The sequence below is a fragment of the Bradyrhizobium cenepequi genome, assembly GCF_020329485.1.
GTDB lineage: Bacteria > Pseudomonadota > Alphaproteobacteria > Rhizobiales > Xanthobacteraceae > Bradyrhizobium > Bradyrhizobium cenepequi.
This window is the reverse complement of record NZ_JAGKJI010000023.1, coordinates 1-57,412: the sequence shown is the minus strand read 5'-3', so window position 1 is coordinate 57,412 and position 57,412 is coordinate 1. Positions and strand designations below refer to the sequence as shown.

Sequence of the window (57,412 nt, the reverse complement as noted above, 5' to 3'; positions counted from 1 at the left end):
AGAGACACGGTGATCGCATAGGGCAGGCCGACCCCGAGCGCGCGGACATTGGTCGGGAACAGTTCGGCCTTCACCACGGCGTTGATCGAGGTGTAGCCGGCGGTGAAGATCCAGGCGGCGCAGATCAAGAGGAACGCGACGAAAGGCGAGTTGGCGTCTTTCAGCGTGGTCAGGATCGGCACGGTCGAAATCGTGCCGACGACGCCGAAGAAGATCAGCAGCGGCTTGCGGCCGATGCGGTCGGACAGCGCGCCGTAAAGCGGCTGCAGAATGGTTGCGAAGATCAGCGAGCCGAAGATCACGAACGTGGTCTGATCCTCGGTGAGGCCGACCGACAATTTGACGAAGGTCTGCATATAGGTGGTGAAGGTGTAGAACGCCGCGGTTCCTCCGGCGGTCAGCCCGACCACCAGCAGCAGTTCGCGCGGGTAGTTCAGGAGCTTTGTGATCGAGCCGCTTGGCTTGCTGACCTTCTTGGCTTCCTCGAATGCGTCGGTCTCCTGCAGGCTGCGCCGCATGACCGCTGCGATCACGGCAAGTGCTGCACCGATCGCGAAGGGAATCCGCCAGCCCCAGTCCCTCAGCTCTTCCGGCGTCAGGAATACCTTCTGCAACAACAGCAGCACGATGATCGCGGTGAGCTGGCCACCAATCAAGGTGACGTATTGGAAGCTCGAATAGAAACCGCGATTCTTGGCGTCGGCGACCTCGCTGAGATAGGTGGCGCTCGCGCCATATTCGCCGCCGAGACTGAGACCTTCGATCACGCGCGCCACCGCAAGGATCATGGGCGCGGCAAAGCCGATCGTGGCGTAGGTCGGCGTCACCGCGATGATCAGCGAGCCGAAGCACATGCAGACCACGGAAACCGTGAGCGACAGCCGCCGCCCGTAGCGGTCGGCGATGAAGCCGAACAGCCAGCCACCGAGCGGCCGCATCAGGAAGGTCGCGGCGAATATCACGGCCGCATTGAGCTGCTGCACCACCGGATCGTGGCCAGGAAAGAACGCCGGCGCGAAATACAGCGCGAAGGCGGTGTAGGCGTAGAAGTCGTACCATTCGACGAGGTTGCCGACCGAGCCGATGAAGATCGCCTTGATGCGACGTTCGACGTCCTGAATGTCGAGGGACTCGTCGGCGATCCTGGCGGCCTGATCTGTCATATCGGAACTCCACGCACGGCAATTTGATTATCCCGCCCGGCACACTTCACGACGCCGGGAGCGGCTGCGGCCCGCGTAGCATGTCAAATATCGCCAGCGCAATCGCCGATGGGCGCGTCAGCCACCGCTCTTGCTCCTCATCCTGAGGAGCCGCGAAGCGGCGTCTCGAAGGATGAGGGCACGGTCGGGCCTCATGGTTCGAGACGGCGCTGCGCGCCTCCTCACCATGAGGGGAGAGAGCAGTAGCGCGGAACGGAACGCCTATCTCGGCGCCCTCGGATCGATCGGTGTGGTGCCGCGCACGCCCAGAATATCCTCCAGCACTCTCGCGCCGGCCAATAGCTGCGCCTCGCCGCGCGGCGGCGCCACCACCTGCAATCCGACTGGCAGGCCGGAGGCGGTGAAGCCGCAGGGCAGGGACAGCGCCGGACAACACGCAAGTGTGATCGCATAGACGATGCCGAGCCACTGGACGTAGTTGTCGAATTTCTTGCCGTCGCATTCGGCGACATAGCGGTTCTCGATCGGGAACGGCGCGACGATGGTCGCGGGCGCCAGCAACAGGTCGTAGGTTCCGAAGAATTCGAGTGTGCGTGCCGTCATCGCGACGCGCTGGGCCTCCGCGCGCTCGATCTGTTCGACCGTCAACTTCAAGCCTTCCTCGATGTTCCAGATCACCTCCGGCTTGAGCAGGTCGCGTTTGGTGCGGAGCAGCGCCGCTTTGGTGACCGCGAAGTCGAAAGCGCGCAGCACGTGGAAACATTCATGGGCTTCGCTGAGGTCGGGATGCGCCTCTTCGACGATGGCGCCGGCTTCGGCAAAGCGTTCCGCCGCCTTGCGCGTAACAGCCCTGATTTGCGGATCGACGGGCGTGATGCCGAGGTCAGGCGAATAGGCGATGCGTTTCGGTTTCCTGCCGGAGCGCGTCGCTGAGAGGAACGACGTCGTCGGCGCCGGCAGCGACAGCGGGTCGGCAGCATACTCGCCGCTCATCGCGTCGAGCAGCAGCGCGAGATCCTCGACGTTACGCGCCATCGGACCGTGGACGGTCAGATTGCGATCGATCATGGCGCTCGGCGTGTGAGCGACGCGGCCGATGCTGGGCCGCATTCCGACGATGCCGCAGAAACTGGCTGGATTGCGCAACGATCCACCCATGTCGGTGCCGTGGGCAAGCCACGCCATTCCGGTTGCAAGCGCAACCGCCGCTCCGCCGGAAGAGCCGGCGGCCGAGCGTGATGTATCCCAGGGGTTCAAGGTCGCGCCGAACACTTCATTGAAGGTGTTGGCGCCGGCTCCGAATTCCGGCGTGTTCGACTTGGCGTAGACCACGCCGCCATTCGTCTCCAGATGCGTCACGACGATGTCGGATCGGGTAGCGACGGTGTCCTTGAAGATCGGCGATCCCTGCGTATTGAGCACGCCCTCAACGTTGAAGAGATCCTTGATTGGCACCGGCATGCCGGCGAGCAGGCCGCGCTCGGCGGCCGGCTTCTGCATCAGTGCCTTGGCGTGTTTCCGCGCGCGATCGAAGCACAGGATCGGGAGCGCGTTGACCTTGTCATCGACCTCGGCGATCCGTTTTTCCAGGATATCGAGCAGGTCGAGCGGGGTGACCTCGCCGGTTTGCAATTTGTCGACGATTGTGCAGGCGCTCTCCCGCACCAGGCGTTGGTCCGTCACTTGCATCTCCATTGATTGCAGTTCGTGGCAGCGGAGGAGTAGTGCTCTAGACCATTTTTCGGAAAAGTGAAAACGTGCTGGGGAATAGCTGGAACGGGAGATTTGCTGATGACGATACCCTTCTCGGCGCTCGACTGGCGCGCCATGAGTCAGGAGGAGCGCGACCGCGGCCTCAACAACGGTGCCGCAGTTGCAGGCAGCGGTGATATCGTTGACGGCTGGGGCCGGCGTTCGGCCGAGCTGCGCAAGCGCTATCCCCATCATATCGACCTCCGTTACGGCCCGCGCGAGCGCAACCGCATCGATTTCCTCAAGGCGGGCGAGCGCGCGCCAACGCTGCTGTTCATCCACGGCGGCTATTGGCAGATGCGGTCGAAGGAGTTCTTCACAGTGATGGCCGAAGGGCCGATGGCGCAAGGCATCAATGTCGCGCTGATCGGCTATACGCTCGCGCCGGAGGCGACGCTTGACGACATCGTCGCGGAAATTCATGCCGGCGCCGACTTTCTCGCCAAGCAATTGCCGGCGCTGGGCGCGGCCGACGGCGGGCTCGTCGTGTCCGGCTGGTCGGCAGGCGGGCATCTGACCGCGCTGGCGCTGTCAAACCCGCATGTGCGGGCAGGCGTCGCGATCAGCGGCATCTATGATCTCGAGCCGATCCGGCTGAGCTATCTCAACGTCAAGCTCGGCCTCGACGAGGCCGCCTCCCACCGCAATTCACCGATGCAGCAGTCGGGCGGGCCGCTGAAGCCATTGTCGCTCGTGGTCGGCAGCGCCGAACTGCCGCTCCTGCGCAAGCAGACCGCAGATTTCGCCGGGCATCGCGCCAATCATGGATTGCCGGTGATGTATGAGGAGATTCCCGGCGCCGACCATTTTTCAATCATGAACGAGATCATGTCGCCGAAGGGCCGGATCACGGCGCTGATCCGGCAGTTGTGCGACGGCGACTAGGACCACCCGTCATTGCGAGCCACCGGGTCGGCGCAAAGCGCCGCCCGATGACAGGCTCCGCGAAGCAATCCACGTCTCCGCTTGCAGAGGGATGGATTGCTTCGTCGCTTCGCTCCTCGCAATGACGGTAACATCACCACCCCGCGCTGATGCCGCCATCCACCGTATAGATCACGCCTGACGTATAACCCGCACGGTCGGAAGCCAGGAACGCCATGAGGTCGGCAATCTCGCGCGCGTGGGCGGGGCGGCCGAGCGGCAGGGTCTTCTGGAATTCCTTGTAGCGGTTCTCGTCGCCGAACTGATGTTTGGCGCGGGTCTTGAGCAACGTGACATGCCGGTCGGTGCCGACCGGGCCAGGGTTGATGCCGACGACGCGGATGTTGTCGGCAAGGCTCTTGCTGCCAAGCGCGCGGGTCAGCGCCATCAGCGCGGCGTTGCCGGCGCTGCCGGCGATGTAGTTGGCGTCGAATTTCTCTCCGGCGGCGCCGATATCGTTGATGATCACGCCACCGCCACGCGCCTTCATCTGCGCGTAGATCGCGCGGGTGAGATTGATGTAGCCGAACACCTTGAGTTCCCAGGCGTGCCGCCAGGTCGCCTCATCGATCTTGTCGATGGAGCCGCCGGGGATGTCGCCGGCGTTGTTGACGAGGATGTCGATCTCGGCGGCCTCTTTCGCCAACCGCGCCAGATCCTCCGGCTTGCGCAGGTCGACGACCGACGCGGCGGCATCGATCTGATGGGCCGAGCGTAGGCGATCGGCCAGCGCCTTCAACTGGTCGCCGCTGCGGGCGGCCAGCAGCAGGTTGCAGCCTTCCTCGGCAAAGGCTTCGGCGGCGGCCGCGCCGATGCCCTTGGAGGCGCCGGTGATCAGGACGCGCTTGCCGCGCAGGTGCAGGTCCATGGCAATACTCGCTATGTTGGAGAGATCGCGAAGGGATCGGCAGAATTGGTACGCAACGGGTGGCCCCGCGGTCAACATTGCAGTGCAGCGTTGCGCCGAGGCGAAGTTTGGTCCATTGCAGGGCGCGAGAATAGACGGCACCTCAAGCCGGGCAAATCACAAGGGTGTTCTTCATGGCCAACGCAAAGAAGCAGTATCGGATCGCAGTCATTCCTGGCGATGGCATCGGTAAGGAGGTGATGCCGGAGGGCCTGCGCGTGCTCGAGGCCGCCGCGAAGAAACATGGCGTCGCCGTGCAGTTCGACCATTTCGATTTCGCCTCGTACGACTATTACGAGAAGCACGGCCAGATGATGCCTGACGACTGGAAGGAGAAGATCGGCAAGCACGACGCGATCTATTTCGGCGCGGTCGGTTGGCCGGCCAAGATTCCGGATCATGTCTCGCTGTGGGGCTCGCTCATCAAGTTCCGCCGCGAGTTCGATCAGTACGTCAATCTCCGTCCGGTGCGGCTGATGCCCGGCGTGCCGTCGCCGCTCGCGAACCGCAAGCCCGGCGATATCGATTTCTGGGTAGTGCGCGAGAACACCGAGGGCGAATATTCATCGGTCGGGGGACGGATGTTCCCGGACACCGAGCGTGAGTTTGTGACGCAGCAGACGGTGATGACGCGCATCGGCGTCGAGCGCATCCTGAAATTCGCCTTCGACCTCGCGCAGTCGCGGCCGAAGAAGCATCTGACCTCAGCGACCAAGTCGAACGGCATCTCGATCACCATGCCGTATTGGGACGAGCGCGTGGAAGCGATGGCGAAGAAGTATCCATCCGTGAAGTGGGACAAGTACCACATCGACATCCTGACCGCGAACTTTGTGCTGCATCCGGATTGGTTCGATGTCGTGGTCGGCTCCAACCTGTTCGGGGATATCCTCTCCGATCTCGGCCCTGCGTGCACCGGCACCATCGGTATTGCTCCGTCGGGCAACATCAATCCGGAAGGCGATTTCCCCTCGGTGTTCGAACCCGTGCACGGCTCGGCGCCCGACATCGCCGGACAGGGCATCGCGAACCCGATCGGCATGATCTGGTCGGGCGCGATGATGCTGGAGCATCTCGGCGAGAAGCAGGCATCGGACGCGATCGTCGGCGCGATCGAACGCACGCTCGGCGAACGCACGCTCCGCACCCGCGACCTCGGCGGCAACGCCGACACGGTCGCCTGCGGCAAGGCCGTGGCGGAGATGGTGGGTTGATGCTTCCGCCCGCGCCGCCCTCATCCTGAGGAGCGCGCATCGCGCGCGTCTCGAAGGATGGCCGCAGGCGAGATCGGGGCCTCATGGTTCGAGACGGCGCTGCACGCCTCCTCACCATGAGGGGTTGGCTTTAGTGCGAGGCGGTCACGCTTCGCTTTTCCCACCCTACGACTTCACAATCCGTCGGCAATGCTCCCACGCTGCTTGCAGGAGGTTCTCGCTTGCTTCCGGCGTGCGGAAGGCGGAATGCGCCGAGAGCGTGACGTTGGGCAGCTTCGTCAGCTCGTGATCTGCAGGCAGCGGCTCGATGTTGAAGACGTCGAGACCGGCGTGGCGGATGTGGCCGGACTTCAGCGCATCGATCATCGCAGCCTCGTCGACGATGGCAGCGCGGGCGGTGTTGATGAAGATGACGCCCGGCTTCATCGTGGCGATGCGCTCGCGGGTGATGAAGCCGCGGGTGTCGTCGTTGAGCAGAAGATGCAGCGAGACGACATGGCTCTGCGCGAGCAGCGTGTCGAGATCGACGAAGTCGACGCCCGGACGGTTCTTCGGCGAGCGATTCCAGGCGATCACCTTCATGCCTGAGCCCGACGCAATGCGCGCGACTTCAGCCGCGATGCCGCCGAAGCCGATCAGGCCAAGCGTCTTGCCGGTGAGCTGCATGCCGTCTTCGCGCAGCCAGTTGCCGCCGCGCATCTCGCGGTCCATCTGCGCCAGCACGCGCGCAGAGGCCCACATCAGCGCGATGGCGGATTCCGCGACGGCGGTGTCGCCATAGCCCTTGATCAGATGCACGGAGATGCCGAGCTCGGCGAGTTCCTCCGGATTCATGTAGCTGCGCGCGCCGGTGCCGAGGAACACGACGTGCTTCAGCCCGGTGCACTGCTTAGCGATGTCGGTCGGCAGTGCGGTGTGGTCGACGACGGCGATCTCGGCGCCGTCGAGCATTTTCGGCAGCTGATCGGACGTGACATCCGGATCGCGGTGGATGCGCACCTTGGGATCGCCCGATTTCTCCAGCCGCTCGAAGATCACCGCAAGCGATTCATTGGCGTCGACAAAAACCCCGCGCACTGCACATCTCCGTCTTGCTTGGTGGACCGATCAGGACGCGACGCCGGCGAGTGCCAGCACTGTATGCATCAGCACGTTGGCGCCGGCGGCGCAATCGGGTTGGGTCGCATCCTCGAGCTCGTTGTGGCTGATGCCGTCCTTGCAGGGCACGAACACCATTGCCGCCGGCATCACCGTGTTGAGGTTGCAGGCGTCGTGGCCGGCGCCTGAGGTGATGCGCCGGTGCGAGTAACCGAGTTGCTTGGCGGCATTCTCGACGGCATCGACCAGCTTCGGGTCGAAATGCGTCGGCGGCTTGCGCCAGACGAGGTCGAGTTTGACCTCGACCTTGCGTCGGGCAGCGATCTCAGCGACGGCGGCGCGCAAATCGCGGTCCAGCGCGTCCATGATGGCGGCATCCGCACTGCGGCAATCGATGGTGAAGGCGATTTCGCCAGGAATGACGTTGCGCGAGGGCTTTGCGATCACGGCCTCGCCGATAGTGCCGACCGCGTTCGGCCCGTGTTTCCTGGCGATGTTCTCCATCGCCAGCACGATCTCCGATAAGGTCGCCAGCGCGTCGCGCCGCAGCGGCATCGGCGTCGAACCGGCATGGCTCTCGAAGCCGGTGATCTTGCCGTCGTACCACAGCACGCCCTGGCCAGAATCAACCACGCCGATGGTCTTGTTCTCGGCCTCCAGGATCGGGCCCTGCTCGATATGCAGCTCGACGAAGCCGGAGAACTTTTGCGTGCCGACCGCCGTCGTGCCGCGATAACCGATGCTGTCAAGCGCCTCGCCGACTGTGACGCCCTCGGCGTCCTTGCGCGACAGGATGTCGTCCGTGGTGAAATCGCCGACATAGGCGGCGGATGCCATCATCGCCGGCGCGAAGCGCGAGCCCTCTTCATTGGTCCAGTTGCAGATGCAGATCGGCCTCTCGGTCTCGATGCCGGCATCGTTGAGTGTGCGCACGACTTCAAGCGCGGCGACGGTGCCGAGCACCCCGTCATATTTGCCGCCGGTCGGCTGGGTATCGAGATGCGAGCCTAGCCCGATCGGCGGCTTCGACATGTCGCGGCCCTTGCGCAGGCCAAACATCGAGCCGAGCGCGTCGACATGAACCTCCAGCCCTGCGTCCTCGCAGGCCTTGCGGAACCAGTCGCGGACCTGCTTGTCCTCGACGCTCAACGTCAGCCGCCGCACGCCGCCTTTCGGCGTCGCACCGAATTTCGCGGTTTCGTGAATCGCACCCCAGAGGCGGGCGGAATCGATCTGCAGGTTGGATGCGGCTCGGCTCATGCGCTCGTTCCATTCGTATTCTGTCATTCCGGGGTTCGCCCTTCGGGCGCTCCGGAATGACGGTCGTTCTATTTGTTCAATGACGCGCCGGCAGCGGCTCGTCAACCGACGGGCTCGCTTGCGCGATCTGGTGCGCGAGGTCGGCGACGCGCTCGACCGCGATAATATCGGGGGAGGTGAGCCAGCTTGCGCTGAAGGTGAGCGGCGCCATTTTGATGTCGGTATCAAGCAGTTGCAGCCGTCCGTCGGCGAGTTCGTTCTCGACGATGGCGGAGGGGATCACTGCAATACCCAACCCTTCGATCGCCATGTGGATCACGGTTGCGAGCGATGCGCTGGCGTGCAGCCGGATCGGCGGCAGGTCTGGCCGGTCGAACACGGCGCGTACGGCATCGTAGGGCCTCGTCTTGCGGGGAAAAGTGATGATGGGAAAACGCGCGAGGTCGCGCCGCGGCACCGGGCCATTGCCGAGACCAAGCGCCGGACTCGCCAGAAAGTCGACCGGATAATCGCAGAGTACGCGGCTTTGCACGCCAGCCGCCGACAGCGGTCCGACGACGAAGGCAAGTTCGATCTCTTGCGCGAGCAGCCGCGCGCTCAAATTCGGCGTGATGTCGACCTCGATTTCCAGCGACAGGTTCGGATAGACCTCGTTGACGCTCTTGACGAGGCGCGGCAGCCAGGTGTGCACGATGGTCTCGGCGACACCGAGCCGCAGCACGCCGCGCATCGCCGAGCGGTCGCCGATCTCGGCCATCATCTCGGAGCGCAGGCCGATCAGCTTCTCCGCATAGACCATCATCTGCCGGCCGCTCGGCGTCGGCGAGGCGACCCGATGGTCGCGATTGAGCAGCTTCACGCCCAACTCGCGTTCGAGTTGGGCGATGCGTTGGGAGATCGCCGGCTGGGTGGTGTTGAGCCGCTGCGCCGCCCCGCGAAAGCTTCCGAGCTTGACGACCCAGAGGAACGTTTCGATCGACCTGAAATCAAGCATTCGAAGCTTTTTCCCGTTCGATAAGCAGGATTTATCGAATTCGATTAGAAAGGAAGATTAGACTTTATAGCACGCTTGATGTTGGCTGCGCTTGTTGAGATATTAGGCAGGTCGGTCAAATGACTGTTTTAGCGGCAGTGCAGCAAATCAGCGATAACGACCCCACGCTTTTGAGCCGCGAGGCGCGGTTGGCCTGCCGCAACGGGATGGCTTCGAGCACGGCCGGGGTCGCCAACGGCTTTGTCCAAGGCAACCTCGCCATCCTGCCGGAAAAGTTCGCCGGCGCCTTCCACCGCTTCTGCCAGCTCAACCCGAAGCCGTGCCCGATCATCGGCATGTCTGAGGTCGGCGATTTCAGAATTCCCGCGCTCGGCCTCGACCTCGACATCCGCACCGATGTGCCGCGCTATCGCGTCTGGCGCGACGGCGAGGTGATGGAGGAGCCGACCGACATCATGCAGCACTGGCGCGACGATCTCGTCACCTTTGTGCTCGGCTGCTCCTTCTCCTTCGAAGAAGCGCTGATGGACGAGGGCCTGCCGATCCGCCACATCGAGCGCAATGTGCGGGTGCCGATGTACCGCACCAATATCGCCTGCAGCCCGTCGGGCCCGTTCGCGGGGCCGATGGTGGTGTCGATGCGTCCGTTCAAGCCGGCCGATGCGATCCGCGCGGTGCAGATCACCTCGCGTTTTCCTTCCGTGCACGGCGCGCCGGTGCATCTCGGCCATCCGCACCTGATAGGCGTCAACGACATCGCAAAGCCCGACTATGGCGATCCGGTTCCGGTCGAAGCGGACGAGATTCCGGTATTCTGGGCGTGCGGCGTGACACCGCAGGCGGTAATCTCCAACGCCAAGCTACCATTCGCAATCACGCATGCGCCGGGACTGATGTTGATCACCGATCTCCGGAACAAACAATTGGCGGTGCTCTAGAGCATGATCCGGAAAAGTGGAAACCTCGCGACAAACGCGAAGCGTTTGCGCAGGAAGATCATGCCCGAATAGGCAGCGCCTGCCGTTTCTTGAGGCTTTACCGTAGCCGTCATTCGTTTCATTCGAGAGCTTCGCTTCAATAGGGGGAATTTCCGCAAATGACGATCACTCGCCGTAATGTGTTGCTTGGAGCCACCGCTGCCGCCGCGCTCGCGCCGATCGCTGCACGCGCACAGACCAAGGAAGTTGTGATCGGCGTGATCTATCCGCTGTCGGGCTCAAGCGCCCAGATCGGTGTCGACGCCCAGAAGGCGTTCGAGACCGCAGCGGACATCATCAACAAGAACCACGATTTCAAGCTGCCGCTCGCCCAGGGCGAGGGGCTGCCAGGTCTCGGCGGCGCCAAGATCCGTCTGGTGTTCGCCGATCACCAGGCCGATCCGCAGAAGGGACGCGCCGAAGCCGAACGCCTGATCACGCAGGAGAAAGTCTGCGCGATCATCGGCACCTATCAGAGCGCGGTCGCGGTCACGGTCAGCCAGATCTGCGAACGCTACCAGATTCCGTTCCTGTCGGCCGACAACTCCTCGCCGAGCCTGCATCGCCGCGGCCTGAAATACTATTTCCGCGCCGCCCCGCATGACGAGATGTTCTCGAAGGCGATGTTCGACTTCTTCGACGCCGTGAAGAAGAAGGGCGCCAAGATCGAGACGCTGTCGCTGTTCCACGAGGACACGATCTTCGGCACCGACTCCGCCAACGCGCAGACCATGTTTGCCAAGGAACGCGGCTACAAGATCGTCGCCGATATCAAGTATCGCGCCAACTCGCCTTCGCTCTCGGCGGAAGTGCAGCAGCTCAAGGCCGCCAATGCCGACGTACTGATGCCCTCGAGCTATACCACCGACGGCATCCTCCTGGTGAAGACCATGGCCGAGCTCGGCTACAAGCCGAACGCGATCGTGGCCCAGGACGCCGGCTTCTCGGAGAAGGCGCTGTATGATGCCGTCGGCGACAAGCTCGAAGGCGTGATCTCGCGCGGCAGCTTCTCGCTCGACCTTGCCGAGAAACGGCCGATGGTCGGCTTGATCAACGACATGTACAGGCAGCGGTCGGGCAAGGACTTCAACGACTATTCCTCACGGCAGTTCATGGGCCTGATCGTGATGGCGGACGCCATCAACCGCGCCAAGTCGACCGACGGCGAGAAGATCCGGGAGGCGCTGGTCGCGACCGACATGCCGGGCAACGCCACCATCATGCCCTGGAAGCGGGTGAAGTTTGACGAGATGGGACAGAACAACGACGCCGATCCGGTGCTGCTGCAGTACCTGGGCGGCAAGTTCGTGACGATCTTTCCATTGGACGTCGCCGTGTCCGAAGCCGTGTGGCCGATGAAGTAAGCGGTGCGGGAAAGCATTTCTCTGCGTCGTCCCGGGCAAGCGAAGCGCGACCCGGGACCCATAACCCCAGGGCCTGTGTTCTTGCGATGATTGGCTGTTATCCGTTCAACAGATGCACTTGTGGTTATGGGTCCTGGCCTTCGCCAGGACGACACCGAGTAAAGCATTGACAGGGGTGCAACCGTGCTAACGGCCGAAACCATTATCCAGTCTCTGGCGAGCGGCCTCTTGATGGGGCTGCTCTATGGGCTGATCGCCGTCGGGCTGGCACTGATCTTCGGCCTGATGGACGTCGTGAACTTCGCCCATGGCGAGTTCCTGATGATCGCGATGTACGCGACATTCTTCCTGTTCGCGTTCTTCGCGATCGACCCGTTGTTGTCGGCGCCGCTGGTGGCGGCGACGCTGTTCGTGTTCGGGGCGGTCGTCTATCTGTTGATCGTGCGCTTTGCCGTGCGCGCCAAGGCCAATGCGGGCATGGTGCAGATCTTCTCGACCTTCGGCCTTGCGATCGTGATGCGCGGGCTGGCGCAGTACTTCTTTACGCCTGACTATCGCAGCATCAACACCTCCTGGCTTGGCGGGAAGACCATCTCGATTGGCGGCATCTTCCTCCCCGAACCGCAGCTCGTCGGCGCGCTGGTGTCAATCGCGGCCTTCGCGGGACTCTACTTCTTCATCCACCGCACCGATTTCGGCCGCGCGCTCGAGGCAACGCGTGAGGACGCGGGCGCCGTGGCGCTGGTCGGCATCGACAAGAACCGGGTGTTCGCCCTTGGCTGGGGGCTGGGCGCGGCGCTGGTTGGCCTCGCCGGCGCGATCATGGCGATTTTCTTTTATATCTATCCCGATGTCGGCGCGTCCTTTGCGCTGATCGCCTATGTCACCGTGGCGCTCGGCGGCTTCGGCAGCGTGTTCGGCGCGTTCGCCGGCGGCATCATCGTTGGCCTCGTCGAGGCCACCACCGCGCTGATCCTGCCGCCGTCGCTGAAGTCGGTCGGCATCTACGCGGTCTATCTGCTCGTCGTCTTCATTCGCCCGCGCGGCCTGTTCGGGTCGATGTGATGGACAAGGATTTCGCCAAACGCCGCCGCCGCGAGCTGATCGTCGCCTTCTGCCTTGCGGTCATCGCCGCACTGGTGCCGCTGTTCGTGAAGGACGTTTACGTCCAGAACGTCATGGTGCTGACGCTGATGTATGCGGCGCTGTCGCAAAGCTGGAACATCCTGTCCGGCTATTGCGGGCAGATCTCGCTCGGCCATGCGCTCTATTTCGGGCTCGGTGCCTATACGACCGCGCTGTTGTTCACCAAGTTCGGCGTGCTGCCCTGGTTCGGCATGCTCGCGGGCGGAGTGATCTCGGCGCTGATCGCGATGGCGCTCGGCTATCCCTGCTTCCGCCTGCGCGGACATTACTTCGTCATCGCCACCATCGTGATCGCCGAGATCGGGCTGCTGCTGATCCAGAATTGGGAGTGGGCTGGGGCGGCGCTCGGCATCGATATCCCTGTACGCGGCGACAGTTGGCTGAAATTCCAGTTCACGCGCAGCAAGCTGCCCTATTTCTATTTCGCGCTGGCGCTGGCCTGCGTCGCCTGGTTCGTCACCTGGTGGCTGGAGGATTCCAAATGGGGCTATTGGTGGCGCGCGGTGAAGGACAATCCGGATGCGGCCGAAAGCCTTGGCGTCGTCGTGTTCAATTCCAAGATGGGAGCAGCCGCGGTGTCCGCGTTCCTGGTCGCCGTCGGCGGCAGCTTTTACGCGCAGTTCGTGTCCTACATCGATCCTGAAAGCGTGATGGGCTTCCAGTTCTCGCTGCTGATGGCGCTGCCCGCGGTGCTCGGCGGCATCGGCACGCTGTGGGGACCGTTGCTCGGCGCCGTCATCCTGATCCCGCTGACCGAACTGACGCGGTCGTTCATCGGCGGTTCGGGACGCGGCGTCGACCTGATCGTCTACGGCACGCTGATCGTGCTGATCTCGCTCGCGCTGCCGAGAGGGCTGGTGAGCCTGTTCGCGCGGCCCAAGTTCTTTTGGCGCAAGGCGGCCGTGCGATGACGGCGCTCCTGGAAACCCGCGGGGTGTGGCAGCGATTCGGCGGCCTCGTCGCCAACAGCGACGTCTCGATCTCGGTCGGCCGCGGCGAGATCGTCGGGCTGATCGGCCCTAACGGCGCCGGCAAGTCGACGCTGTTCAACCTGATCGCCGGCGTGCTGCCGCCGACGCAAGGCTCGATCTGGTTCGACGGCGAGGACGTCACGCGACTGCCGGCGGCCGAGCGCTGCCAGCGCGGCATCGGCCGCACCTTCCAGGTCGTCAAAAGCTTCGAGACCATGACGGTCATCGACAACGTTATCGTGGGTGCCTTGATCCGTAATACCGTGATGCGGGTGGCCCGCCGCAAGGCCTATGAGGTGCTGGAGTTCTGCGGGCTCGCCGCGCGCGCCAACGTGCTCGCGAGCGATCTGGTGCCGTCCGAAAAGCGGCGGCTCGAGGTGGCGCGCGCGCTCGCGACTGAGCCAAAACTGTTGCTGCTCGACGAAGTGCTGACCGGCCTGACGCCGGTGGAGGCCAAGACCGGCGTCGAACTGGTGCGCAAGGTGCGCGACACCGGCGTCACGGTGCTGATGGTCGAGCACGTCATGGAGATCGTGATGCCGCTGGTCGACCGCGCCATCGTGCTGGACCTCGGCAAAGTCCTAGTCGAGGGCAAGCCGAACGAGGTCGTCCGCGATCCGAAAGTCATCACCGCCTATCTTGGGGATCGTCATGCTGTCGGTGCATGAAGTCACCACCGCCTATCAGGGGCTGGTTGCCATCTCCGCTGTCTCGATCGAGGTCGCCAAGGGCGAGATCGTCTGCGTCGCCGGCGCCAACGGGGCCGGCAAGTCGACGCTTCTGAAATCCATCGCCGGCGCGGAGCGTCCACGCTCGGGCACCGTCACCTTCGACGGGGCGCGGATCGACGGCAAGCCGCAGCACGTCATCACCGCCGGCGGCATCGCCTACGTGCCGGAGAATCGCCGGCTGTTTCCGCGACTCTCGGTACGTGACAATCTTCGCCTCGGCAGCTATCTCTACCGCGGCGAAGCCAACCGCGACGAGCCGCTGGACCTCGTGTTCAACCTGTTCCCGCGTTTGTCGGAGCGCCTTGAACAGCGCGCCGAAACGCTGTCCGGCGGCGAGCAGCAGATGCTGGCGATCGGCCGCGCGCTGATGACCCGCCCGCGGCTGTTGATGCTGGACGAGCCGTCGCAGGGCATCATGCCGAAACTGGTCGACGAGATCTTCCAGGCGGTCAAGCGCATCCGCGACGCCGGCATGACGGTCCTGATCGTCGAGCAGCGCATGGCCGAGTGCCTGGAAATCGCCGACCGCGCCTACATCCTGCAGACCGGCCGCGTGCTGATGCAGGGGCCGGCAGCGGAGATCAGCACCAATCCCGACGTGCGCAAAGCGTATCTGGGACTTTGATGTCCCCGTCATTGCGAGCGCAGCGAAGCAATCCATCTTTCCGCACGCGTGGAGAGACATGGATTGCTTCGCTGCGCTCGCAATGACGGAAGAGACGTCAGTGACCGTGTTCCGGCAACCTCAGCCCGAACACCTTCGTCAAATCCGCCACCTGCTCGGGCGACAAATAGCGCGGGTTCAGCCCGCGCAGCAGCAGATAGAGTCTTGCGGTCTCTTCCAGCTCCTCCATCGCGAACACGGCGGCTTCCAGCGTGTCGCCCGAAACCACCGGTCCATGATTGGCGAGCAGCACTGACGAATATTTGCCCGCCAGTCCCTTGATCGCGTCGGCGACCGCGGGGTCGCCGGGACGATAATAGGGCACCAGCGCGGTCTGGCGGCATTTCATCACATAATAGGCCGTCAGCGGCGGCAGCGCGGCGCGCGGGTCGATCTCGGGCAGCATCGAGAGCGCCACCGAATGAGTCGAATGCAGGTGCACTACGGCATGCGCTGCGCCGCGGGTCTGGTAGAGCGCGGTGTGGAGCGGCACTTCCTTGGTCGGCGCATCGCCCGAGACTAGCCGGCCATCAGCATCGAGCCGTGACATCCTGGCGGGGTCGAGGAAACCGAGCGAGGCATTGGTCGGCGTCACCAGCCAGCCGCCATCATCTAACCTCACGCTGATATTGCCGGAAGAACCCGGCGTCAGCCCGCGTTCGAACAGCGAGCGGCCGAAGCGGCAGATGTCCTCACGGAGCTTTGTTTCGGTCATGGCAGCCATACCCGTTTCCCGCCTTGTCTCACGCTTTGGCACGGCGGCCAAGCCGTGATAGGCAGGGGCAAGACTTCTAAGAAGCACGTGAGGGACCGCCGCATGCCAGGACAGACCAAACCGCGGGTTGCCGTGATCGGGCTTGGCTCGATGGGATTTGGCATGGCGACCTCGCTGCTGCGCGCAGGCTTTGAGGTGACCGGCTGCGATGTGGCGGAGGACAGCATCGCGCGGTTCGTCCAGGGCGGCGGCAAGGGCGCCAAGACGCCGAAGGAAGCCGCCGATGGCGCCGACATCGTGGTCAGCGTGGTCGTCAACGCCGCCCAGACCGAAACGATCCTGTTCGGTGAACATGGCGTGGCCGGGACGCTGCCGAAGGGATCCGTGTTCGTCTCCTCCGCGACCATGGACCCCGATGTGGCGCGGCGATTGGCAGTCAAGCTTGAGGCGACCGGGCGGCATTATCTGGATGCCCCGATCTCCGGCGGTGCCCAGCGCGCGGCGCAGGGTGAACTCACCATTCTTGCCTCCGGCAGCGCGGCGGCGTTCGCAAAAGCCCGTCCCGCGCTCGATGCGATGGCCGCCAAGCTCTACGAACTCGGCGATGCGGCCGGGCAGGGCGCCGCCTTCAAGATGATCAACCAGCTACTCGCCGGCGTGCATATCGCCGCCGCCTCGGAGGCGATCGCGTTCGCCGCGAAACAAGGCCTCGACATCCGCAAGGTCTATGAGGTGATCACGGCCTCCGCCGGCAATTCCTGGATGTTCGAGAACCGGATGCCGCATGTGCTCGACGGCGACTACACGCCGCGCAGCGCGGTGGAGATTTTCGTCAAGGATCTCGGCATTATCCAGGACATGGCGCGAAATGCAAAATTCCCGGTGCCGGTCTCGGCGGCGGCGCTGCAGATGTTCTTGATGACGGCCGCCGCCGGCATGGGCCGCGATGATGACGCCTCGGTGGCGAGGATGTATGCCCGCGTCACCGGCACCAAGCTGCCCGGCGAAAAAAACTAAAAGAGGACCGTCGATGCCCCGCTTTGCCGCCAATCTCACCATGATGTTCAACGAGGTCCCGTTCCTCGACCGTTTCGAGGCCGCGGCGAAAGCAGGCTTCACTGCGGTGGAGTTCCTGTTTCCCTATGACCATCCGGCGAAGGAGGTTGGCGAGCGGCTCCGCCAAAACGGCCTGACGCAGGCACTGTTCAACCTGCCGCCGGGCGATTGGGCGGCCGGAGAGAAGGGTTTCGCCGCGCTGCCGGACCGGTTCGCCGATCTGCAGGCGAGCCTTTCCACCGCGCTGCCCTATGCGGAGGCGACCGGCATCAAGCGCGTGCACCTGATGGCGGGGATCGCGGACAGGAGCGACAGCAAGGCGGTCGAGGCGTTCTACAAATCCGTCACATGGGCCGCCGAGTTCTTCGCGCCGCACGGCCTCGACGTTGTGATCGAGCCGATCAACCCGCGCAACGTGCCCGGCTATTTCCTCAACGATTTCGGCTTCGCCAGCGACCTGATCAACGAATTGAAGATCCCGAACCTGAAGCTGCAGTTCGATATCTATCATTGCCAGATCATCCATGGCGACGTCACCATGCACCTGCGCGAGATGATGCCGATCACAGGCCATGTCCAGATCGCCAGCATCCCCTCGCGCAACGAGCCTGACGGCGAAGAGCTGAACTATCCGTTCCTGTTCGACGAGCTCGACCGGCTCGGTTATGCCGGCTTCGTCGGCTGTGAATATAATCCGCGCAGCAAGACCACCGACGGCCTCGGCTGGTTCAAGCCTTATGCCGGAGCAAAAGCATGACTTTGGCGCTGGGCTGTATCGCCGACGACTACACCGGCGCCTCCGATCTCGCCAACACGCTGACCCGCGCAGGCCTGCGCACGGTGCAGACCATCGGCGTGCCGTCGGATGATCTCGCTCTGCCCGAGGTCGACGCGGTGGTGGTGTCGCTGAAGAGCCGCTCGATCGAGGCGAGCCAGGCGGTTGCACGCTCGCGTGCAGCGGAGAAATGGCTGCGCGGCCGTGGCGCAGAGCATGTGCTGTTCAAGATCTGCTCGACCTTCGATTCCACCGACGCCGGCAATATCGGCCCGGTGATGGACGCGCTGCGCAAGGATTCCGGCGACAACATCGTGCTGGTCACGCCGGCATTTCCGGAAACCGGCCGCACTGTCTACCAGGGCAATCTGTTCGTCGGCTCGGTGCCGCTGAACGAAAGCCCGCTCAAGGATCACCCGCTCAACCCGATGCATGACTCGAATCTGGTGCGGGTGCTGGCGCGGCAGAGCAGGACCAAGGTCGGCCTGGTCGATCTTGCGACCGTGGCGCGCGGCGCGGATGCCGTTCGCGCGCGCCTTGCCGATCTTGCCGCCGGCGGGTTTGGTGCGGCCATCATCGATGCCGTGTTCGACCGCGACCTCGGCACCATCGGCACTGTGGCGCTGGATCATCGCGTTTCGGTCGGCGCTTCCGGGATCGGGCTCGGACTCGCGCGGGCGCTGGTTGGCTCGGGCAAGATCAGGCCGGAGGCCGCGAGCGCGATAGCCGGGGCGCCGGTCGGGGGACCTGCCGCCTGCCTCGCCGGAAGCTGCTCGCAGGCGACGCTGCAGCAGATCGCTAACGCCGAGCGCAGCATGGCCGTGCTGCATCTCGACCCCGAGCGGATCGTGACCGGCAAGGACGAAGTCCGCCGCGCGCTCGCCTGGGCGCGCGACCGGATCGGCGAGGGCCCGGTGCTGATCGCCAGCAGCGCCACACCGGATGAGGTCTCAGCTCTGCAGTCCCGTCATGGCCGTGATGCAGCCGGGCATGCCATCGAGCAGGCGATGGCCGACCTTGCGGAAGGCCTCGTTGAAGACGGCGTGCGTCGATTGGTGGTCGCCGGCGGCGAAACGTCAGGTGCCGTGGTCGATCGTCTGCGCATTCCAGGCTTCCTCGTCGGCGCGGAGATCGCCGCAGGCGTGCCGGTCCTGCGCGCGGTTGGTGCGAACAAAGGCGAGATGCTGCTTGCTCTGAAATCAGGCAATTTCGGTGGCCCGCAATTTTTCTCCGACGCGCTTGCGCTGATGCGCTGATCGTATCACTCCGTTCATTTGTTGGTGACGGTTTTCGCTTACCGTAACTTTACGGCAGAGCAAATTAACGCGACCGCAGGAAGTTGCGCGGTTTGATCGCCAATACGGCATCCTTCGATTCGGCCAACCCAAAGCACTTTGCATCACCCGGCGTGACCGCGCCAATTACCCAAGAGATTTCCCGACATGTTCGCCAAGTATTCGATCCGCGCCAAGATCATCACCGTGGTTGCGCTGCTACTCGTTGCGATGACGGGCATGGGGCTGCTGGCGGTGCGGAACATGCGGGCGATTAATGCCAATACCGTCGACATCAGCACCAATTGGCTGCCGAGCGTGCGTGTGCTCGGCGAGCTGCGCTCCAGTGTCATTACCTATCGCAACGTGATCCGCGAGCACATGCTTGCGGAGTCGATCGAGGAGAAGCTTGCAGCGGAAAAGACCCTGGCGACGGTTGTCGAGTCCAACAGCAAGGCCCGCAGGACTTACGAATCCCTGATCGCCTCTGCGGAGGAGCGGACGCTTTACAACCAATGGGCTGATACCTGGGACCGGTACAAGAAGGGCACCGAAGAAGTGATGGCCTTGTCGCGCAGGGATGCCGGCAAGATCCCCCACGATGCCCATGAGCTGAACAGCAAGACCGTGAACAAGATCGGTCTGGAGGCCGACGAGCTTCTGAGCAAGGATGTCGCGCTCAACAACGCGGGCGCGGACAAGGCCGCGCAAGATGCTGCCGACAACTTCTCCTCCGCTTTCGTGATGCTCGCCTTCATCGTCCTGGCAGCGGTGCTCGCCGGCGCTGTTATCAGCTTCCTGCTGATCCGCGACGTCTCGGCCGGCATTGCCTCCATCGTCAGGCCGATGCAGGCGCTAGGTCAAGGCGACCTGACCGTGGAAGTGCTGCACCAGGGCGAAAAGACCGAGATCGGCGCGATGGCCGATACGCTCCAGCTGTTCAAGGAAGCGCTGATCGCCAAGAAGGCCGCCGACGACGCTGCGGCCGCCGACGCGGAAGCCAAGATCGAGCGCGGCCGCCGGGTCGACGCGATCACGCGCAATTTCGAGACCATGATCGGCGAGATCGTGCAGACCGTTTCTTCCGCCTCGACCCAGCTCGAATCCGCGGCCGGAACGCTCTCTTCGACCGCCACGCGCTCGCAGGAATTGACCACCGCGGTCGCATCCGCCTCCGAAGAGGCCTCCACCAATGTGCAATCGGTGGCTTCGGCAACCGAGGAGCTGTCATCCTCCGTGACCGAGATCAGCCGCCAAGTCCAGGAATCGGCGCGCATGGCGAGCGATGCCGTCGGCCAGGCCCGCACCACTAACGACCGCGTCAGCGAACTCTCGAAGGCGGCGGCGCGGATCGGCGACGTCGTCGAACTCATCAACACGATCGCGGGCCAGACCAACCTGCTCGCGCTGAACGCGACCATCGAGGCGGCGCGCGCCGGCGAGGCCGGTCGCGGCTTTGCTGTCGTCGCATCCGAAGTGAAGGCGCTGGCCGAGCAGACGGCGAAAGCCACCGGCGAGATCGGCCAGCAGATCACCGGCATCCAGGCTGCTACCCAGGACTCGGTGAACGCGATCAAGGAAATCAGCAACACCATCGAACGGCTGTCGGAGATCTCCTCGACCATCGCCGCGGCGGTGGAGGAGCAGGGCGCGGCCACGCAGGAAATCTCGCGTAACGTGCAGCAGGCTGCTCAGGGCACTCACCAGGTCTCGGCCAACATCACTGACGTGCAACGCGGCGCGACCGAGACCGGTTCGGCCTCCACACAGGTGCTGTCGGCAGCCAAGGCGTTGTCCGGCGACAGCAGCCGCCTCAAGGTCGAGGTCAGCAAGTTCCTGGACTCGGTGCGGGCGGCATAGGTGCTGCCGAGCTCGACGAGAGCCGGCGCCGATCTGCTGACGCGGCGCCCTGGAGCATGATCCGGAAAAGTATGAAGCGGTTTTCCCTCGCGACAAACGCGAAGCGTTTGCGCGGAGATCATGCTCAAACAATAACCTAAAGCGCGATGATGATTCCTCTCATCGCGCCTTAGGGCGAAACGAACGGGCGCATTCTCGTGCGCGTGAAAGCGCCCTGTCGAATCTGCGGCGATTGGAAGGAAATGCTGCGACTTGATCCGGGACTGTCCCGATCGATCACGTATGTCGAGGATGTGAACGCGGATTTCTCACCCAAAGTTGGCTTTTCGCGCCTTTTTCGGTAAATCGACGAGCGAATTGGGTGCAGGGGCTCGCATCCGTTTATTTCACGGGTTCCGGGGAATAACTCGTCAATGATTGCACTGGTCCGTATTGCGCTGAGCCGGCCGTATACTTTTGTCGTGCTCGCGCTGCTTCTCTTGATTGTCGGACCGCTGGCCGCCTTACGCACGCCGACCGATATCTTTCCCGATATCCGCATTCCCGTGATCGGGGTGGTCTGGCAGTACACCGGCCTGCCACCGGACCAGATGGCGGGGCGCATCACGACGCCATTTCAGCGTGCGCTGACGACGACCGTGAACGATATCGAGCATATCGTCGCCAATTCCTACAACGGCTTCGGCATCATCAAGATCTTCTTCCAGCCGAATGTCGACATCCGCACCGCCAACGCTCAGGTCACGGCGATCTCGCAGACGCTCTTGAAGCAGATGCCGCCGGGCGCAACGCCGCCTTTGATCCTGAACTACAGCGCATCCACGGTGCCGATCATCCAGGTCGCGCTGTCCGGTGAGGGGCTCACCGAGCAGAATCTCGCCGATATCGGCATCAACCAGCTCCGCACGCCACTCGTCACCGTGCCCGGTGCAGCCATACCGTATCCGTTCGGCGGCAAGCAGCGTCAGGTGCAGATCGACCTCAATTCCACGGCGCTGCAGGCGCGCGGCCTGTCTGGGCAGGACGTCGCCAATGCGCTGGCTGCACAAAATCTGATCACGCCGGTCGGTACGCAGAAAATCGGCAGTTTCGAATACAACATTCAGCTCAACAATTCGCCGCCGCGGATGGAGGATCTCGGCAATCTGCCGATCAAGACCGTCAACGGTGCCATGGTCTATGTGCGGGATGTCGCCAGCGTCCGTGACGGCAACCCGCCGCAGACCAACATCGTCCATGTCGACGGCAACCGCTCGGTGCTGATGATGGTGCTGAAGGCCGGCGCGATCTCGACGCTCGATATCATCGCCGGCATCAAGCAGAAGGTGATCGACGTCAAGGACCAGCTTCCGGACGCGCTGAAGATCGGCTTTATCGGCGATCAGTCGGTATTCGTCCGCGGCGCCATCACCGGCGTCGCCTTCGAAGGCGTGATCGCCGCATTGCTCACCAGCGTGATGATCCTCTTGTTCCTCGGGAGCTGGCGGTCGACGATCATCATCGCGGTCTCGATCCCGCTGTCTGTGCTCGGCGCCATCATCATGCTGTCGGCCATCGGCGAGACGCTCAATATCATGACGCTCGGCGGATTGGCGCTCGCGGTCGGCATCCTCGTTGACGACGCCACCGTGACGATCGAGAACATCAACTACCATCTGGAGCAGGGCAAGCCGGTCGAGCAGTCCATTCTCGACGGCGCCAACCAGATTGTCACGCCTGCCTTCGTGTCGCTGCTCTGCATCTGCATCGTGTTCGTGCCGATGTTCTTCCTGACCGGCGTCGCACGCTTCCTGTTTGTGCCGATGGCCGAAGCGGTGATGTTCGCGATGATCTGGTCGTTCATCCTGTCGCGCACGCTGGTGCCGACGATGGCGAAATACCTGCTGCAGCCGCACGTGCATCACGAGGGCGGCCTGCCGCCGACGCGCAATCCGTTCAAGCTGTTCCAGCGTGGCTTCGAGGCGCGGTTCGAGCGCATCCGGCGCGGCTATCGCGACATGCTGTCGATGGCGCTCGGACACCGCGCCGTCTTCGTCACCGGATTCCTCGGCTTTGTTGTCGTGTCGTTCCTGCTGGTGCCGTTCCTGGGACGCAACTTCTTTCCGTCGGTCGACGCCGGCAACATCCTGATGCACGTCCGCACCCAGGTCGGCACCCGCGTCGAGGAGACCGCCAACCAGCTCGCCGAGGTGCAGAAGGCGATCCGCAAGATCATCCCGCCCGACGAGATCGACACGCTGGCCGACAACATCGGCATGCCGATCTCCGGCATCAACATGACCTACAACAACACCGGCGTGATCGGCCCGCAGGACGGCGACATCCAGGTCAAGCTGAAGGAAGGCCACAGGCCGACCGAGGAATACGTCCAGGCGTTGCGCGAGCAACTGCCGCGAATGTTCCCCGGCATCAGCTTCGCATTCCTGCCTGCCGACATCGTCAGCCAGATCCTGAACTTCGGCGCGCCGGCGCCGATCGACCTGCAGATCCGTGGCGCCAACCTCGACGCCAATTTCGCCTATGCCAACAAGCTGCTGAGCCGGATCCGCCGCATTCCCGGCATTGCCGACGCGCGCATCCAGCAATCGCCGAACAGCCCCACCTTCAATATCGATGTCGACCGTACCCGCGCACAATATGTCGGGCTGACCGAGCGCGACGTCACCAACAGCCTCGTCGTCAATCTCGCCGGCAGCTCGCAGGTGGCGCCGACCTATTATCTCAATCCGGATAACGGCGTGTCCTATTCGATCGTGATGCAGACGCCGCAATACCAGATCGACTCGCTGAGCGCCCTGCAGACGCTGCCGATCACCGCGAGCAACAACCCGCAATCGCCGATCCTCGGCGGCATCGCCAACATCTCGCGTTCGACCTCGAGTGCGGTCGTTTCCCAATACGATATCCAGTCCATGGTGCAGATCTACGCCACGCCGCAGGGCCGCGACCTCGGCGCGGTCGCCGCCGACGTGCGGGCGCTGATCGCCGAGACCGCAAAGGACGTGCCGAAAGGAAGCTCGGTGGTGCTGCTCGGCCAGGTGCAGACCATGAACAGCGCGTTCTCCGGCCTGTTGTTCGGTCTGCTTGGCGCCGTCGTGCTGATCTATCTCTTGATCGTCGTGAACTTCCAGTCCTGGTCCGATCCGTTCGTGATCATCACCGCACTGCCGGCGGCGCTCGCCGGCATCATCTGGATGCTGTTCGCCACCGAAACCACGCTGTCAGTGCCGGCGCTGACCGGCGCGATCATGTGCATGGGCGTCGCCACCGCCAATAGCGTGCTCGTCATCAGCTTCGCCCGCGAGCGCTACGAGCAGCTCGGCGATCCCATTGCCGCCGCGCTCGACGCAGGTTTTGTGCGCTTCCGCCCAGTGCTGATGACGGCGCTTGCCATGATCATCGGCATGGCGCCGATGGCGCTGGGATTGGGCGAAGGCGGCGAGCAGAATGCGCCGCTCGGGCGCGCCGTGATCGGTGGTCTGATCTTTGCAACGTTCGCGACGCTCATGTTTGTTCCCGTCGTCTTTAGTATGGTACACAAGAAACAAGGCGCCAGCGCCGCCGCCGCACCGGAGATGTCGCATGCCCACTGAACAACGCCCGCCGGTCTCGCGCTGGAAGCTGGGCATTTTCGGGCTTGCCGCCGGTGTCGGCTTGGTCCTCGTCGTCGTCACCGGTATCCGTGCCCGTGAGGAGCAAGGCACCAAGCTCAAGGAATGGACCGATAATCAGGCCATTCCGAGCGTCGCGGTGGCGCCGCCCAGCGCCAAGGTGCTCAATCCCACCATCGACCTGCCGGGCCGGCTGGAAGCCTATTATCGCGCGCCGATCTTCGCGCGCGTATCCGGTTACCTGACGAGCTGGAGCGTTGACATCGGCGCCCGCGTCAAGGCCGGCCAGGTGATCGCCGAGATCGAGGCGCCCGACCTCGACCAGCAATTGCTGCAGGCTCGAGCCGATCTCGCGAGCCAGCAGGCCAGCGCCAAACTCTCCGAAGCGACGCTCACGCGGCGCCGGTCCTTGCTCGCCTCCAACTTCGTCTCGATGCAGGAGATCGACGAGCGCACCGCCGACCTCTCCAACAAGAAGGCCGCCGTCAATTCCGGCCAGGCCAATGTCGAGCGGCTGGAAGCGCTTGCCGGCTACAAAAAGATCACGGCGCCCTTCGACGGCGTCGTCACCGAGCGCAACACCGACGTCGGCGCGCTGATCAATGCCGGCGGCGGCGCGGGGCCGGCGATGTTCATCGTCTCGGACATCTCCAAGCTGCGCGTCTATGTGAACGTGCCGCAAAACTTTGTGCCGTCGATAAAGATGGGCGCCAAGGCCGTCATCACCTTGCCGGAATATCCGAACCGCACTTTCGCGGCAACCGTGGAAACCTCCTCGCAGGCGGTCGATGTCAGCTCGGGAACGACGCGCATGCAGCTCGCGCTGGATAATTCCAGCGGTGAATTGATGCCAGGCGGCTATGCCAATGTGAAGCTGACGCTGCAGCGCGACACCATTCCGCTCCACATCCCCGCCAGCGCGCTGATCTTCGACGGCAATGGCCTGCGCGTTGCGACCGTTGGCGCCGATGACAAGATCCTGTTCAAGAAGGTGACGATTGCGCGCGACCTCGGCAAGGAGATCGAGATCGCCTCCGGCCTCACTCCCGACGACCGCATCATCACTGCCCCGCCCGACGGTATCGCCGACGGCGACCAGGTCCGCGTGGTCGGCGGCGGCGCGAAGAAACCGACCACGGCCTCCGAAAAGCAGGACGTGAAAGGGTAGGGTGCTCTCTCCCTTCACCTCTCCCCGCTCTTGCGGGGAGAGGTCGGCGCGTAGCGCCGGGTGAGGGGACCCTCCGCACTCATATCTTTCGAATTTGCGGAGGCACCCCTCACCCCGCCCTCTCCCCGCAAGAGCGGGGCGAGGGAGAAGGTTACCCCGCCCGCCACTCCGGCACGCCGTCATTCGCCATGACGATGTCGCCTGTGGTGCCGACTGGCGTGCGATTCAAGCTCAAGAGATGCGCCAATGTCTTCGCATCGCTCGCAGGCACGCGGCCGAGCGTGCGGCGGTCGTCTTCGGTGCGCAGCATGACGACGCCATGCTCGATCTCGCCATTGCCGCGGTAGATCACGGTGAAGCTTTCGACCTTGCCCTTGCCCGCGGCCTCGGCGACGAATTCAGGTACCTTGCGGCGGTTGCGGTCGGCTCTAGCCTGCACGCTGGTATCCTGCTTGAGCGTCTCTTTCGGTGCCTCGCGCGACAGCACCAGGCCGTGATGCTTGGTGACGAAACCGCCCTGGCCGTAGAGCAGGCCGCGCCTGGCACCATCGCGGAGCTTGCGCACCATCGCGCAAGCCGCATGCGTCATGTAGGTGTTGAGCGGTGCGCCGAAGAAGGTGAGCCCGCCGGTGACCGTCGGCTGCACGTCGGGGCCCAAGCCTAGCGTGCGTCGCGCCATCTTGGGCACGCAGGGGAAGCAGCTATAGAGCTCGATCGCGTCGAACTTTTTGCCGTCGCCTTCGACGAGATCCATCACCGCCTTGAGCACCGCGGTCTGCGGGTGGCTCTCGAAGAACTGGTCGCGCACGAGATAATCGCGCGGCTCTTCCGCCGACGCTCCGCCGAGCGGATAGACCAGGCGATGTTCGGGGAAGCCGGCCGCGCGTGCCTTGGCGAGACTGGTGAGCAGCAGCGCGCCGCCCATGTTCACGGTCGGATTGGCCACCATCAGCTTGGTGTAGGGCCAGGCGATCAGCCGGTTCTCCGGTGTCGGCGTCGTGATCTCCTCCGGCGTGAAGCGCTTCTTCAGCCACGAATTCGGGTTGTCCGCCGCAACGCTGGCATAGGTCGACCATAGCTGGCCGGACTCCGCCAATGCCTCCCGCGGCGTCTGGGCCCAATGCGCTGACGTTGCGGACTCATAGAGCGGATAGACCGTGATCGGCCTGAACACGCCGAGCTTCACTGCGAGCGGCTTCTGGAACGCGGCGCCACGCTTCGGCTCCTCGACATCATGCGCAAACGGCGTCCAGGGCAGGGCGATGCCGCCGCGATCCGCTTTGGTCGCGGTCGACTGCGCCTCCGCGCCGCAGACCGCGGCCACGCTGCATTCGCCGCGCGCGATCCGCTGTGCCGCTTCGTGCAAATAGCGGATCGGGCTCTCGCCGCCGACCGGGCCGTAATAGAGATGCGCCGGCTTGATGCCGAGCCGTTCGGCGAGCAGTTTCTCCGGATCGCGATAGCGCCAGCTCAGGAAATTGACGACGTCGAGCGACTGGACATCACCAAGCAGCTTGGCCCCGCTGTCGGCTTCGGCGCGTCTCAGTGCTTCTTCAAGCAGCGCCAGCGGTTCGAGGCCGGCGGCGATGTCCTTGGGACGATCGACGATCTCGCCGACGCCGACGATGACGGGGATACGGTCTTCGGGGATGGAAACAACTGTGTTGGTCATTGTTCTTGATGTTCACCTTCTAGCACTAGGCAAGACCCTCATCCTGAGGAGCGCGGAACGCGCGTCTCGAAGGATGAGGCCACCGGCGGGCCTACATGGTTCGAGACGGCGCTGCGCGCCTCCTCACCATGAGGGGTGAGAGCACTCGGCTTTACGAGCAATATCACTCCGCCACCAGCGCATTCATGTGCTCCACCGCCTCGATAAAATCTTCCTTGAATTCCTGTACCACGGCGCCCGCCGATTTCACGCTGTCGATCAGGCCGACGCCCTGGCCGACGAAGTAGCTGACGAGGTCGCGCGCTTTCGCGTTGCCGGCAGCGGCCGAGCGGTCGATCGAGTTGAAGGCGTCGCGGCTGATGATGCTCTGCAGCGGCATCGGCAGCGCGCCGGGACTGTCGGGTGAGCGGTCCCATGCGTCGGTCCACACCGAACGAAGCTGCCGCGCCGGCTTGCCGGTGCGTCCCCTCGAGCGTACCGCATCGCGCGAGGACGCAGCGACCATCTTCTCACGGAAGATTTCCGTGGTCTCGGATTCCACGGTGGCGAGCCACACCGAGCCGGTCCAGACGCCTGCGGCGCCCATCGCCATCGCGGCCGCCATCTGGCGCCCGGTCATGATACCGCCCGCGGCCAAGACCGGCACGTCGCGGATCGGCTTGATCGCCTTGATGACCTCCGGCACCAGCACCATGGTCGAGACTTCGCCGCAATGGCCGCCGGCCTCGGTGCCCTGCACGACGAGGATGTCGACACCGGCCGCGACCTGGCGCAGCGCGTGCTCCTTGGCGCCGACGAGGGCCGCGACCGGCACACCGTGCTTGCGGCCCATGTCGATCATCTCCTTCGGCGGCACGCCCAGCGCATTGGCGATCAGCTTGATCGGATGCTTGAAGGAGACTTCCAATAGTTCGAGCGCGCGCTGCGCGTCGAACGGCTGCGGCTGGTTGTCGGCGACATCAGTCGTCGTCAGCTCGACGCCGTATTTCTTCAGGAGGCTCCGGGTGAAGTCGCGATGTTCGGGCGAGATCCGCTGCTCGAGGCTCTTCCAGGTGACGTTCTTCTCGCCGGCGGTCGAGATGTTCTCGGGGATCAGCACGTCGAGTCCGTAAGGCTTGCCGTCGACGTGGTCGTCGATCCATTTCAGTTCCTGCTCGATGCTCTCTGGCGAATGCACGGTCGCGCCCAGCACGCCAAATCCGCCGGCGCGGCTGACGGCGGCCACGACGTCGCGGCAATGGCTGAAGGCGAGCAGGGGGAATTCTATACCCAGCATGTCGCAGATCGGCGATTTCATGGATGCGTTCTCTCTCCCGTGGCAGCTTGTGCTGCTTTTCTTGCTTGAAGGGCGACGATATCGATCAGGCTAACGCATGGCGGACAGGAAAGCCAATCGGCTTTCGACGACTTGCGTGCAGGCGCTATGCATTCCGCGTGGCAAAATAAGCAACGCCTATCAGTTGCGCTTTGTCTCTTGCGCTTTGGGGCTTCGCGGAGAATGCTGGCCGATAACGAAAAGAACTTACAGGGAGTCTGCGTCCATGTCCGTCCCGTCATCCGCCTCCGGCAACCCTGCCGCGCATTACGACGTCGTCGTCGTCGGTGCCGGCTTCGCCGGCATGTACATGCTGCACCGGTTGCGCGGTCTCGGCTTTTCGGCGAGGGTCTATGAGCAGGGCAGCGGCGTCGGCGGCACCTGGTACTGGAACCGCTATCCCGGCGCGCGCTGCGACGTCGAGAGCATGCAATATTCCTATTCGTTCAGCGAGGAGCTGCAGCAGGAATGGGACTGGAGCGAGCGCTACGCGCCGCAGCCGGAGATCCTGCGCTACGCCAACCATGTCGCCGATCGCTTCAAGCTGCGTCCCGATATCCAGTTCGACACCCGCGTCGAAGCTGCCGTGTTCGACGAGGCCAGCAAGCTCTGGTCGGTGACCACCTCCGACGGCAAGACCGTCACCGCCAAATTCGTGGTGCTTGCCACCGGCTGCCTGTCGAATGCGCGCAAGCCAGACATCAAGGGTCTCGATCGGTTCAAGGGCCAAGTCTATCACACCGGCCATTGGCCGCATGAGCCGGTGGATTTCACTGGGCTGCGCGTCGGCGTGATCGGGACCGGCTCATCCGGCATTCAGTCGGTGCCTGTGATCGCCGAGCAGGCGAGCCATCTTACCGTGTTCCAGCGCACTGCGAATTTCTCCATACCGCTCGCAATGCCAAGCTGCTAGATGAGGAACGCGCATGGTTTCGCGCGAACTACCCTGAGATCCGCCGCATCGAGCGGGAAGTCGCGCGCAACGGCATCTATACCGATTTTCCCGACCGCGGCGCGCTCGATGATGGCGACAACGAGCGCCGCGCCAAGTACGAGGCGCGGTGGCAGCGTGGCGGACTGACTTTCATGTCAGCCTACAATAATCTCGCGTTGGACCAGGCGGCGAACGATACGGCCGCGAACTTCGTGCGGGAGAAGATCGCGGAGATCGTCAAGGATCCCGAGAAGGCCAGGCTGCTGCAGCCGAACAATCACCCGATCGGCTCCAAGCGCATCTGCGTCGACACCGACTATTTCGCGACCTTCAACCGTCCCAACGTGACGCTGGTCGACATCAGGAGCAACCCGATCGAGGAGATCACCGAAAATGCCGTCCGCACCACGGCGGCCGCGTATCAACTCGACGCGCTGGTGCTGGCGACCGGCTTCGACGCCATGACGGGGTCGGTGGCAAAGATCGACATTCGCGGCCGCGACGGGCTGACGTTGAATGCGAAATGGGCCGAGGGGCCGCGCACCTATCTTGGCCTGATGAGCGCCGGTTTTCCGAACCTCTTCATCATCACCGGTCCCGGCAGTCCGTCGGTGCTGTCGAACATGATCGTCTCGATCGAACAGCATGTCGATTGGATCAGCGATTGTCTGGACGACATGCGAAAGCGTGACCTCGACACGATGGAGGCGACCACGGAGGCCGAGGACAAATGGGTGGCGCACGTCAACGAGGTCGCTCACACCACGCTCTATCCGCAGGCCAATTCCTGGTACATGGGCGCCAATATTCCCGGCAAGCCGCGGATATTCATGCCCTATATCGGCGGCGTCGGAGCCTACAGGCAGATTTGCGATGAGGTGGCGGCCAAGGGCTACGACGGCTTTGTGATGGCGGGCACAGCACGGCGGCAGCGGGCGGCCGCGTCCTGAATCCACCCTTGTATGGTCGGCGAGGCATGCCCACCATATTCCAATGCACTTATGGATGGCGGGCACGGCGCCTGCGCGCCTTTGCCTGCCTTGCGCATTCAGCTAAATAGTCGCGCCTTCCGCGCTGGAGCCGAACGAATGACCGATGCACCCGCCTATGAGCCGCCGAAAGTCTGGACCTGGAACGAGGAGAACGGCGGCCGTTTCGCCAATATCAACCGCCCGATTGCAGGCCCTACGCATGAGAAGGAACTTCCAGTAGGAAAGCATCCGCTGCAACTTTATTCTCTGGCGACGCCGAACGGCCAGAAAGCCACGATCATGCTGGAAGAGCTGCTCGCGCTCGGCCATTCCGGCGCCGAATATGACGCCTGGCTGATCAAGATCGACGGCGATCAGTTCGGCAGCGGCTTTGTTGCGGTCAATCCGAACTCCAAGATCCCTGCATTGATGGACCGCAGCGGACCGGAGCCGATCCGCGTGTTCGAGTCCGGCTCGATATTGCTTTATCTCGCCGAGAAGTTCGGCGCCTTGGTGCCGACCGATCGCAAGACGCGCACCGAATGCCTGAACTGGCTGTTCTGGCAGATGGGCAGCGCGCCCTATCTCGGCGGCGGCTTCGGCCACTTCTATGCCTATGCGCCGACCAAGATCGAATACGCCATCAACCGCTTCGCGATGGAGGTGAAGCGCCAGCTCGACGTGCTCGACCGCCGGCTTGCGGAGGTCGAGTACCTCTCAGGCGGCGACTACTCGATCGCGGATATCGCGGTCTGGCCGTGGTATGGCGGGCTCGTCAAGGGCCTGCTCTATGGCGGCGGCGAATTCCTGTCGGTACAGGACTACAAGAACGTGCAGCGCTGGACCGATCAGATCGCAAAACGCCCGGCCGTGAAACGCGGTCGCATCGTCAACCGCATCTCGGGCGATCCCGCAAACCAGTTGCACGAGCGCCACGACGCCAGCGATTTCGAGACCAGGACGCAGGACAAGATCGGGCAGGTGGCGAGCTAAAGCGTTTTCGAGCGAAGTGGGCACCGGTTCGCGTGAAGAAAACGCGTCAAAACAAGAAGCGCTAACCCTTCGCGCCCTCGGCTGCCGGAAACACCACCCGGTCATCGGTGCGGCAATAGCGGTCGGCGAACATGCGGCCGACCGGGTGGTATCGCTCCATGTGCACGCGCTTGGCCTCGCGGTCCCACAGCTCGTCGCGGATGTAGAAGTGGATGCCTTCGCCCATAATCAGCCGGCGGTCACCATTGACGTCGATGATCCTCCAGGTCTTGCATTCCATCGCCCACGGCGCGTCCGCAAGGCGCGGCACCGCCACTCTGGTCGATGGTGCAAGCTTCAGTCCGAGATAATCGGGCTCGCCGACATCAGGCGGAAAGTCGCCGCTGGTCTCGTGCATCGCACGCGCCAGCGGCTCGTCGGTCATGTTGACCACGAACTCGCCGGTGCGTTCGATGTTCACCAGCGTATCCTTCGCCCGCCCGTCCGGCCGCAGATTGACCGCGAACATGCAGAGCGGCGGGTCCTCGCAGAACACGTTGAAGAAGCTGAACGGCGCGGCATTGACGATGCCGGTCGGACCGATACTTGTCACCCAGGCAATCGGCCGCGGCAGCACGAAGGACGCCAGCACCTTGTAGCGTTCACGCGGCTTCAGATCGCTGGCATCGTATTCCATAGTGGCTCCAATGGCTGGTCCGAACCCAATCTTGTCATTGCCGGGCTTGACCCGGCAATCCATCACCTTGCGAAAATGCTTGTCGTTGATGGATGCGCGGGTCAAGCCCGCGCATGACAGGTGAGCGTTACGGCATGCTCAGTTCATGCCGGCCGACCACCATCCAGTGTACCTCATCCGGACCGTCGGCGAAGCGGAGGTGGCGGACGTCCTGGTACATCTCGGCCAGCGGCGTCCATTGCGAGATGCCGGTGGCGCCGTGCATCTGGATCGCCTGGTCGATGATCTTGCAGGCGCGCTCGGGGATCATGGCCTTGACCATGGAGACCCAGACGCGCGCTTCCTTGTTGCCGAGCACGTCCATCGCCTTCGCCGCCTTCAACACCATCAGCCGCATCGCCTCGATCTCGCAGCGCGCCTGCGCGATGATCTGCAGATTGCCGCCGAGATGGGCGATCTTCTTGCCAAAGGCTTCGCGGGTGAGGCCGCGCTGCACCATCATATCGAGCGCCTTCTCGGCCTTGCCGATCGTGCGCATGCAATGGTGGATGCGGCCCGGCCCCAGACGAACCTGGGAGATTTCAAAGCCGCGGCCCTCGCCGAGCAGCATGTTGTCCTTCGGCACCCGGACATTGTTGAAGCGCAAATGCATGTGGCCACGCGGCGCATGATCCTGCCCGAACACATGCATGGGGCCGAGGATCTCGACGCCGGGCGTGTCCTTCGGCACCAGGATCTGCGACTGCTGTTTGCTCGGCGGCGCATCGGGATTGGTCTTCACCATCACGATCATGATCTTGCAGCGGGGATCGCCGAGGCCGGAGATGTAATATTTTTCGCCGTTGATGACCCACTCGTCGCCGACGAGTTTTGCCGTGGTGGAGATGTTCTTGGCGTCCGAGGAGGCGACGTTGGGCTCGGTCATGGCGTAGGCCGAACGGATCTCGCCGTTCAGAAGCGGCTTCAGCCACTTCTCCTTCTGCTCCTTGGTGCCCACACGCTCCAGCACCTCCATGTTGCCGGTGTCGGGCGCCGAGCAGTTCATGGTCTCGGACGCCAGCGGGCTCTTGCCGAGCTCGGCCGCGATATAGGCGTAGTCGAGATTGTTCAGGCCTTCGCCGGTCTCGGCATCGGGCAGGAAGAAATTCCACAGCCCTTCTTCTTTGGCCTTCTTCTTGGCTTTCTCCAGAACCTCGATCTGGCCGTCGGTGAAGCTCCAGCGGTCCTTCTTGTTCTCGCCGTGCCGATAGAATTCGACCGACATCGGGTCGACGGTTTCGCGGATGAACTTCTTCACATGCTCATAAAGCGGGAGGACCTGATCCGACATGCGGAGATCGTTGAGATCGTCACCCGGATTGAGTGTGTAGTTGGTGGTCCGGGGTATGTAGGCGTGTTTCATTTTATTCCTCCCATCGCTGAGATCGTTGCGGCCAACAATAGACGCGGCGGCTTGAAAGTGCGAGCGCGCTTTTTTCATGGGTGCCTGCGCCGACGCTGCGCAGATACGAGTGCCGCATCACGGAATTCGAACGATGTTTAAAACGCTGTACTGCTGCCGTAGGGTGGGCAAAGCGAAGCGTGCCCACCTTTCTTACTGCGCTTTGCCCACCCTATGCACCACCGACGTTGCCTCAGAACGCGGTGTAGCCGCCATCGATCACGAAGCAATCCGCCGTGTGGTACGACGACGCATTGCTCATCAAATAGACCGCGATGCCGCCGAAATCGGAAGGCTCGCCGAAGCGGCGCACGGGAATGCGCGGCATCACGTTGGCGACGAATTTCTCATTCGCCATGATGCCCGCCGTCATCTCGCTCTTGATCCAGCCGGGGAGGATCGCATTCGCGGTGACGCCATGGCGTGCGAGCTCGACGCCGAGCGCGCGGATTAGCGCGTTGATCGCGGCCTTGGTGCCGGCATAGTGCTCGTTGCGAGCAGTGCCGAACAGCGACGCCAGGCTCGAGGTGGCAACGAGCCGGCCGAAGGCGTCGCCGGCCTCGGCGCGCTCGGTCATGTGGCGGGCGGCGGCCTGGAACACGTGGAAAACGCCGTCGAGATTGGTCGCGAACATGGTTCGCCATTCCTCCTCGGTACGGTCGATGAAGGCGCGCCGTCCACCGCCGCCGATCCCGGCATTGGCGAAGCAGCCGTCGACGCGGCCGAACGTGTCGAGCGTCGCCTTCATCGCGTCCTGCACGGAGGCGACGCTGCTGACGTCGCAGATGCGGGTGTCGACCTTGCCTGGACCCGCCGCCATCGTCGCCGCTGCCGCCTTGTTCTTGTCGGCGTTGCGGCCCCAGATCGAGACATCGCAGCCGGCGGCATTCAGCGCCTGCGCAATGCCAAGCCCGATCCCGCCATTGCCACCGGTGATGACCGCGACGCGGCCCGAGAGGTCGAAGATGCTCATGGTATTTTTCCTTGGCGTATTTCCCTGGGGGTGTTTCCATTTTGCCTGACGCACGTTAATCGTGCATCCGAAAGCGAGGTGTTCTGGTCCACCATGGACAAGCCCGCCTCAAAAATCAAATATGGGTCGGAGCAACAGATTTGACCTACCGCGCTATCCATGGCGCGGGTGCAACTCGCGAGGAAACAATGCAATTCAAGCACGTCACGCTCGATTTCGATGGACCGGTCGCGGTCCTCAAGCTCGACCATCAGGAGGTCATGAACGCGGTGTCGATCGACATGCTCGGCGGCCTGGCCGAGGCGCTCGATGCGATCGAGGACAAGCGGGACGAGGTGCGCTGCCTCGTCATCACCGGCGCCGGCCGCGCCTTCTGCACCGGCGCCAATCTGCAGGGGCGCAACAACCAGACGCCCGGCAGGCGTAACGCGGGCGCGGCGCTGGAGACCGCGTTCCATCCATTCCTGCGGCGGCTGCGCAACCTGCATTGCCCGATCGTCACGGCGGTCAATGGTCCGGCGGCGGGCGCCGGCATGAGCTTCGCGCTGATGGGCGACATGATCCTGTGCGCGCGCTCGGCCTATTTCCTGCAGGCGTTCCGCCGCATCGGCCTGGTGCCGGATTGCGGCTCGACATGGCTGTTGCCGCGGCTTGTCGGCAAGGCGCGTGCAATCGAATTGTCGCTGATGGGCGAGCGGCTGCCGGCCGAGAAGGCGCTGGAATGGGGCCTTATCAACCGCCTCTATGACGACGGCGTGCTGATGGAAGAGGCGATGAAGCTCGCGCATGAGCTCGCCAACGGCCCGACCGTTGCGCTGTCGCTGATCCGCAAGCTCTATTGGGACAGCCCGGAGAATTCGTTCGAGGATCAGCTCGATCTCGAATATCAGTCCCAGCGCCTGGCCGGCACCACCGAGGATTTCAAGGAAGGCGTCACCGCGTTCCTCGAGAAGCGGCCGGCGAAGTTCAAGGGCAAATGATCGAGGCCGAGCTCGCGCGCTGCGTCGCGTCGTTCCATCCGGGCGCGACCGGCATCACCGGCGCCGCCAAACTCTCCGGCGGCGCCAGCCAGGAGAGCTGGAGCTTCGACATCGTGCATCCGGACGGCAATGTCGGCGCGATCTTGCGCCGCGCGCCGCCGGGCTATGGCGCAGCACCCTCGCGCGCGGCCGGGCTCGATGCCGAGGCGAGCTTGATGCAGCTTGCCCATGACGCCGGCCTGCCGTCGCCGCGCGTGTTGCATGTGCTGAAGCCGGAGGAGGGGCTCGGCACCGGCTTCATCATGGCGCGCATCGAAGGCGAAACCATCGCGCGGAAAATCCTGCGCGACGAGCAGTTTGCCAAAGCGCGGCCGCTGCTGGCGCGCCAGCTCGGCTGTGTCGCAGCCGGCATCCACGGCTTGCCGGCGGCCAAATTGCCGAAGCTGCGGCAGATGACGGCGAGCAAGGAGATCGGCGACCTCGAGCGCGAATATCGCGGTTTCGACTGGCCGCGTCCCGTGTTCGAGCTGGCGCTGCGCTGGCTGCGCGACCACGATCCCGGTCCATCGGCCGAGGTGACGCTGGTGCATGGCGATTTCCGCCATGGCAACCTCATCATTGGTCCCGACGGCGTGCGCGCGGTGCTGGACTGGGAGCTCGCACATTTCGGCGATCCGATGGAGGATCTCGGCTGGATCTGCGTCAACTCCTGGCGCTTCGGCGAGATCGACAAGCCAGTCGGCGGCTTCGGCTCGCGCGAGGACCTGTTCGCAGGCTATGAGGAGGCCGGCCGCAAGGTCGATCCTGTCAGGGTGATGTTCTGGGAAGTGATGGGCACGCTGCGCTGGGGCGTGATGTGCTGCGGCATGATGCAGCGCTTCCGGAGTGGCCCCGACCATTCGATGGAGCGTGCGATGATCGGCCGCCGTGCGTCGGAGACCGAGATCGATCTGCTCAGGCTATTGGCACCGCGAGGGCATTGAGATGCAGGACGAACCGACACCTAACGAGCTGATCAAGGCCGTTGCGGATTTCCTGCGGAGCGAGATCGCGCCTGCGATCAAGGGCCACAACGCCTTCAAGCTCCGCGTTGGCATCAACGCGCTCGATCTGGTGACGCGGCAGCTTGCACTGGCGCATGCAGCCGATGCCGCGGAGGCGGCGCGGCTGAAGCAGTTGCTCGGTATCGACGGTTCGCTGATCGAACTGAACCGCATGCTTTCGGAGAAGATTGCCAAAGGCGAAGTCGATCTGCAGACGCCGGGACTGGCCGATCATCTCTGGCGGACCACGATGGACAAGCTCGCGGTCGACCAGCCGAACTATGCGTCCTACAAGCGCGAGCTGGGCCAGAAATCGTAGGATGGGTAGAGCGAAGCGAAACCCATCATCACGCATGAGGACGCGTGATGGGTTTCGCTTCGCTCTACCCATCCTACAACAACGTCAAGCATGATTGTCATTGCGAGGAGCGAAGCGACGAAGCAATCCACGCCTCCGCAAGTGGAGAAATGGATTGCTTCGCGGAGCCTGTCATCGGGCGGCGCTGCGCGCCGACCCGGTGGCTCGCAATGACGGAGAAACCACCTATCGCCCTACCCATTTCGGCGGGCGCTTCTCCGCAAATGCCTTCGGGCCCTCGATGTAATCCTGCGACGCCGCCATCGCCTTCACCGCCGGATATTCGCGCTGCTCGTTGATCGCCTGCTCCAGCGATACCGCCAGCCCTCGCTCGATGGTCTGCTTGGAGGCGCGGATCGACATCGGCGAGTTCTTGCAGATGGTCTCGGCCCAGCGCACCGCCGCGGCCAGCGCTTCGCCCTGCGGCACCACCTCGTTGACGAAGCCGAGCTCAAGGCCTTCCTTCGCGCTGACGTGACGCGCGGTGAGGATCATGCCCATGGCGCGCTTCAGCCCGATCTGCCGCGGCAAACGGTGCAGCCCGCCGGCAAGCGCGGCGAGCCCCACGCGTGGTTCCGGCAGCGCGAAGGTCGCATTCTCGGCGGCGATGATGAGGTCGCAGGCGAGTGCGATCTCAAAGCCGCCGCCCATCGCCACGCCGTTGACCGCGGCGATGATCGGCTTGTCGCAGTCGAAGCGCGAGGTCAGCCCGCCGAAACCGCCCTTGTCCCAGCCGCGCTTGCCGCCAGCCGCCTGCCATTTCAGGTCGTTGCCAGCGCAGAACGCCTTGTCGCCGGCGCCGGTGACAATCGCGACCCACTGTTCGGGATCGGCGGAGAAATCATCGAACACCTTGTTGAGCTCGAAATGCGCGTCGATATGCAGCGCGTTGTACACTTCGGGACGCGACAGCGTCACGATGGTGATCGGGCCCTTGCGTTCCACCTTCGAGAATTTCAGATCCATGCTCGCTCCCGCTGATTTTCTGTGGCGAAGAATATTGGTCGCAATACTAGCGCGCGCCGGCGCCCTGACGCTACCCAATTACGCAACACCTCTGCGCGCATCAGGCGTGATGCGCTTGCTTGACTTGGACGCCGTCTTCTCACCTTAATCGAGGGGAGCAGAGGTGCGCAGCGCCTAAACGCAAAACGACAAGCAACGACATCTTGCGGGAGAGACTGCCTTGGATTTCAACCTGCCGGCCGACCTCGTCGCCTATCTCGCCGAACTCGATTCCTTCATCGAACGCGAGATCAAGCCGCTGGAGGAGGCTGACGACAATATCCGCTTTTTCGACCACCGCCGCGAATGGGCGCGCACCGATTTCGACAATGGCGGCCTGCCGCGGCACGAATGGGAAGCACTGCTGCGAAAAGCGAAGGACCGCGCCGACGCCGCGGGCCATCTGCGCTTTGCGATCCCGAAACGCTATAGCGGCAAGGACGGCTCGAACCTCTGGATGGCCGTGATCCGCGAGCATTTTGCCTCGAAGGGGCTCGGCCTGCACAACGACCTGCAGAACGAGCATTCGATCGTCGGCAATTTCCCCGTCGTCACCATGCTGGACCGCTACGGCAGCGATGCGCAGAAGGCGATGATCGACGGCTCGATATCAGGAAAATACCGCATCACCTTTGGTCTTACGGAGCCCGACCACGGCTCCGACGCAACGCATATGGAGACCAAGGCGGAGCCAGCGACCCGGGACAACGTTAAGGGCTGGCTCATCAACGGCGAGAAGATGTGGACCACGGGCATGCATGTCGCGACCCACTGCGCGCTGTTCGCGCGCACGTCGGGCAATGACGGTGACGCCCGCGGCATCACCTGCTTTTTGGTGCCGGCGAAATCGGAAGGCGTGAAGGTCGAGGAATATATGTGGACCTTCAACATGCCGACCGATCATCCCCGCGTCAGCTTCACGGATGTGTTTGTTCCTGAGGATGCGCTGTTCGGCGAGGTCGGCCGCGGGCTGTCGCTCGCGCAATGCTTCGTGCACGAGAACCGCATCCGCCAAGCCGCAAGCTCGCTCGGCGCCGCCGTCTACTGCATCAATGAAAGCGTCAACTATGCGCGGGAGCGAAGGCCGTTCGGCAAGGCGCTGGCCGAGAACCAGGCGATCCAGTGGCCGCTGGTCGAACTCGCCACCCAGGCTGAGATGCTGCGGCTCCTGATCCGCAAGACAGCGTGGGAAATGGACCAGGTCACCCAGGCGCAGGTCGAGCACACGCTCTCCGACAAGGTCTCGATGTGCAACTACTGGGCAAACCGCCTGTGCTGCGAGGCGGCCGACCGTGCCATGCAGGTCCACGGCGGCATGGGCTATTCGCGCCACAAGCCGTTCGAGCACATCTACCGCCATCACCGCCGCTACCGCATCACCGAAGGCAGCGAGGAGATCCAGAAGCGCAAGGTGGCCGGGTTCCTGTTCGGCTATATGGGGGCAGGGAAGCGTTAGTTTCCCGCCGTTGCGTGCGCCCCAACCTCGGCCGTCATTCCGGGGCGTCCGAAGGACGAACCCGGAATCCATCGGGCCGCCGGCGCAAGTGGCGCAATGGATTCCGGGCTCGACGCTTCGCGTCGCCTCGGAATGACGGCCGAGGAAAATTCGCGAGCGATTCCAAGGTGATTTGGCCCGTCCAGTGCTCGCGCGAAAAATAAATCGCTTAACCCGTCGGGCAAATCAGCACTATGACTCCGCGCGTCTCATCCAAATGAGGGGCGGCTCGCGATCGTCACGAACGTGCGGTGAGATGCGGTGGACGCGGGTGTTGCGACTGACGAGCGCAGCTATCCGTGGACGGCGAAGTCGTGTGGTTCTGGCGCCCCGACGCTGGCGCTAAGTTCGCGAGCAGCAAGAGCTGCCGCGGATGACGGTGGCAAGAAAGCCCGGTCACCGGGAAGAGCACGAAGTAAGCTGTAAAACCATCGCGCAGGGAAAGCCGGTGTTGCTCCGGTTGACCTGTGGTCCTACCCCCGTGCTTTTTGTTGCACGGGGCCCACGGGTGCAACCGGCACCCGGCTTTCCCTGCGCCCTCTATTCGACGAGAGGGTGAAGAATGATGCAAACCTCGGGCAATCAATGCTGCAAGAATACGGACTCACATCCGCCATTTGAATCAGACGTAGGATGGGTAGAGCGAAGCGAAACCCATCATTCGCGAGGCTCGCTCCATCGCGATGGGTTTCGCTGCGCTCTACCCATCCTACGAGCTACGAGCTCTACCCATCCTACGAGCCTGCTGTTTGAAAATTGATTGAGCTCTTCCCCACGTCGTCCCGGTCTTGAGCCGGGATCCATAACCACAAGTGCTTATTGTTATGCAAAGCTGCAACCACTTGCTCACACCACAACGCACATCGGTGGTTATGGGTCCCTGCTTTCGCACGCTTTCGCGGGGACGACAGCGGTGTTTGCCGCGCGACCTCACCCCCGCGCCGCGCGGTCCTTCTCGTTCTGCGCCTTGATCTGTTCGCGCGCGTTGCTCCAGTCGTCGTCGCTCCATTCGCGGAGCTGATAGAAATTGCCGCCCATCGCAAGCGCCTGCGCGCCGTCCATCGCGATGGTCTCGCCGTTGATCCAGTCGCAGCCGCCGGAGATCAGGAACACGGCGAGGTTCTGCAATTCCTCCATGGTGCCGACGCGGCCCATCGGGTTCATCGCCTTGGTCCGCGCGCCGGCTTCATCACGTGGCTTGATGCGCTTGCTCATGCCTTCGGTCGGGATTTCGCCGGGCGCAATCGTGTTGAGGCGGATGCCGTGTTTGCCCCATTCGACCGCGAGCGACATCGTCATGGCGTGGATCGCGGACTTGCTCATCGCCGACGGCACCACATAGGGCGAGCCGTTGCGTACCCAGGTGACGGTGATCGACACCACGTTGCCGCGGTGCTTGCCGGCGATCCAGCGCCGCCCCACCGCATGGGTGACGTAGAAGGTGCCGTGCATCACGATGTTGGCCACCGCGTCGAAGCCGCGCGGCGAGAGCTCTTCGGAGCGCGAGATAAAGTTGCCGGCGGCGTTGTTGATGAGGTCGGTGAGGGGACCGCTGGTCGCCCAGATCGCCTCGATCATCTCGTCGACAGCCTGTGCGCTCCGGATATCGACGCCGTGGCTGACCACGCGACCGCCATACTGGTCCATCAGCTCGGTTGCGGTCTCGTCGCAGACGATCTTGCGGCGGCCGCAGATGTGAACCTCGGCTCCCAGCTGCAGGAACTTCGCGGCCATGGACTTGCCGAGGCCGGTGCCGCCCCCGGTCACGAGGATGCGCCGCCCGGCGAGAAGCTGATCTCTAAACATGGTTTCCACCCAAAGGGGATTGTCAGTTAATTGGTCGATTGACTAAAACCGGCAACGGCCCATCTGTAAAGCGCCATCAAAGAACAGCGGAGGACAATTCCATGGAGCAACGCGTCACGATCTCGGTATCCGATGGGATCGCCGATGTCCGGCTGGTGCGCGCGGACAAGATGAATGCGCTGGATGCCCCGATGTTCGAGGCGCTGGTGGCCGCGACCGAGCGGCTTTCCAAGGAGAAGGGCGTCCGGGTGGTAGTATTGTCCGGGGAGGGGCGGGCGTTCTGCGCCGGCCTCGACATGGGACGTTTCGCCGCGATGAAGGAGAAGGGCGGCAACGGGATCGCCGGCGGCGAAAAGCGCGATCTCACCATCCGCACCCACGGCCAGGCCAATTTCCCGCAACAGGCGGTTTGGGGCTGGCGGCAGCTCCCGGTGCCGGTCATCGCCGCGGTCCATGGCGTCGCGTTCGGCGGCGGCTTTCAACTCGCGCTCGGCGCCGACATGCGCTTCCTCAGCACCGATGCGCGGATGTCGATCATGGAGATCAAATGGGGCCTGGTGCCGGACATGGCGGGCACGCCGATCCTCGCCACGCTGGTGCGCGACGATATCCTGCGCGAGCTCACCTATACGGGGCGCATCTTCTCGGCGCAGGAGGCGCTCAGCTATGGCCTCGCCGCCCGGGTGTGCGACGATCCGCGCGCCGCGGCTTTCGAGGTCGCGCGCGAGATCGCCGGCAAGAGCCCGGATGCGATCCGCGCGGCGAAGCGCCTGCTGAACAAGCTGTCGGTCGATCCGGGTCCTGCGCTGCTCGCCGAATCCGTCGAGCAGCAGAAATTGTTGGGCAGTCCGAACCAGAGCGAAGCCGTACGCGCCAACATGGACAAGCGCCCGCCGCGCTTTGTGGACGCGTGAGCCGTCACGCACCGCCCTCATCCCGAGGAGCCGCGTTAGCGGCGTCTCGAGGGATGGGCCGCGGGCGCGAGGGGGGCCTCATAGTTCGAGACGGCGCTGCGCGCCTCCTCACCATGAGGATCAATGGCCGGAGCAAGTCTGGCCTTCAGCAGCAACGAAGAACAAGAAATGAGCGAAACCTCCCAACTCTTCCTCGGCATCATCAGCGGCGATCGCAGGCGGACGCATCAGGAGGTCGCCGAGCGCACCGAGCGCATCGCCAGCGGCTTGCGGAAACTCGGCGTCCGCGAGGGCGACAGCGTGTGCATGCTGATGCGCAACGACATTGCCTTCATCGAGGCCGCCTACGCGGCGATGCGGCTCGGGGCTTATGGCGTGCCGATCAACTGGCACTTCAAGCCGGAAGAGATCAACTACGTGCTGACGGATTCCGGCACCCGCGTCCTGATAGCGCACGCCGATATGCTGCATCCGCTGCGCGAAGCAATCCCTGCCGGCGTCACCGTGCTGAGCGTGCCGACGCCGCCGGAAATCCTCGCCAATTACAAGATCAATCCTGATCATCTCGGCGCGCCGGATTTCGCTGTTGATTTCGAGCCCTGGCTTGCGAAACACCCGCACTACAACGGCCCGGCGGTGCCACAGCCGCAGAACATGATCTACACCTCCGGCACCACGGGCCATCCCAAGGGCGTCCGCCGCTTCGCACCGACGCCCAAACAGGCGGCCGATGCGGAAGCGATGCGCGCCATGATCTATGGCCTCAGGCCCGGCGTCCGTGCGCTGCTGCCAGGCCCGCTCTATCATTCCGCGCCGAATTCGTTTGGCCTCCGCTCCGGCCGGCTCGGCGGCGCGCTCGTGCTGATGCCGCGCTTCGATGCTGAAGATTTCCTCAGCTCAGTCGAGGAGCAGCGGATCGACACCGTCTTCATGGTGCCGACCATGTTCATCCGCCTGATGAAGCTGCCGGAGAAGGTTCGCAGGAAATATGACGTGTCCTCGTTGCGCCACGTCATCCATGCCGCCGCGCCGTGTCCAGCCGATATCAAGCGCGCGATGATCGAGTGGTGGGGGCCGGTGATCTACGAGTTCTACGGCTCGACCGAGTCAGGCGCCGTGACGTTTGCGAATTCCGAGGATGCTTTGAAGAAGCCCGGCACCGTCGGCAAGATCTCGCCGGGCGCCGAGCTGCGCTTCATCGGCGAGGACGGCAAAGCGCTGCCGCCCGGCGAGATCGGCGAAATCTATTCGCGCATCGCGGGCAATCCGGATTTCACCTACCACAACAAGCCGGAGAAGCGCGCCGAGATCGACCGCGACGGGTTCGTCACCTCAGGCGACGTCGGCTATATCGACGAGGACGGCTACGTCTTCATCTGCGACCGCAAGCGCGACATGGTGATTTCGGGCGGGGTCAACATCTATCCGGCCGAGATCGAGGCGGTGCTGCACGCCATTCCCGGCGTGCATGATTGCGCGGTGTTCGGCATACCCGACGCCGAGTTCGGCGAGGCGCTGATGGCGGTGGTCGAACCGCAAGCTGGGGCGAGGCTGGATGTCGTTTCGATCCGTTCCCAGCTCAAGACCTCGCTCGCCGATTACAAGGTGCCCAAGCACATCGAAATCGCGACCAACCTGCCGCGCGAGGATTCCGGAAAGATCTTCAAGCGCCGCCTCCGCGACCCCTATTGGGAGCAGGCGGGAAGGAGGATTTGAACTGATAATGACGATGTGTGCGCCGCCTCCAACTTCATCTTGCGCTGCGGCAAAAAACTTGCACACTTCGGGGCTGCCGGGCAGCTGCTGGAGTGATCGGCCATGTCTCCTCAGACCGTGCCTTCCGAGACCGAAGCCCGCGCCAATCGCGCCGAGGACAGTCAGGCCCTCGAGGAGGATGCGCGGCTGCGCAACGACATCCGTCTGCTCGGGCGCGTCCTCGGCGACACCGTGCGCGACCAGGAGGGCGCCGATGTCTTCGATTTGGTCGAACGCATCCGCCAGACCTCGATCCGGTTCCATCGTGATGAAGACCGGCTGGCGCGGCGGGAGCTGGAATCCATCCTCGACGGCATGTCGATCTCGGAGACGGTGCGGATCGTCCGCGCCTTCAGCTATTTCTCCCACCTCGCCAACATCGCCGAGGACCAGAACAACATCCGCCAGATGCGGGGACGAGGGGCCGGCGGGCCGCGCCCGAGCCTTTTGATGCAGGCCCTGGATCACGCGCAGCAGGCCGGCTTCAGCCCGGACCATCTGCGGCGTTTCTTCAAGAATGCCCTGGTCAGCCCGGTGCTGACAGCGCATCCGACCGAGGTCCGGCGCAAGAGCACGATGGACCGCGAGATGGAGATCGCAGGCCTGCTCGACCGGCGCGAACGGTTGCAGATGACGCCGGAAGAGAGCGAGGCCAGCGACGAGCAGCTTCGCCGCGCCGTGGTGACGTTGTGGCAAACCAATCTCTTGCGCCGGACCAAGCTCACGGTGCTGGACGAGGTCACCAACGGCCTGTCGTTCTACGACTACACCTTCCTCCACGAGGTGCCGCGCTTGCATTGCGCGCTCGAGGACCGGCTCAACAAGGAAGGCGGCGAGCCGGGCAAGCTCGCCTCGTTCCTGATGATGGGAAGCTGGATCGGCGGCGACCGCGACGGCAACCCGTTCGTCACCGCCGACGTCATGCGCGGCACGCTGCGGCTGCAGTCGAGCCGGATATTGAGCTTCTATCTGGAAGAGCTGCACCTCCTCGGCGCCGAATTGTCCCTCGCGGTGAACCTCGCCGACGTCTCCGACGAGCTGCGGACCTTGGCTGAGCGTTCGCCCGACACCTCGCCGCATCGGAGCGGCGAGCCCTATCGGCTTGCGGTATCCGGCATCTTCGCCCGCCTGGCCACCACCGCCGAGAAGCTGCAGGTCGAGATCACGCGGCGACCGGTCGGCAAAGCCGAGCCCTATACAGACGTCAACGAGCTCAAGGCAGATCTCGACGTGCTCGACCGCTCGCTGATCGCTAACAACTCCGCCGTCGTCGCGCGCGGACGCCTTCGGTTGCTGCGGCGCGCGGTGGATTGCTTCGGCTTCCATCTCGCCCGCCTCGACATCAGGCAAAACTCTGCGGTGCACGAGCATACCGTCGCCGAGCTGCTCGACGCCGCGATATCAGGCATGTCCTACATGGCGCTCGGCGAGGACGCCCGCATCAGCCTGTTGCTCGGCGAGCTGCGGAATGCGCGTCCGCTCTGCTCGCCCTTTGTGAAATACAGCGAAGAGACGCAGAGCGAACTCGCCGTGTTCCGGGCAGCCGCCGAAGCGCATGCGACCTTTGGTCCGGAGGTGATTTCCCAGTGCATCATCTCGATGTGCAAGGGCATCTCAGACATGCTCGAGGTTGCCGTGCTCCTGAAAGAGGTCGGGCTCATCAATCCCTCCGGTCGCAGCGCTATCAACATCGTGCCGCTGTTCGAGACCATCGAGGATCTGCAGGCCTCCAGCTCCATCATGGACCGCATGCTGGCGCTGCACGACTACCGCCGATTGGTGGACAGCCGCGGCGGCGTGCAGGAGGTGATGCTCGGCTATTCCGACAGCAACAAGGACGGCGGGTTCGTCACTTCCGGCTGGGAGCTCTACAAGGCGGAGATCGGCCTCGTCGAGGTGTTCGAGCGCCATCACGTGCGCCTGCGCCTGTTTCATGGCCGCGGCGGCTCGGTGGGTCGCGGCGGCGGCCCGAGCTATGACGCCATCATCGCCCAGCCCGGCGGCGCCGTTAACGGCCAGATCCGGATCACCGAGCAGGGCGAGATCATCTCCAGCAAATATTCCAATGCCGAGGTCGGCCGCAACAATCTGGAGATCCTTGCCGCCGCGACGCTCGAGACCAGCCTGTTGCAGCCCTGGCAAAGCGCGCCGCGCGCCGAATATCTGAAGGCGATGGAGCAGCTCTCTGCGCTCGCCTTCAAGGCCTATCGCGGCCTCGTCTACGAGACCGACGGCTTTGCCGATTATTTCTGGGGCTCGACCGTCATCAACGAGATCGCGACGCTCAACATCGGCAGCCGTCCGGCATCGCGCAAAAAGACCCGCGAGATCGAGGATCTCCGCGCCATTCCCTGGGTGTTCTCCTGGGCGCAGTGCCGGCTGATGCTGCCGGGCTGGTACGGCTTCGGCAGCGCGGTGGAGACCTGGATCGCCGAGCGCCCCGAGCAGGGCATGCCGTTCCTGCAGGAGCTTTACAGGGAATGGCCGTTCTTCCGCACGCTGCTCTCCAACATGGATATGGTGCTGGCAAAGAGCTCGATCGCGATCGCCTCGCGCTATGCCGAGCTGGTGCCGGATGCGGAATTGCGCGAGAAGATTTTCGGCCGTATCCGCCGCGAATGGCATCTCTCGATCGAGACGCTGCTGGACATCATGGGCCATGAGCGGCTGTTGCAGGGCAACCCGCTGCTCGAACGCTCGATCCGCAATCGCTTTCCTTATCTTGACCCGCTGAACCACGTGCAGGTCGAGCTCTTGAAGGAACACCGCGCGCAGAACCCGGACGAGCAGGTGCTGCGCGGCATCCAGCTCACCATCAACGGGATATCCGCGGGGTTGCGGAATAGCGGGTAGGGAAGGGCGAATAGCGAACGACGCTTCGCCATCCGCCACTTCCTATTCGCCGACCGCGTCAGCAGTGATGCGCGCCCTGCGTCTCCACATAGACCGCGTAGAGCGATTGGCTCGCGGTCATGAACAGGCGGTTGCGCTTCTTGCCGCCGAAGCAGACGTTGGCGCAGGTCTCGGGCAGCACGATCTGGCCGATCCGCGTGCCGTCGGGAGCGAACACCTGCACGCCGTCATAGCCCGGTCCGACCCAGCCGGCGCCGACCCAGATATTGCCGTCGATGTCGACGCGCAGGCCGTCTGGGAAGCCCGACTTGCCGTCGAGCTTCATGTCGATCAACTGCTTCGGGTTGGAGAGCTTGTCGCCGTCGATATCGTAGCTCCAGACCACATTGTTGGCGTTCGGGTAGTGCGTAATGCCGGTGTCGCAGACATAGAGCTTCCTGTAATCATGGCTGAAGGCGATGCCGTTCGGCTTGAACGGCTCGTCGGCGACCTTGGTGATCTGGCCGGACTGCCCGTCGATCCGGTACACCGCCTCCTTCTGGTAGGGCTGCACCGAGTTGGTGTTGGCGCGCTGCCCCTCATAGATCGAGATCGCGCCGTAACCGGGATCGGTGAACCAGATCGACTTGTCGTTGGGGTGGACCACCATGTCGTTCGGCCCGTTCAGCGGCTTGCCGTTGGCTTCCTGGGCCAGCGTGGTCACCGTACCGTTGTGTTCGAAACGCACCAGCCGTGTGCGTTCGGCTGAAATCTGCCGGCCCTCGAGATCGAAAGAGTTGCCGTTGCTTTCATTCGACGGCTTGCGGAACTGCTCGGAGATGTGGCCGTCATCGTCGAGATAGCGAAGCTGCCGGTTGGCAGGGATGTCGCTCCAGACCAGATATTGCCCTTGCGCGTTCCAGGCAGGCCCCTCGGCCCACAGGCAGCCCGTGTAGAGACGCTTGATCGCGGTGTTGCCGACTTTGGCCTTGAAGCGCTTGGGATCGATTATGACGATATCAGGATCAGGATAGCGCTGTGGCTCGGCGTTGCGACCGAAATCGCGGGCGAAGGCTTCTGGCGCCACCGCCGCAGTCGCAGCAATCGCGGTTGCACCGCGCAAAAGCGTCCGGCGGTCGAGCCCGATCGCGCCGCCGTCCTGCTGGTTGGGTGAATTGATTGGTTTGTTCATGGCTTCCTCCCAGGCTTTTTTGTTGTTGGGAAGGAACCCATGCGCCCGCAATCCGGCATAAAGCGGGCAAGCGTGGAGAAACAACCACAGATCGCGTCGTCCCGGACGCATGCCGGGACGACAGTGTCACAAAATTATCAGATCGCGTCCCAGCTGAAGACGTCGGCAGAGCGGTCAAGCTTGTAAAACGATGGCTTGAGCGCAGGGATCGCGTGCTCGGCGATGGTCTGGGTCGTCCAGCCTTCGCCGCGGTGCACCGAGCGGATCGGGCGCGACTGGCCCATCAGGAAGATCTCATTCATGCGCACCGCAAAAATCTGTCCGGTGACGTCCTTGCCGGCGTCGCTGAGCAGATAGGCGCAGAGCGGCGCGATCTTCTCCGGCCCCATCTGCTGGATCTGCTTCACGCGCTCCTTCTCGGCTTCGGTCTCGGTCGGGATGGTGCCGATCAGCCGGCTCCAGGCGAATGGCGAGATGCAATTCGAGCGCACGTTGAAGCGGCTCATATCGAGCGCGATCGACTTCGACAGGCCGACAATTCCGAGCTTGGCGGCCGCGTAATTGGCCTGGCCATAATTGCCGACCAGGCCGGAGGTCGAGGTGAAGTGCACGAAAGAGCCGCTCTCCTGCTCGCGGAACAGCCGTGCCGCGGCGTGAGAAACATAGAACGAACCCATCAGGTGCACCTTGATGACGGACTCGAAGGCCTCCACGCTCATGCGATGGAAGATGGCGTCGCGCAGAATGCCGGCATTGTTGACGACGCCATCGAGCTTTCCATAAGTGTCGACCGCTTGCTTCACGATCTTGCTGGCCGGAATCGCTTCCGCCACCGTCTCGAAATTGGCGACCGCAGTGCCGCCGCGCTTCTTGATCTCCTCGACCACTTCTTCGGCGGGCGCAGCGCTGGTGCCCGAACCGTCGGCGGTGACGCCGGGATCGTTGACCACGACCTTGGCGCCTTCGGCGGCGCAGAGCAGCGCTATCTCGCGCCCGATGCCGCGGCCTGCGCCGGTGACGATGATGACCTTGTCCTGCAGTGATTTTGTCATGGAGATTTCTCCTGTTGTCTCCGTCATTCCGGGATGCGCCGAAGGCGCAGGCCCGGAATCCATGGCGCCACCGGATAACGTGGTGAAATGGATTCCAGGCTCGCGCTTCGCGCGCCCCGTAATGACGAAAGGGGTTAGCGTTCGTTCGTGAAGATGATCGTGCCTGATGCCGCGAACATGCCGCCGACGCCGTGGCAGACCGAGATCTTCGCGTCCTTGACCTGTGCCGCCGCGATCCCGCGCATCTGGCGCACGCTCTCCTGCAGCGCGTACATGCCGTACATGCCCGAATGCATATAGGAGAGGCCGCCGCCGTTGGTGTTGAGCGGCAGCTTGCCGCCGGGGCGTGTGTTGCCGTCGGCGATGAACTGGCCGGTCTCCTCATAGGGCATGAAGCCGAGGTCGCCGAGGCCATAGAGCGGCAGATGCGCAAAGGCGTCGTAGATCATGAGATGGTCGACATCCCCATGCGTGATGCCGGCTTCCTTGAAGGCGAGGGGGCCTGCGACCTTGAAAGCGCGTGAGGAGTTGAAGGTCTCCATCTGGCTGACCATCGGCGTTTCCACGCTCTCGCCGGTGCCGAGAATGTAGACCGGCTTCTGCGGAAAGTCCTTGGCGCGGTCGGCGGAGGTCAGAATCAGCGCGCCGCCGCCATCGGTGACGAGGCAACACTGCAGGAGGCGGAAGGGATAGGCGATCATCCGCGAATTGAGGACGTCGGCAACCGTGATCGGCTCCTTCATCGTCGCGCGCGGATTCTTCGCCGCCCATTCGCGCTGTGCCACGGCGACCATCGCAATCTGCTCATGGGTGATGCCGTGGGTCTTCATGAAGCGCAGCACTGGGATCGGGAACATGCTCGGCGGCCCGTACACGCCGAACGGCGCCTCGAACTGGCCGTTGAGGCTGTCCGGCGGCGTATAGCGCGGCTGCTTGCCGATCATCGACTTGCCGCTTTCGGCGTGCGTGATCAGCACCGTTTTGCACAGCCCCGTCTCGATCGCCGCCGCGGCATGCCGGACATGCAGCATGAACGAGCAGCCGCCGACAGAGGTTCCGTCGACCCAGGTCGGCTTGATGCCGAGATAGTGACAGACCTGCGGCGGCGTCTCGACCGCAGTGGCGAAGCCGTCGATGTCGGAGAGCTTCAGCCCCGCATCGGCGATGGCATTGAGCGCCGCGTCCGCGTGCAACTGGAGCTGTGACATGTTGGGGATGACGCCGAGTTCGGTGGTCTCGGCTGCGCCGACGACGGCAACCTGGTTCCTGCGCATCTCTTTAACCCTTCGCCGGACGGAACAGGGGAAGCGTGATCTTGTCGTCGAGCTTCTCGAACGCAACTTCCAACTTCATATCGAGCTCGAGGGCTTCCGGTGTCTGCGGGCAATCGATGATGTTGCTCATCATGCGCGGGCCCTCGTCGAGTTCGACCACCGCGATGGCGTAAGGCGGCGTGAAGCCGGGCGCGGCGGGACGGTGATTGATGACGTAGCTGTAGAGCTTGCCCTTGCCGCTCGCCTTGAACACGCTGACCTTGCGCGAGGCGCAGGACGGGCAGAACGGGCGCGGCGGGAAGTAGACATGCGAACACGCGTCGCAGCGCTGCAGGCGCAATTCGCCGATCTGCGTGCCATCCCAGAAGTGCTGGGTTTCCGGCGTCGGTTTCGGTTTTGCGCGTGCAGCTTCGGCCATTCGGCATCCTCCCTGGATCAGGCCGTCAGGCCTCATTCAAAAACTTGATGCGACAATTGACTATCCGCCGTCAACGGTCCAGCGTTTCCCATCGCATGGCTGTAATCCGAAGACGAGAGCGCGCTTGTATGCCAGCCTGTCTCGGGCAATAGTCCGCCACGCGGCAAATCCGCCGCGCTTCAAGCAACGCGTCCGAAGAGACCTGAAATCGAAAGCCATGCCAGACAATCCGACCCTTGCCTCACTCGCCGCAGACCTCGAGAGCGGCCGCATCACGGCCCGCCAACTGGTCGAGCAGTGCCTCGCCGAGATCGCCGATCCCGCAGGCGAGGGGCAGCGCGTCTTCATTCACGTCGACAAGGAAGCCGCGCTCGAGGCTGCCGATGCGATGGACCGCCTGCGCAAGGCGCATGCGGCGCCGTCGCCCTTTGCCGGCATTCCCGTCTCGATCAAGGACCTCTTCGACATCAAGGGGCAGGTGACCCGCGCCGGCTCCCGCGCGCTGGAGGACTCTGCGCCGGCGGAAGCCGATGCCCCCGTCGTGGCGCGGCTTCGCGCAGCCGGTTTTGTTGTGATCGGCCGCACCAACATGACCGAGTTCGCCTATTCAGGCATCGGCATCAATCCCCATTACGGCACGCCGAAGAGCGCCTACAACCGCAGCGTCGGCCATGTGCCCGGCGGCTCGTCGTCTGGCGCGGCGGTATCGATCGCCGACGGCATGGCGTTCGGCGCGCTCGGCACCGATACCGGCGGCTCGTGCCGGATCCCTGCGGCGTTCAATGGCATCGTTGGCTACAAGCCGACGCAGCGGCGAATCCCGCTCGATGGCGGTGTGCCGCTGTCGTTCTCGCTCGACAGCTACGGGCCGCTCGCCAATTCGGTGGCCTGCTGCGCGGCACTCGATGCGGTGCTTGCCAACGAGCCGCTGACGGCGCTGCAGCCCCGACCGATGAAGGGTCTGCGGTTCGCGGTGCCGACCACGGTTGCGCTCGATGACCTCGATGATGCCGTTGCAAAAACGTTCGACCGTGCGCTGTCGGCGCTGTCGAAGGCGGGTGCGCTGATCGAAAAGATCGAGGTGCCGGAGTTCCTCGATGTCGGCATCATGAACGGCAAGGGCGGCTTCGCGGCTTCCGAAAGCTATGCTTGGCACCGCTATCTGCTTGCCAGCAAGGGCGACATCTATGATCCCCGCGTCGCGACGCGCATCATGCGCGGGGAGGGATATCTCGCCGCCGACTACATCGACCTGCTCAACGCGCGGAAGTCCTTCATTGCGCGCACCGAGAAGCGCATCGCGCCCTATGACGCGCTGCTGCTGCCGACCACGGCCAACACGCCGCCAAAGATCGCGGACCTCGACGACGACAAGGCGTTCACCGCGGAGAACCTGCGCGCGTTGCGCAACTGCACGCTGATCAACGTACTCGACGGCTGCGCCATCTCGCTGCCGGCCCATCGTGCAGATGATGTGCCGGTCGGCCTGATGGTGGCGGCGGCGGGCGGATCGGATCGCCGCATCTTCGAGATCGCGGCTGGAATGGAGACCATCATCCGTGTATGACCTCACCTTCACCATCGACGACAAGGGCCTGCCAACGCCGCTGACGCTCGCCATCGACCAGGCCGTGATCGCCGGCTGGACCGGCCGTGATCCGGTGGCGCGCGACAAGCATATCGCCGAGCTGGAGGCGCTCGGCATTGCAAGGCCGGCGACGACGCCGATCTATTACCGCTGCTCGGCGCGGCGGCTGACCACCGAGGACTCGATCGAAGTCTGCGGCGAGGATTCCAGCGGCGAGGTCGAGTTCGTGCTGATCGGCTGGCAGGGCCGCATCTTCGTCGGCTGTGGCTCCGATCACACCGACCGCAAGGTCGAGAGCTACAGCGTCACGGTTTCAAAACAGATGTGCGACAAGCCGATCGCTTCCGAACTCTGGGAGCTGGAGGATGTCATCGATCACTGGGACCGGATGATCCTGCGCTCCCATGCCTGGATCGATGGCAAGCGCGTGCTGTACCAGGAAGGCACGCTCGCCGGCATGTTGCCGGTGAAGGAACTGATCGCGCGCGGTTTCGGCGACGATGGCCTGCCCGACGGCTGCGCCATGTTTGGTGGCACTTTCGCCGCCAAAGGCGGCATCCGTCCGGCGAGCCGGTTCGAGTTCGAGCTGGAGGACCCTGTGCTGAAGCGAACGATCCGCCATGCGTATGACGTGGTCACGCTGCCGGTGCTGGGCTAGGTAGCCGCTCGCAATGACGCCTGAAAATCGGAAATCGGGTGGTGGACAGTCCGCGGATCTGCCACCAGCTTAGCGATGCTAAAGTGAGTGTAGCGAATTTGACGGCTGACTTATTCGATAGCATTGCGGAGCGCCCAGCGCAGGAAGCAATCGCGGATGGCGCGGTGATCCTGCGCGGATTTGCGCACGCCGTCGGGTCTGAGCTGATCCCGGCGTTGCGCGAGATCGTCGCGCAGGCGCCGTTCCGGCGCATGTTCACGCCCGGCGGTTATCAGATGTCGGTGGCGATGACCAATTGCGGCCCGGTCGGCTGGGTCACCGATCGCAGCGGCTATCGTTATGACGGCATCGATCCCGAATCCGGAAAGCCCTGGCCGGCGATGCCGCCTTCATTCTTGCGCCTGGCGCGGGAGGCCGCGGCCGAGGGCGGCTTTGACGACTTTGCGCCGGATGCCTGCCTGGTCAATCGTTACGAGCCAGGCACAAAGCTGTCGCTGCACCAGGACAGGGACGAGACGGATTTTGCGGCGCCGATCGTCTCGGTGTCGCTGGGCCTGCCTGCGATCTTTCTGTTCGGCGGCCCAAAGCGCAGCGACAAGCCGGCACGGCATCGGCTGACGCATGGCGACGTCGTGGTGTGGGGCGGACCGTCGCGATTGTTCTTCCATGGCGTCGCGCCACTCGCCGATGGCGAGCACGCCGTGCTCGGCCGCCAGCGGATCAATTTAACTTTCCGCAAGGCGCGCTAAAGAGATTGTCTCAGCTGTCATTCCGGGGCGCGACGAAGTCGCGAGCCCGGAATCTATGTCACCATACGACCTCTTGGCACGATGGATTCCGGGCTCGCGCTACGCACGCCCCGGAATGACGGTGCTAAGGTTTCGGCGGATGGATGAACGCCCACGGCGAGACTTCCGAATCCGTGGGTACCTCGATCGAAATCACATAGGGGCCGCCATCGGCCAGCGCCTTTTCCAACGCGGGACGGAAATGATCGGGCGAGGTGACGCGCGCAGCTCCTGCGCCAAAGGATTCCGCAAGTTTCACGAAATCCGGATTGACTAGGTCGGACGCCACCACGCGGCCGTCAAAACGTTCGCGCTGGTCGCGCCGCACATTGCCATAGGAATTGTTGTTGAACACCAGCGTCACCACGCCGATGCGATACTGCACGGCGGTGGAAAGCTCCTGCACGCCGAACATGAAGCCGCCGTCGCCTGTGATCGCCACCACCGGCTTGTCCGGATGGGCCACCTTGGCGCCGAGCGCGGTCGGAAAGCCGGAGCCGAGCGTGCCCTGATAGCCCGAGGTGATGAAGGTGCGTGGCTCGTAGACGGGAAAGCCGTACCAGGAAGCGAAACCGACCTGTGACAGCTCATCAGTGACGATCGCGTTCGAAGGCAGTACTTCGCGAAGGACCTTCAGGTACGCCATCTGCGGCTGGATGCGCTGGATCTCGCGCTCGGCCGCCGCGGTCGCCTCTCGGATCGCCGCGCGCCGGCCACTGTCCTTGCCGGGGCCGGCCTTGCGCACGGCCGCGAGCAACTCGGCGGTGCCCGCCTTGGCATCGCTTGCGATGGCGGCGTCGGGCGTGAGCCGGCGCATCTCGACGGGATCGATGTCGATGCGGATCAATTTGATGCCATCAGGCTGGTACGGCCAGCGGAATCCTGAGGCTGGCAATTCCATGCGGGTGCCGATCCCGATCATCAGGTCGGTCGTCGGCCACAATTTGTAAGCGGCCGCCATCGTCAGCCCCAGCTCATGCGCATTAGAGACGATGCCGCGGCCGCTGCGGAAGGCGACGACGGGCGCGTCGATCATTTCCGCGAGTTCAAGTATTTCCTCGCCCGCATCGATCGCTCCGCTGCCGACGAAGATCATCGGCGTCTTGCTCGCTGCGATCAGCGCAGCGGCAGCCTTGATCCTTTCAGGGTCGGGCAGTGGCGCCGGAAATGGCTCGAACGGCTGTGATGGGCCGACCGCTGCGCGCTGGGTGAAGACATCCCAGAGCATCTCGAGCGATGCCGGCCCGCGCCGTCCCGACAGCATCTCCTGGAATGCGCGCGACACCATCGCCGGCGCCGCATCGGGATATTCGATGCGATCGGCCCATTTCACGAAGGTGCGCAGCGTCGCGAGCTGGTCAGGCATCTCATGCAGGTGGCCGCGGCCTTTGCCGAGGAAGGCGGTCGGCACCTGCCCGGTGAGGCAGAGCACGGGCTCGTTGCAGCCGAAGGCGGTGAGCAGCGCCGCGCTGGCGTTGAGCACACCGGGGCCGGGCACTACACTGAACACGCCGGGGCGGCCGCTCGAGCGCGCGTAGCCGAAGGCCATGTAGCCGCAGGCCTGCTCGTGCCGCGCGCCGATCACCTTGAGCTGGGCTTGATGGAAGGCGTCGAACAGGCCATAGATTTGCGCGCCTGGCAGGCCGAACACCGTGTCGACGCCGTGGGCGACAAGCCCGTTGACGATCGCTTCGCCGCCGCTGGTTGAGCTCATCTTGCCATCCATCTGCGTATTATACTTCGTCGATCACGCCGTTGCGCAACACACCGACGCCTTCGGCCTCTATCTCAACGATATCGCCGGGCTTGAGGTAGCGCGGCGGATCGAACCGTGCGCCGGCGCCCGTCGGCGTGCCCGTGACGATGACATCGCCGGGAACCAGCGTGGTAAAGGTCGAGATATAGTTGATGAGGTAGCGGAAGCCGAAGATCAACCGCCCGGTGCGATCATCTTGCCGTGTCTCGCCGTTGACGCGCGTGGTCAGGCGGATATCCGCGATCTGTGACTCGTCCGTGTAGGGAACGATCCAGGGACCGAGGCTGCCTGTGGAATCGAAATTCTTGCCCTGCGTGACGTTGAACTTGGCGTGCCGCACCCAGTCGCGGATCGTGCCTTCGTTGCAAAGCGTCATCGCTGCGACGTGATCGAGCGCTGTGCTTTCCGGGATATGCCGTCCGGCCTTGCCGATCACGAGTGCCAACTCGCCTTCGTAGTCGAGCTGCGCGGACGCGCGCGGGCGGACCAGCGGCGTGTTGTGCCCGACGAAAGAGCGCGGCGTGCGCATGAACATGCTCGGATATCTCGGCGCATCGCTGCCGTCCTTGTATTCGGCGTTGCGGTCCGGATAGTTGACGCCGATGCAGATGATTTTTTCCGGCAAGGAAATCGGCGGCAGCCAGGTGACAGCCTCGACCGCATAGTCCGGCGCACGACGCGTGGCATCGTCCACGAGCCGCGCCAGTGCGCCGGCCGCGATCGCCTCACGCAGCGCCGGAAACTCCTTCGCAAAGCGCGCGGAGAGATCGACGATTCCGCTATCGGTCACGGCGCCATACCGCGTGACACCGCCGATCGAATAGGTTGCGAGACGAGGTGGCGGCATCGGCTCGCTCAGTCTGCAATCGTGACATCGGCAACGAACAGCGGCTCGCGCACGGCCTGTCCGGTGAACAGCGAGCCCTGCTCGAACCAGGAGCGTGGGGCGGGCGCGCCCCACAAGGTTTGGCGCCGCGGGTCCTTCAGCGACCAGCGGTGCGGCTCATGGTCGTGATCCCCAGTGAAATAGTCGCTGGTGTAGAGCTCGAGGCGATGGCCGTCGGGATCTCTGACATAGAGGAAGAACGCATTGGAAATGCCGTGGCGGCCGGGCCCGCGCTCGATGTTCTTCAGAAAGCCGCTGGAGGCCATCACGTCGCAGAGATGCAGGACGTTCATTGCCGTCGGCACCCAATACGCGAAATGGTGCAGGCGAGGGCCCTTGCCATTGGTGAAGGCGAGGTCGTGCACATTGCCTTTGCGATGCATCCATGCCGCAGCAATCCGTCCATTCGGGCCATCCTCCTCGCCATATTCGGTGAGGCGGAAGCCGAGCCGCGCGTAGAAGTCGATGGTGTCCTGCAACTCGGCGGCGAAGACATTGAAATGGTCGAGCCGCTGCGGATGGCAGCCTTTGTAGAGATCGTAGCGGCGCAAGAGGTGTGGCCGCTTCTCCATCGCAGCATAGAGCTCGAGCTGGAAGCCGAACGGATCGGAGAATTGCAAGGTGCGGCCCTGGAACGGCTGGTCGACGAAGCGATAGTCGATGCCGTGCTCGGAGAAGAACGCCGCCGCATTGTCGAGATCGCCGTCGTTGCCGACCTTGAAGCCCAGCCGGTTGCAGGCCGCAGCTTGCGCCTTGCGCAGTACCAGCGAGTGGTGCTGACGCTCCTCGGCGCCGCGCAAGTAAACCGCTTTGTCGTCCGCATCCTCGACATGCAGCCCAACGGTGTTCTCGTAGAACGCGCGGCTGGCGCCGAGGTCGGTCACGTCGAGCACGACGTGGCTGCAGCGGATGATGTTGAACGGCGGATCGAAGACGTGCTGCGGAACGGGCATGGTGTTTTGCTCCCAAGACTCTAGGCGGTCTTCGTCTTCACCTCTCCCATAGGGAGAGGT

At 63.7% G+C, this 57,412-nt stretch carries 46 protein-coding genes and 1 pseudogene (1 of these 47 cut by a window edge); 26 read left to right on the top strand and 21 right to left on the bottom strand.

All coding sequences use genetic code 11. The features are described 5' to 3' along the window. Positions 1-1,163, bottom strand: partial view of an MFS transporter gene (locus J6497_RS23160; protein ID WP_225706589.1) — the 5' portion only. Its footprint begins 160 nt before the window's first position; only the first 1,163 of its 1,323 coding nucleotides appear in the window; its start codon is at positions 1,161-1,163; the stop codon falls past the left edge of the window. Between the two features lie 261 nt (positions 1,164-1,424). Beyond that, positions 1,425-2,852 carry an amidase gene (locus J6497_RS23155; RefSeq protein WP_225706588.1) on the bottom strand — a complete coding sequence of 476 codons (1,428 nt, stop codon included), beginning with the start codon at positions 2,850-2,852 and terminating at the stop codon, positions 1,425-1,427. 102 nt (positions 2,853-2,954) lie between these two features. On the opposite strand from J6497_RS23155, the gene J6497_RS23150 reads away from it, so the two are divergent. After that, positions 2,955-3,800: an alpha/beta hydrolase gene (locus tag J6497_RS23150; protein ID WP_225706587.1), complete on the top strand. Its 846-nt coding sequence runs from the start codon at positions 2,955-2,957 to the stop codon at positions 3,798-3,800. A 133-nt stretch (positions 3,801-3,933) separates the two neighbouring features. Here the strand turns inward: J6497_RS23150 and J6497_RS23145 are convergent, their stop codons facing one another. Further along, positions 3,934-4,707 carry an SDR family oxidoreductase gene (locus tag J6497_RS23145; RefSeq protein WP_225706586.1) on the bottom strand — a complete coding sequence of 258 codons (774 nt, stop codon included), beginning with the start codon at positions 4,705-4,707 and terminating at the stop codon, positions 3,934-3,936. A 173-nt stretch (positions 4,708-4,880) separates the two neighbouring features. Here J6497_RS23145 and J6497_RS23140 point away from each other — a divergent pair, with 173 nt between their 5' ends. After that, positions 4,881-5,960, top strand: coding sequence for a tartrate dehydrogenase (locus J6497_RS23140; protein WP_225706585.1), 1,080 nt, complete (start codon positions 4,881-4,883; stop codon positions 5,958-5,960). 165 nt (positions 5,961-6,125) lie between these two features. Here the strand turns inward: J6497_RS23140 and J6497_RS23135 are convergent, their stop codons facing one another. From J6497_RS23135 to J6497_RS23125, 3 genes are all read right to left on the bottom strand, one after another. Then, the gene (locus tag J6497_RS23135; protein ID WP_225706584.1) at positions 6,126-7,037 is read right to left on the bottom strand and encodes an NAD(P)-dependent oxidoreductase; all 912 of its coding nucleotides are present in this window, start codon (positions 7,035-7,037) and stop codon (positions 6,126-6,128) included. Positions 7,038-7,067: 30 nt separating this feature from the next. Further along, a complete protein-coding gene (locus J6497_RS23130; RefSeq protein WP_225706583.1) occupies positions 7,068-8,318 on the bottom strand; it encodes a Zn-dependent hydrolase in 1,251 nt (416 codons plus the stop codon). Between the two features lie 76 nt (positions 8,319-8,394). After that, positions 8,395-9,312, bottom strand: a complete 918-nt coding sequence (locus J6497_RS23125) for a LysR family transcriptional regulator (protein WP_225706582.1) — start codon at positions 9,310-9,312, stop codon at positions 8,395-8,397. A 119-nt stretch (positions 9,313-9,431) separates the two neighbouring features. On the opposite strand from J6497_RS23125, the gene J6497_RS23120 reads away from it, so the two are divergent. From J6497_RS23120 to J6497_RS23095, 6 genes are all read left to right on the top strand, one after another. Beyond that, positions 9,432-10,250 (top strand): putative hydro-lyase, encoded by an 819-nt coding sequence (locus J6497_RS23120; protein WP_225706581.1) that lies wholly within the window; start codon positions 9,432-9,434, stop codon positions 10,248-10,250. A gap of 158 nt (positions 10,251-10,408) precedes the next feature. Next, a complete protein-coding gene (locus tag J6497_RS23115) occupies positions 10,409-11,653 on the top strand; it encodes an ABC transporter substrate-binding protein (protein WP_225706580.1) in 1,245 nt (414 codons plus the stop codon). 183 nt (positions 11,654-11,836) lie between these two features. Continuing rightward, on the top strand, positions 11,837-12,718 hold the full coding sequence (locus tag J6497_RS23110) for a branched-chain amino acid ABC transporter permease (RefSeq protein ID WP_225706579.1): 882 nt from the start codon (positions 11,837-11,839) through the stop codon (positions 12,716-12,718). Next, positions 12,718-13,710, top strand: coding sequence for a branched-chain amino acid ABC transporter permease (locus tag J6497_RS23105; RefSeq protein ID WP_225706578.1), 993 nt, complete (start codon positions 12,718-12,720; stop codon positions 13,708-13,710). Before J6497_RS23110 ends, J6497_RS23105 begins: the two co-directional genes overlap by 1 nt. Next, the gene (locus J6497_RS23100; protein WP_225706577.1) at positions 13,707-14,438 is read left to right on the top strand and encodes an ABC transporter ATP-binding protein; all 732 of its coding nucleotides are present in this window, start codon (positions 13,707-13,709) and stop codon (positions 14,436-14,438) included. The genes J6497_RS23105 and J6497_RS23100 overlap by 4 nt, the downstream gene beginning before the upstream one ends. Beyond that, the gene (locus J6497_RS23095) at positions 14,422-15,126 is read left to right on the top strand and encodes an ABC transporter ATP-binding protein (protein ID WP_225706576.1); all 705 of its coding nucleotides are present in this window, start codon (positions 14,422-14,424) and stop codon (positions 15,124-15,126) included. The genes J6497_RS23100 and J6497_RS23095 overlap by 17 nt, the downstream gene beginning before the upstream one ends. A 97-nt stretch (positions 15,127-15,223) precedes the next feature. On the opposite strand, the gene otnC is transcribed toward J6497_RS23095, so the two are convergent. Beyond that, positions 15,224-15,880: a 3-oxo-tetronate 4-phosphate decarboxylase gene (gene otnC, locus J6497_RS23090; protein ID WP_446479930.1), complete on the bottom strand. Its 657-nt coding sequence runs from the start codon at positions 15,878-15,880 to the stop codon at positions 15,224-15,226. A 102-nt stretch (positions 15,881-15,982) separates the two neighbouring features. Here otnC and ltnD point away from each other — a divergent pair, with 102 nt between their 5' ends. The 6 genes from ltnD (at position 15,983) to J6497_RS23060 (ending at position 25,624) form a co-directional block, all read left to right on the top strand. Continuing rightward, positions 15,983-16,897: an L-threonate dehydrogenase gene (ltnD, locus tag J6497_RS23085; protein WP_225706574.1), complete on the top strand. Its 915-nt coding sequence runs from the start codon at positions 15,983-15,985 to the stop codon at positions 16,895-16,897. A gap of 13 nt (positions 16,898-16,910) precedes the next feature. Further along, positions 16,911-17,693, top strand: coding sequence for a 2-oxo-tetronate isomerase (otnI, locus tag J6497_RS23080; RefSeq protein WP_225706573.1), 783 nt, complete (start codon positions 16,911-16,913; stop codon positions 17,691-17,693). Next, positions 17,690-18,967 (top strand): 3-oxo-tetronate kinase, encoded by a 1,278-nt coding sequence (otnK, locus tag J6497_RS23075; protein ID WP_225706572.1) that lies wholly within the window; start codon positions 17,690-17,692, stop codon positions 18,965-18,967. Before otnI ends, otnK begins: the two co-directional genes overlap by 4 nt. Before the next feature lie 186 nt (positions 18,968-19,153). Then, positions 19,154-20,845 (top strand): methyl-accepting chemotaxis protein, encoded by a 1,692-nt coding sequence (locus J6497_RS23070; protein ID WP_225706571.1) that lies wholly within the window; start codon positions 19,154-19,156, stop codon positions 20,843-20,845. Between the two features lie 413 nt (positions 20,846-21,258). Continuing rightward, entirely contained in the window at positions 21,259-24,438 is a 3,180-nt protein-coding gene (locus tag J6497_RS23065) for an efflux RND transporter permease subunit (RefSeq protein ID WP_225706570.1), read from the top strand. Next, positions 24,428-25,624, top strand: a complete 1,197-nt coding sequence (locus J6497_RS23060; RefSeq protein WP_225706569.1) for an efflux RND transporter periplasmic adaptor subunit — start codon at positions 24,428-24,430, stop codon at positions 25,622-25,624. The genes J6497_RS23065 and J6497_RS23060 overlap by 11 nt, the downstream gene beginning before the upstream one ends. A 151-nt stretch (positions 25,625-25,775) precedes the next feature. Here J6497_RS23060 and J6497_RS23055 read toward each other — a convergent pair whose 3' ends face one another. Continuing rightward, positions 25,776-27,296 carry an acetyl-CoA acetyltransferase gene (locus J6497_RS23055; protein WP_225706568.1) on the bottom strand — a complete coding sequence of 507 codons (1,521 nt, stop codon included), beginning with the start codon at positions 27,294-27,296 and terminating at the stop codon, positions 25,776-25,778. A 163-nt stretch (positions 27,297-27,459) separates the two neighbouring features. Beyond that, positions 27,460-28,593, bottom strand: a complete 1,134-nt coding sequence (locus J6497_RS23050; RefSeq protein ID WP_225706567.1) for a nitronate monooxygenase — start codon at positions 28,591-28,593, stop codon at positions 27,460-27,462. Between the two features lie 244 nt (positions 28,594-28,837). On the opposite strand from J6497_RS23050, the pseudogene J6497_RS23045 reads away from it, so the two are divergent. Both J6497_RS23045 and yghU read left to right on the top strand, forming a co-directional pair. Further along, positions 28,838-30,495, top strand: a pseudogene (locus tag J6497_RS23045) (flavin-containing monooxygenase). Between the two features lie 138 nt (positions 30,496-30,633). Further along, positions 30,634-31,509 carry a glutathione-dependent disulfide-bond oxidoreductase gene (yghU, locus tag J6497_RS23040; RefSeq protein ID WP_225706566.1) on the top strand — a complete coding sequence of 292 codons (876 nt, stop codon included), beginning with the start codon at positions 30,634-30,636 and terminating at the stop codon, positions 31,507-31,509. Between the two features lie 61 nt (positions 31,510-31,570). Here yghU and J6497_RS23035 read toward each other — a convergent pair whose 3' ends face one another. The 3 genes from J6497_RS23035 to J6497_RS23025 all read right to left on the bottom strand — a co-directional run bounded on the left by J6497_RS23035 (position 31,571) and on the right by J6497_RS23025 (position 34,599). After that, positions 31,571-32,185, bottom strand: a complete 615-nt coding sequence (locus J6497_RS23035) for a flavin reductase family protein (RefSeq protein ID WP_225706633.1) — start codon at positions 32,183-32,185, stop codon at positions 31,571-31,573. A 127-nt stretch (positions 32,186-32,312) separates the two neighbouring features. After that, complete coding sequence (locus J6497_RS23030; protein WP_225706565.1) at positions 32,313-33,587, bottom strand: acyl-CoA dehydrogenase family protein; 1,275 nt, start codon at positions 33,585-33,587, stop codon at positions 32,313-32,315. A gap of 232 nt (positions 33,588-33,819) precedes the next feature. Continuing rightward, positions 33,820-34,599 (bottom strand): SDR family NAD(P)-dependent oxidoreductase, encoded by a 780-nt coding sequence (locus J6497_RS23025; RefSeq protein WP_225706564.1) that lies wholly within the window; start codon positions 34,597-34,599, stop codon positions 33,820-33,822. A gap of 188 nt (positions 34,600-34,787) precedes the next feature. Between J6497_RS23025 and J6497_RS23020 the strand changes: the two genes are divergently transcribed. Genes J6497_RS23020 through J6497_RS23010 form a run of 3 tightly spaced genes read left to right on the top strand, consistent with a single transcriptional unit; the run spans position 34,788 to position 36,941 of the window. Continuing rightward, a complete protein-coding gene (locus tag J6497_RS23020) occupies positions 34,788-35,579 on the top strand; it encodes an enoyl-CoA hydratase/isomerase (RefSeq protein WP_225706563.1) in 792 nt (263 codons plus the stop codon). After that, on the top strand, positions 35,576-36,562 hold the full coding sequence (locus J6497_RS23015) for a phosphotransferase family protein (RefSeq protein ID WP_225706562.1): 987 nt from the start codon (positions 35,576-35,578) through the stop codon (positions 36,560-36,562). Before J6497_RS23020 ends, J6497_RS23015 begins: the two co-directional genes overlap by 4 nt. A 1-nt stretch (position 36,563) precedes the next feature. Next, complete coding sequence (locus J6497_RS23010) at positions 36,564-36,941, top strand: DUF6285 domain-containing protein (RefSeq protein ID WP_225706561.1); 378 nt, start codon at positions 36,564-36,566, stop codon at positions 36,939-36,941. A 225-nt stretch (positions 36,942-37,166) separates the two neighbouring features. Here the strand turns inward: J6497_RS23010 and J6497_RS23005 are convergent, their stop codons facing one another. After that, entirely contained in the window at positions 37,167-37,946 is a 780-nt protein-coding gene (locus J6497_RS23005; RefSeq protein ID WP_225706560.1) for an enoyl-CoA hydratase-related protein, read from the bottom strand. Between the two features lie 220 nt (positions 37,947-38,166). Between J6497_RS23005 and J6497_RS23000 the strand changes: the two genes are divergently transcribed. Further along, complete coding sequence (locus tag J6497_RS23000) at positions 38,167-39,441, top strand: acyl-CoA dehydrogenase family protein (protein ID WP_225706559.1); 1,275 nt, start codon at positions 38,167-38,169, stop codon at positions 39,439-39,441. A gap of 969 nt (positions 39,442-40,410) precedes the next feature. Here J6497_RS23000 and J6497_RS22995 read toward each other — a convergent pair. Next, complete coding sequence (locus J6497_RS22995) at positions 40,411-41,286, bottom strand: SDR family oxidoreductase (RefSeq protein ID WP_225706558.1); 876 nt, start codon at positions 41,284-41,286, stop codon at positions 40,411-40,413. A 101-nt stretch (positions 41,287-41,387) separates the two neighbouring features. Here J6497_RS22995 and J6497_RS22990 point away from each other — a divergent pair, with 101 nt between their 5' ends. The 3 genes from J6497_RS22990 (at position 41,388) to ppc (ending at position 46,808) form a co-directional block, all read left to right on the top strand. Next, positions 41,388-42,200, top strand: coding sequence for a crotonase/enoyl-CoA hydratase family protein (locus J6497_RS22990; protein ID WP_225706557.1), 813 nt, complete (start codon positions 41,388-41,390; stop codon positions 42,198-42,200). A 168-nt stretch (positions 42,201-42,368) separates the two neighbouring features. Continuing rightward, positions 42,369-43,916, top strand: coding sequence for an acyl-CoA synthetase (locus J6497_RS22985; protein WP_225706556.1), 1,548 nt, complete (start codon positions 42,369-42,371; stop codon positions 43,914-43,916). A gap of 102 nt (positions 43,917-44,018) precedes the next feature. After that, positions 44,019-46,808: a phosphoenolpyruvate carboxylase gene (ppc, locus tag J6497_RS22980; protein ID WP_225706555.1), complete on the top strand. Its 2,790-nt coding sequence runs from the start codon at positions 44,019-44,021 to the stop codon at positions 46,806-46,808. Positions 46,809-46,866: 58 nt separating this feature from the next. On the opposite strand, the gene J6497_RS22975 is transcribed toward ppc, so the two are convergent. The 4 genes from J6497_RS22975 to J6497_RS22960 all read right to left on the bottom strand — a co-directional run bounded on the left by J6497_RS22975 (position 46,867) and on the right by J6497_RS22960 (position 50,723). Further along, a complete protein-coding gene (locus J6497_RS22975; RefSeq protein WP_225706554.1) occupies positions 46,867-47,979 on the bottom strand; it encodes an SMP-30/gluconolactonase/LRE family protein in 1,113 nt (370 codons plus the stop codon). 137 nt (positions 47,980-48,116) lie between these two features. Next, a complete protein-coding gene (locus J6497_RS22970; RefSeq protein WP_225706553.1) occupies positions 48,117-49,031 on the bottom strand; it encodes an SDR family NAD(P)-dependent oxidoreductase in 915 nt (304 codons plus the stop codon). 134 nt (positions 49,032-49,165) lie between these two features. Then, the gene (locus tag J6497_RS22965) at positions 49,166-50,305 is read right to left on the bottom strand and encodes a thiolase C-terminal domain-containing protein (protein WP_225706552.1); all 1,140 of its coding nucleotides are present in this window, start codon (positions 50,303-50,305) and stop codon (positions 49,166-49,168) included. Between the two features lie 4 nt (positions 50,306-50,309). Next, positions 50,310-50,723 (bottom strand): Zn-ribbon domain-containing OB-fold protein, encoded by a 414-nt coding sequence (locus J6497_RS22960; protein WP_225706551.1) that lies wholly within the window; start codon positions 50,721-50,723, stop codon positions 50,310-50,312. Positions 50,724-50,940: 217 nt separating this feature from the next. Here J6497_RS22960 and J6497_RS22955 point away from each other — a divergent pair, with 217 nt between their 5' ends. The 3 genes from J6497_RS22955 (at position 50,941) to alkB (ending at position 53,718) form a co-directional block, all read left to right on the top strand. After that, positions 50,941-52,290, top strand: coding sequence for an amidase (locus tag J6497_RS22955; protein ID WP_225706550.1), 1,350 nt, complete (start codon positions 50,941-50,943; stop codon positions 52,288-52,290). After that, complete coding sequence (locus tag J6497_RS22950) at positions 52,283-52,969, top strand: DUF2848 domain-containing protein (RefSeq protein WP_225706549.1); 687 nt, start codon at positions 52,283-52,285, stop codon at positions 52,967-52,969. Before J6497_RS22955 ends, J6497_RS22950 begins: the two co-directional genes overlap by 8 nt. A 98-nt stretch (positions 52,970-53,067) precedes the next feature. Then, a complete protein-coding gene (alkB, locus tag J6497_RS22945) occupies positions 53,068-53,718 on the top strand; it encodes a DNA oxidative demethylase AlkB (protein ID WP_225706548.1) in 651 nt (216 codons plus the stop codon). 124 nt (positions 53,719-53,842) lie between these two features. Here the strand turns inward: alkB and J6497_RS22940 are convergent, their stop codons facing one another. From J6497_RS22940 to hpaD, 3 genes are read right to left on the bottom strand one after another with little or no spacing between them, the layout of a single operon-like run. Then, positions 53,843-55,471: a thiamine pyrophosphate-dependent enzyme gene (locus J6497_RS22940; RefSeq protein WP_225706547.1), complete on the bottom strand. Its 1,629-nt coding sequence runs from the start codon at positions 55,469-55,471 to the stop codon at positions 53,843-53,845. 19 nt (positions 55,472-55,490) lie between these two features. Continuing rightward, on the bottom strand, positions 55,491-56,360 hold the full coding sequence (locus tag J6497_RS22935; RefSeq protein ID WP_225706546.1) for a fumarylacetoacetate hydrolase family protein: 870 nt from the start codon (positions 56,358-56,360) through the stop codon (positions 55,491-55,493). An 8-nt stretch (positions 56,361-56,368) separates the two neighbouring features. Beyond that, positions 56,369-57,352, bottom strand: a complete 984-nt coding sequence (hpaD, locus tag J6497_RS22930) for a 3,4-dihydroxyphenylacetate 2,3-dioxygenase (protein ID WP_225706545.1) — start codon at positions 57,350-57,352, stop codon at positions 56,369-56,371. Between the last annotated feature and the right edge of the window lie 60 nt (positions 57,353-57,412).

What these genes read in the sequence shown, in the direction of transcription:
- J6497_RS23155 (WP_225706588.1), bottom strand. Translation starts at nt 2,852, where the DNA reads ATGCAAGTGACGGACCAACGCCTGGTGCGGGAGAGCGCCTGCACAATC.
- J6497_RS23150 (WP_225706587.1), top strand. Translation starts at nt 2,955, where the DNA reads ATGACGATACCCTTCTCGGCGCTCGACTGGCGCGCCATGAGTCAGGAG.
- J6497_RS23145 (WP_225706586.1), bottom strand. Translation starts at nt 4,707, where the DNA reads ATGGACCTGCACCTGCGCGGCAAGCGCGTCCTGATCACCGGCGCCTCC.
- J6497_RS23140 (WP_225706585.1), top strand. Translation starts at nt 4,881, where the DNA reads ATGGCCAACGCAAAGAAGCAGTATCGGATCGCAGTCATTCCTGGCGAT.
- J6497_RS23130 (WP_225706583.1), bottom strand. Translation starts at nt 8,318, where the DNA reads ATGAGCCGAGCCGCATCCAACCTGCAGATCGATTCCGCCCGCCTCTGG.
- J6497_RS23125 (WP_225706582.1), bottom strand. Translation starts at nt 9,312, where the DNA reads ATGCTTGATTTCAGGTCGATCGAAACGTTCCTCTGGGTCGTCAAGCTC.
- J6497_RS23120 (WP_225706581.1), top strand. Translation starts at nt 9,432, where the DNA reads ATGACTGTTTTAGCGGCAGTGCAGCAAATCAGCGATAACGACCCCACG.
- J6497_RS23115 (WP_225706580.1), top strand. Translation starts at nt 10,409, where the DNA reads ATGACGATCACTCGCCGTAATGTGTTGCTTGGAGCCACCGCTGCCGCC.
- J6497_RS23105 (WP_225706578.1), top strand. Translation starts at nt 12,718, where the DNA reads ATGGACAAGGATTTCGCCAAACGCCGCCGCCGCGAGCTGATCGTCGCC.
- J6497_RS23100 (WP_225706577.1), top strand. Translation starts at nt 13,707, where the DNA reads ATGACGGCGCTCCTGGAAACCCGCGGGGTGTGGCAGCGATTCGGCGGC.
- J6497_RS23095 (WP_225706576.1), top strand. Translation starts at nt 14,422, where the DNA reads ATGCTGTCGGTGCATGAAGTCACCACCGCCTATCAGGGGCTGGTTGCC.
- otnC (WP_446479930.1), bottom strand. Translation starts at nt 15,880, where the DNA reads ATGACCGAAACAAAGCTCCGTGAGGACATCTGCCGCTTCGGCCGCTCG.
- ltnD (WP_225706574.1), top strand. Translation starts at nt 15,983, where the DNA reads ATGCCAGGACAGACCAAACCGCGGGTTGCCGTGATCGGGCTTGGCTCG.
- otnI (WP_225706573.1), top strand. Translation starts at nt 16,911, where the DNA reads ATGCCCCGCTTTGCCGCCAATCTCACCATGATGTTCAACGAGGTCCCG.
- otnK (WP_225706572.1), top strand. Translation starts at nt 17,690, where the DNA reads ATGACTTTGGCGCTGGGCTGTATCGCCGACGACTACACCGGCGCCTCC.
- J6497_RS23070 (WP_225706571.1), top strand. Translation starts at nt 19,154, where the DNA reads ATGTTCGCCAAGTATTCGATCCGCGCCAAGATCATCACCGTGGTTGCG.
- J6497_RS23065 (WP_225706570.1), top strand. Translation starts at nt 21,259, where the DNA reads ATGATTGCACTGGTCCGTATTGCGCTGAGCCGGCCGTATACTTTTGTC.
- J6497_RS23060 (WP_225706569.1), top strand. Translation starts at nt 24,428, where the DNA reads ATGCCCACTGAACAACGCCCGCCGGTCTCGCGCTGGAAGCTGGGCATT.
- J6497_RS23055 (WP_225706568.1), bottom strand. Translation starts at nt 27,296, where the DNA reads ATGACCAACACAGTTGTTTCCATCCCCGAAGACCGTATCCCCGTCATC.
- J6497_RS23050 (WP_225706567.1), bottom strand. Translation starts at nt 28,593, where the DNA reads ATGAAATCGCCGATCTGCGACATGCTGGGTATAGAATTCCCCCTGCTC.
- yghU (WP_225706566.1), top strand. Translation starts at nt 30,634, where the DNA reads ATGACCGATGCACCCGCCTATGAGCCGCCGAAAGTCTGGACCTGGAAC.
- J6497_RS23035 (WP_225706633.1), bottom strand. Translation starts at nt 32,185, where the DNA reads ATGGAATACGATGCCAGCGATCTGAAGCCGCGTGAACGCTACAAGGTG.
- J6497_RS23030 (WP_225706565.1), bottom strand. Translation starts at nt 33,587, where the DNA reads ATGAAACACGCCTACATACCCCGGACCACCAACTACACACTCAATCCG.
- J6497_RS23025 (WP_225706564.1), bottom strand. Translation starts at nt 34,599, where the DNA reads ATGAGCATCTTCGACCTCTCGGGCCGCGTCGCGGTCATCACCGGTGGC.
- J6497_RS23020 (WP_225706563.1), top strand. Translation starts at nt 34,788, where the DNA reads ATGCAATTCAAGCACGTCACGCTCGATTTCGATGGACCGGTCGCGGTC.
- J6497_RS23015 (WP_225706562.1), top strand. Translation starts at nt 35,576, where the DNA reads ATGATCGAGGCCGAGCTCGCGCGCTGCGTCGCGTCGTTCCATCCGGGC.
- J6497_RS23010 (WP_225706561.1), top strand. Translation starts at nt 36,564, where the DNA reads ATGCAGGACGAACCGACACCTAACGAGCTGATCAAGGCCGTTGCGGAT.
- J6497_RS23005 (WP_225706560.1), bottom strand. Translation starts at nt 37,946, where the DNA reads ATGGATCTGAAATTCTCGAAGGTGGAACGCAAGGGCCCGATCACCATC.
- J6497_RS22995 (WP_225706558.1), bottom strand. Translation starts at nt 41,286, where the DNA reads ATGTTTAGAGATCAGCTTCTCGCCGGGCGGCGCATCCTCGTGACCGGG.
- J6497_RS22990 (WP_225706557.1), top strand. Translation starts at nt 41,388, where the DNA reads ATGGAGCAACGCGTCACGATCTCGGTATCCGATGGGATCGCCGATGTC.
- J6497_RS22985 (WP_225706556.1), top strand. Translation starts at nt 42,369, where the DNA reads ATGAGCGAAACCTCCCAACTCTTCCTCGGCATCATCAGCGGCGATCGC.
- ppc (WP_225706555.1), top strand. Translation starts at nt 44,019, where the DNA reads ATGTCTCCTCAGACCGTGCCTTCCGAGACCGAAGCCCGCGCCAATCGC.
- J6497_RS22975 (WP_225706554.1), bottom strand. Translation starts at nt 47,979, where the DNA reads ATGAACAAACCAATCAATTCACCCAACCAGCAGGACGGCGGCGCGATC.
- J6497_RS22970 (WP_225706553.1), bottom strand. Translation starts at nt 49,031, where the DNA reads ATGACAAAATCACTGCAGGACAAGGTCATCATCGTCACCGGCGCAGGC.
- J6497_RS22965 (WP_225706552.1), bottom strand. Translation starts at nt 50,305, where the DNA reads ATGCGCAGGAACCAGGTTGCCGTCGTCGGCGCAGCCGAGACCACCGAA.
- J6497_RS22960 (WP_225706551.1), bottom strand. Translation starts at nt 50,723, where the DNA reads ATGGCCGAAGCTGCACGCGCAAAACCGAAACCGACGCCGGAAACCCAG.
- J6497_RS22955 (WP_225706550.1), top strand. Translation starts at nt 50,941, where the DNA reads ATGCCAGACAATCCGACCCTTGCCTCACTCGCCGCAGACCTCGAGAGC.
- J6497_RS22940 (WP_225706547.1), bottom strand. Translation starts at nt 55,471, where the DNA reads ATGAGCTCAACCAGCGGCGGCGAAGCGATCGTCAACGGGCTTGTCGCC.
- J6497_RS22935 (WP_225706546.1), bottom strand. Translation starts at nt 56,360, where the DNA reads ATGCCGCCACCTCGTCTCGCAACCTATTCGATCGGCGGTGTCACGCGG.
- hpaD (WP_225706545.1), bottom strand. Translation starts at nt 57,352, where the DNA reads ATGCCCGTTCCGCAGCACGTCTTCGATCCGCCGTTCAACATCATCCGC.